Raw genomic sequence first — 57,671 nt, forward strand, 5'->3', positions numbered from 1 at the left:
CCGATCTCGGAACCCTTCTCGAGCACGCACACGCCGATCTCGGCGCCTTTCTCGGCGGCCAGCTGCTTGAGCCGGATCGCCGCCGACAGCCCGGCAGGGCCGCCGCCGACGATCACGACGTCGTATTCCATCGATTCGCGCGGGCCGTATTGCTCGATGAGGTTTGCGGGGGTCATTGGCGTTCCTCTAACCGTTAGAATGCTTTTATTCGGGAGCGTATTGTCTGCGAAACGAAACGCTTGCCGCAACAGCACGCGGGCAGATTAGCACGATCGTTCTATTTATGTGCTAGGGTAGTGCCGCTCGGGTCATGCTGCCCGTGGCGGCGAAACGACATTGAAAGGGGAAGGACAAATGGGTCGGTCGATCAATCTGGAAGGCAAGGTTGCGCTGGTCACGGGCGCGTCGAGCGGCCTCGGGCAGCGTTTTGCGCAGGTACTGTCGCAGGCCGGTGCAAAGGTCGTGCTCGCCAGCCGCCGCGTCGAGCGCCTGAAGGAGCTGCGCGCGGAGATCGAGGCGGCGGGCGGCGCCGCGCACGTCGTATCGCTCGACGTCACCGACGTCCAGAGCATCAAGGCGGCGGTTGCGCATGCGGAGACGGAAGCCGGCACGATCGACATCCTCGTGAACAATTCGGGCGTTTCGACGATGCAGAAGCTGGTCGATGTCACGCCGGCCGATTTCGAGTTCGTGTTCGACACCAATACGCGCGGCGCATTTTTCGTTGCCCAGGAAGTCGCGAAGCGGATGATCATGCGCGCGAACGGAAGCGGCAGCGGCAAGCCGCCGTGCCGGATCATCAACATCGCGTCGGTGGCGGGGCTGCGGGTGTTTCCGCAGATCGGCCTGTACGCGATGAGCAAGGCGGCGGTCGTGCAGATGACGCGTGCGATGGCGCTGGAGTGGGGGCGCCACGGGATCAACGTCAACGCGATCTGTCCGGGGTATATCGATACCGAAATCAACCATTACCTGTGGGAAACCGAGCAGGGCCAGAAGCTGCAGTCGATGCTGCCGCGCCGGCGCGTCGGCAAGCCGCAGGATCTCGACGGGCTGTTGTTGCTGCTCGCGGCCGACGAGTCGCAGTTCATCAACGGCTCGATTATCTCCGCCGACGACGGCTTCGGCCTCGCCTGAGTGGATGACATTCAGCAACGAAGAAGACTGCAATGAGCGCAACAAGCGATTACTCCCTCGTATTCGAGATGTCGATGCCCATCCGCTGGGGTGACATGGACGCATTCGGCCACGTGAACAACACGGTCTATTTCCGCTACATGGAACAGGCGCGGATCTCGTGGTTCGAGGAACTCGGCATCGCCGGCGGCAACGGCGAAGGGCAGGGGCCCGTCATCGTCACGGCATCGATGGAATTCCTCAAGCAACTGCACTATCCGGGCGACGTGATCGCGAGGATGTCGGCCGCCAAGCCCGGCCGGAGCAGCTTCGACACCGGTTTCGAGCTCACGCGCGCGGACGATCCGCAGCACGTCTATGCGCGCGGCAAGGCGCGCTGCGTGTGGGTCGACTATGCGCTCGGCAAGTCGGTGGAAATGCCGCAGTTGCTGCGCGACACGATCGAGCGCGCGCTCGCGACCAGGATCGGCTGAACGTCGAGGCCGCGATGCCCGTCGCCGCCCGAATCGGCCGCCTCGCGCGGCCGATCGTCATAGGGGGCCGCCGTGGGCGGCCCGTTCACTGCCCGAGCAGGCGTTGCAGCAGCTCCGGCGTATTGTTCGTCCCGTATTTGCGCATCAGTCGCGCGCGGTAGATGTCGACCGTGCGGGAGCTGATGTCCAGCACACGGCCGATCTGCTTGCTGGTCTTGCCGGTCGCGAGCTGGGCGGCGATCTCGCGCTCGCGCGGGGTCAGCTCGACGGCAACCCGGCGCGTCGCGCTCAAATCCTCGAAGGTCCACACGCCGGCCGAGAGCGGGGCGTTGCGGTCGAGCGCGCGGCCCGTCACATGGCACCAGAACAGCTCGCCGTCCGCCCGCTTCATGATCCTGTCATCCGAGTAGACGCCGTTCGCCGCCATCACGCGCGAGATGCGCTCGCCGATGCGCTGGAATTCGTCCGTCGACGGGTAGAGCACCGCGTACGACTGTCCGATCAGGTCGGCCCGCGCGCACCGGAAGATCGATGCGAGCGCGTCGTTGCAATCCTCGATCACGCGGTCGCGCGACATGACGAGGCCGAGCGGCGCGAGATGGAAGGCAGTCTGGTAGTCGAGAGCGGGCATGGCGCGGGCAGGCAGTGGCAAACGCTTATGTATTTTTGCGTATTGTGCCGTATCGGCGCTGCATCGTACCCTTTCAGGCATCTCGCGGCGATGTGCCGCGACATAAAAAAGCGCGCCTCGACGCAGGCATCGCCGCGCATGCATAGAATGATGCGGCGGGCTTGCGGGCCACACGGGCGCGTGAACCGGTTTTGCTGGTTTCCATAGAGGAAGGGACAACTGATGAACAAAGTCTATCCCGGCGCGGCTGCCGCGCTGGAAGGGATCGTCCGCGACGGGCAGACCTTCGCGGTGGGCGGCTTCGGCCTGTGCGGGATTCCCGAGGCGCTGATCGCGGCGTTGCGCGATTCGGCGGTCAAGGGCCTCACCTGCATCAGCAACAACGCGGGCGTCGACGGCTTCGGCCTCGGCCTGCTGCTGGAAACGCGCCAGATCAAGAAGATGATCTCGTCGTACGTCGGCGAGAACAAGGAGTTCGAGCGCCAGTACCTGGCCGGCGAACTCGAGCTCGAATTCACGCCGCAGGGCACGCTGGCCGAAAAGCTGCGCGCGGGCGGCGCGGGCATTCCCGCGTTCTTCACGAACACGGGCTACGGCACGGTGATCGCGGAAGGCAAGGAAACGCGCCAGTTCGGCGACCGGCACTACGTGCTCGAGCCGTCGCTGACGGCCGACGTCGCACTCGTGAAGGCCTGGAAGGCCGACAAGTCGGGCAACCTGATCTATCGCCGCACGGCGCGCAACTTCAACCCGATGTGCGCGATGGCCGGCAAGATCACCGTCGCGGAGGTCGAGGAGATCGTCGAGAACGGCGAGCTCGATCCGGACCACATCCATACGCCGGGAATCTTCGTGCAGCGCATCGTGCTGAATGCGACGCCCGAAAAACGCATCGAACAACGCGTCGTACGCGCGAAAGGAGACTGACATGGCCTGGAATCGTGACCAGATGGCCGCGCGCGCGGCGAAGGAACTGCAGGACGGCTTCTACGTGAACCTCGGCATCGGCCTGCCGACGCTCGTCGCGAACCACGTGCCGGAAGGCGTCGAGGTGTGGCTGCAGTCGGAGAACGGCCTGCTCGGCATCGGCCCGTCGCCGACCGAAGACGAAGTCGACGCCGATCTCATCAACGCCGGCAAGCAGACCGTCACGACGCTGCCGGGTTCGTCGATCTTCTCGTCGGCCGATTCGTTCGCGATGATCCGCGGCGGCCACATCAACCTCGCGATCCTCGGCGCGATGCAGGTCAGCAAGCAGGGCGACCTCGCGAACTGGATGATCCCGGGCAAGATGATCAAGGGCATGGGCGGCGCGATGGACCTCGTCGCCGGCGTGAAGCGCGTCGTCGTGCTGATGGAGCACGTCGCGAAGGGCGATCAGCACAAGATCCTCGACGAGTGCAATCTGCCGCTGACGGGAGTCGGCGTGGTCGACCTGATCATTACCGATCTCGGCGTGATCGAAGTGACGTCGTCCGGCCTGAAGGTTCTCGAACTCGCCGACGGCGTGAGCGTCGACGAGATCCAGACGAAGACCGGCGCGCCGCTCGACGTCAGCGCGGTCGCCTGAGTTTTTGCGTTCCGGTTCGCCCCGCATGCCTGCCGGCATGCGGGGCGTTTGCGTATACGTTGCCCCGGTCGTACGTGCATGGCGGAACCCCCGGCTGTCCTGGCCGGTGCGTTCGCCGCGCGCGGCGTGCGGTCGATCCGGGCGCTGCCCGGACCGCTGGCCGTCCGAATGCGGCACCGGCTCCGACAGGGCGCGCGATCTCGGGCGGATGCGCGCACGAGCGATAGCCAGCGACGGCGGCAAAGCGACCCGTGATCCGGAACGGGTTTACAATCGATCGCATCCCCCGGCTGCTTGGCTCTGGCGGGCCGGGCCCACGCATGCCATCGCGCCGCACAGTACCGTCGACAGGATGCCTCCGATGCCCACTTCTTCCCTGAATTCCCCGACTCCCCGCCAGCGGCATGTGCAATGTGCCAGCGCCGTCGGTCTTCACAACATGGCGTATACCGAATGGGGCGATCCAGCCAATTCGCGCGTCCTGGTGTGCGTGCATGGCCTGACCCGTTCCGGGCGCGATTTCGACCGGCTCGCCGCCGCGCTGTCCGATACGTATCGCGTCGTGTGCCCCGATGTCGTCGGGCGCGGCCGGTCGGACTGGCTGGCCGATCCGCGGCTCTACGCGATTCCGCAATACGTGGCCGACATCGTGACGCTGATCGCGCGGCTCGACGTCGAGTCGGTCGACTGGTTCGGCACGTCGATGGGCGGCCTGATCGGCATGGCGTTCGCGGGGCTGCCGGGTTCGCCGCTGCGCCGGATGATCGTCAACGATGTCGGTCCGCGCATCGAACCCGATTCGCTGACGCGTATCGGCGAATATCTCGGCGTGCAGCCGCGCTTTGCGACCGAGCAGGAGGGGATCGACTACCTGACGTCGCTGTCGCTGCCGTTCGGCGCGCTGACCGGCGACGAGTGGCGCGAGATCAACGGGCCGCTGCTGCGCGAACTGCCCGACGGCGGCTGGACGATGCGCTACGATCCGCGCATCGCCGAGCCGTTCAAGGCGACGACGCCCGAGCTGGCCGCGCTCGGCGAGGCCGCGCTGTGGCGCGCCGTCGAGACGACGGACGCGTCGCTGCTCGTCGTGCGCGGCGAGATATCCGACCTGCTGTCGCGCGAAACGGTGGCCGACATGATGCGTCGCGGCCGGCATGTGGCAGAGGCCGAGATTCCGGGAGTGGGCCATGCGCCGGCATTCGTCGACGCCAGCCAGATTGCGCTCGCGCGGCGGTTTTTCGTCGAAGGCAGCGCATAAACGCGTCATAATATGCGGTTCGGCGGCACGCGGGCCGCGTTGCCGTCCGATTCCTACCCACTCACGACCGGAACATTCCATGGCAGTCATTCGTCACCACGTCGGGGCGCGTCTCTCCGAAACCGCGATCCACAACGGTACCGTGTATCTGGCCGGCCAGATCGCCGAAGACACCACGCAGGACATCAAGGGCCAGACGCGCGAAGTGCTCGGCCACATCGACCGCCTGCTCGCCGAAGCGAACAGCGACAAGGCGCATCTGCTGTCGGTGCAGATCTACATCTCGGATCTGGCGAACTTCGAAGGCATGAATGCGGAGTGGGACGCATGGGTCGCGCAGGGCAACACGCCGCCGCGCGCGACCGTCGAGGCGAAGCTCGCGGATCCCGCGTTGCTCGTCGAGATCGTGGTCGTTGCCGCGCAGCGGAGCTGATCCGGGCGTAATCCGAAGATGACCGCATTTCGCCAGGCCTAGCCATGACCGAATCCGTTTCCGCTTCCCCCGTCGCGGCGCCGTCGTTCGACGAGGTGCTCGCGTTCGTGCGCGAACGGGCGGGTGACGCGCGCCTGTCGTCGGGCGAATTGCTTGCCGATCACTCGGCGGGCACGGCGTCGATCATGCGCACGCTGAACGTCGATCCGTCCGCGATGCAGGCGGCCGCGCTGTTCGTGCTGACGCCGCATCTGAGCGACCCGGAGCGCGAGCTCACCGAGCGTTTCGGCGACGAAGTGGCGCGGCTCGTGTCGGACGTGCGCAAGCTGTTGCGGCTCGGCACCGTCAGCCTGCGTGTCGCGAGCGCGGTGCCCGAAGCGGGGCGCGACGCGGCGGAAGAGCGGCGTACGCAGATCGAGGCGCTGCGCAAGATGCTGCTCGCGTTCGCGCAGGACATCCGCGTAGTGCTGATCCGGCTCGCGTCGCGTCTGCAATCGCTGCGCTACTACGCGGCCGCGAAGATCGATCCGCCGCCCGACGTCGCGCGCGAGACGCTCGACATCTACGCGCCGCTCGCGAACCGTCTCGGTATCTGGCAACTGAAATGGGAGCTCGAGGATCTCGCGTTCCGCTTCGAGGATCCGGTCACCTACAAACGGATCGCGAAGCTGCTCGACGAGAAGCGCATCGAGCGCGAGGCGTATGTCACGCAGGCGATCGAGCGGCTGCAGCGCGAGCTGGCGGAGGCGAACATCCAGGCCGACGTGAGCGGCCGGCCGAAGCACATCTACAGCATCTGGCGCAAGATGCGCGGCAAGGAGCTCGACTTCTCCGAGCTGTACGACGTGCGTGCGTTTCGCGTGATCGTGCCGGACATCAAGGATTGCTACGCGGTGCTCGGCATCGTGCATCACCTGTGGCAGCCGGTGCCGAAGGAATTCGACGACTACATCTCGCGCCCCAAGCCGAACGGCTACAAGTCGCTGCACACGGTCGTGATCGGCGACGACGGCCGCGCGTTCGAGGTGCAGATCCGCACGCAGGAGATGCATCGTTTCGCCGAATACGGCGTTGCGGCGCACTGGCGCTACAAGGAGGCCGGCGCGCGCGGCTACGGCGGCCAGTTCTCGGCGAGCGACAAGTACGACGAGAAGATCGCGTGGCTCCGTCAGTTGCTGGCGTGGAAAGACGACATCGAGGACGGCGCGGAAAAGTCGGGCGACAAGGCGTGGGCGCAACTGCGCGAGACGTCGCTCGACGACGACCACATCTATGTGCTGACGCCGCAGGCGCGCGTGATCGCGTTGCCGCAGGGCGCGACGCCGGTCGATTTCGCGTACCACCTGCACAGCGAGCTGGGCCACCGCTGCCGCGGCGCGCGTGTCGACGGCGCGATGGTGCCGCTCAATACGCCGCTCGCAAACGGCCAGACGGTCGAGATCGTCGCGGTGAAGGAGGGCGGGCCGTCGCGCGACTGGCTGAACCTGCAGCTCGGCTACATGAAAAGCCCGCGCGCGCGGCAGAAAGTGCGGGCATGGTTCAACGGGATCGAGCAGGAAGAGAACATCGCGCACGGCCGCGCGCTCGTCGAAAAGACGCTGCAGCGCGAAGGCAAGACGTCGGTCAGTCTCGACAACCTCGCCGCGAAGCTCGGCTTCAAGTCGCCCGAGGAGTTGTTCTCGGTGGTCGGCAAGGAAGAATTCAGCCTGCGCAACGTCGAGCACGCGCTGTCCGATGCGCCGCCGCCCGAGCCGGCGCCCGAGGCGCCCGCCGATTTCGAGAAGCGCAGCAGTGGCGCGAGCGTCGCGCACGGCGCGTCGACCGGCGTGCTGGTGGTGGGCGTCGACGCGCTGCTGACCCAGCTCGCGCGCTGCTGCCGCCCGGCGCCGCCCGATCCGATCAGCGGTTTCGTCACGCGCGGCAAGGGGATGTCGATCCACCGCACCGATTGCCCGACGTTTCGCCGGATGGTCGAGCGCGCGCCGGAGCGCGTGCTGCAGACGACCTGGTCGGCCGATGTGCTGGGCGGCCGTGGCGCGTCCGTCTATCCGGTCGACCTGATGATCGAGGCCAGCGACCGGCAAGGGTTGCTGCGCGACATCTCGGAAGTGTTCGCGCGCGAGAAGATGAATGTGGTGGGGGTGAAGACGCAGAGCCGCCGCAATGCGGCGTTCATGCAGTTTACCGTCGAGGTGTCGAATTCGGCGCAGGTGCAGCGTGCGTGCGCGCTGCTCGGCGAGGTGCAGGGCGTCGTGCGGGCCGGGCGGAAGGCGTGATGGGGTCGAATTCCAGCTTTTTTGCTGCGGCCGCATAAAAACGCTTGCCAAACGGGTAATCGCTCCATATAATTTCAGCTTCTCTAGGCTCGTAGCTCAGCTGGTTAGAGCACCACCTTGACATGGTGGGGGTCGTTGGTTCGAGTCCAATCGAGCCTACCAACGAATTGAGAATGCCCGGTCTCCGGGTGTTCGATGCAGTAAATAACTCAACGCAAACAAGGCGAATACGGTTATGACACCGCGAACGTTGACCGAAACTTTTTCGGAGCGACGCTAGTCGAGGAACCCTTTCGCCCTTTCAGTTTGAGTGAAGTATCGAATGCGGCCCCTCGAAAGCGGGGCCGCATTTTTTTTGTTCCAAAATTTCACGCGATGGTTTTCGTCGCGTATCTGGTCTGCCGCCCACTGTCGGCATCACGGAGATTGCTATGGTTTCGATACGCTTGCCTGACGGCTCAGTTCGACAATACGAGCATCCGGTGACAGTTGCCGAGGTTGCGGCCTCGATCGGTCCCGGCCTTGCGAAGGCTGCGCTTGGCGGCAAGCTCGATGGCGAGCTCGTCGATACCTCGGCCGTGATCGACCGCGACGCGTCGCTCGCGATCGTCACCGACAAGGACGCCGACGGCCTCGACATCATCCGCCATTCGACGGCGCACTTGCTCGCGTATGCGGTGAAGGAACTGTATCCGGATGCGCAGGTGACGATCGGCCCGGTGATCGACAACGGCTTCTATTACGACTTCTCGTACAACCGGCCGTTTACGCCGGAAGATCTGGAAAAGATCGAAAAGCGCATGCAGGAGCTCGTGAAGAAGGACGAGCCCGTGACGCGCCGTGTCGTGTCGCGCGACGAGGCGGCCGGTTACTTCCGCAGCATCGGCGAGAAGTACAAGGCCGAGATCATCGAATCGATTCCGCAAAGCGACGAAATCAAGCTGTATTCGCACGGCGGCTTCACCGATCTGTGCCGCGGCCCGCACGTCCCGTCGACGGGCAAGCTGAAGGTTTTCAAGCTGATGAAGGTCGCGGGCGCGTACTGGCGCGGCGATTCGAAGAACGAGCAGCTGCAGCGCATCTACGGCACGGCCTGGACGAAGAAGGAAGACCAGGATCAGTACCTGCACATGCTCGAGGAAGCGGAAAAGCGCGACCACCGCAAGCTCGGCAAGCAGCTCGACCTGTTCCACATGCAGGAAGAGTCGCCGGGCATGGTGTTCTGGCATCCGAAGGGCTGGGCGCTGTGGCAGCAGGTCGAGCAGTACATGCGCCGCCGCGTGAACGAAGCCGGCTACCTCGAGATCAAGACGCCGATGATCATGGACCGCTCGCTGTGGGAGGCGTCGGGCCACTGGCAGAACTATCGCGAGAACATGTTCACGACGGAGTCGGAAAAGCGCGACTACGCGATCAAGCCGATGAACTGCCCGGGCCACGTCCAGGTGTTCAAGCACGGCCTGCGCTCGTATCGCGACCTGCCGCTGCGTTACGCGGAATTCGGCTCGTGCCACCGCAACGAGGCGTCGGGAGCGCTGCATGGCCTGATGCGCGTGCGCGGCTTCGTGCAGGACGATGCGCACATCTTCTGTACGGAAGATCAGTTCATCTCGGAATCGATCGCGTTCAACACGCTGGCCATGAGCGTGTACAAGGACTTCGGTTTCGATCAAATCGACATCAAGCTGTCGCTGCGCCCGGAGCAGCGTGCGGGCACGGACGAGACGTGGGATCGCGCCGAGCAGGGCCTGCGCGACGCGCTGACCGCCTGCGGCCTGACGTGGGAAGAATTGCCGGGTGAGGGCGCGTTCTACGGCCCGAAGATCGAGTACCACATCAAGGATGCGCTCGGCCGTTCGTGGCAGTGCGGCACGCTGCAGCTCGACATGGTGCTGCCGGAGCGCCTCGGCGCCGAGTATGTGGCGGACGACAGCAGCCGCCGCCGGCCGGTGATGTTGCACCGTGCGATCGTCGGTTCGATGGAGCGTTTCCTCGGCATTTTGATCGAGCACCACGCTGGTGCAATGCCCGCCTGGCTCGCGCCGTTCCAGGCAGTTGTGCTCAATATTGCCGAAAGTCAGGCCGAATATGCGCAATCTCTGGCCCAATCGTTGCAAAAACAAGGGGTTAGGGTGGAGGCAGATTTGCGCAACGAGAAGATTAGCTATAAAATACGCGAGCACACGCTGGAAAAGGTGCCTTATCTCCTCGTCGTGGGCGATAAGGAGCGTGATGCGCAAACGGTAGCCGTGCGTGCCCGTGGCGGCGTCGATCTTGGCGTGATGCCGGTCGAAGCCTTCGTTGAGCGTCTGCAGGAAGACCTGCGCTCGTTCAAGTAACCGCCCTGGCAGCGCGGCTCGTTTTTTTAATTTTTAGAGGAAACGTAACATCGCTACTGATAAGTCGTCGCATCGCATCAACGGTGAAATCACTGCGCCGGAAGTGCGTCTGGTCGGGATCGAGAACGAACCGCTCGGTATCGTAAAACTCGCTGATGCTTTCCGTAAATCGGAAGAACTGGATGTTGACCTGGTGGAAATCGCGCCGCAAGCGGTTCCCCCGGTTTGCCGTCTGATGGATTACGGCAAGTTCAAGTACCAGGAATCGAAGAAGCAGCACGAAGCGAAGCTGAAGCAGAAGGTCATCCAGGTCAAGGAAGTCAAGTTCCGCCCGGGTACCGATGACGGGGATTACAACGTCAAGCTCCGCAATCTCGTGCGCTTCCTCGAAGAGGGCGACAAGACGAAGATCACGTTGCGTTTCCGCGGCCGCGAAATGGCTCACCAGGAAATCGGTATGCGGATGCTGGAGCGTCTGCGCACGGATCTCGAGGAAGTCGGCCAGGTCGAGCAGATGCCGAAGATGGAAGGGCGCCAGATGATCATGGTGCTCTCGCCGAAGAAAAAGAAGTAAACCGGGCCGGCGCGCCGTGCGCGCGGGTTTGGCAGTGGTTCGGCGCGTTGCCCGGTCAGGGCGGCGCGCCAGCAACGGCGGCTGCGCAAGCGGTTCGCCGTACACAAGTGGACTGGGTTTCGAAGGGCGGGTCAAGGGCGCAAGCCAACCGCACACCCATCGCCATCTAATAAACTGGAGTTGTTCGTCATGCCTAAGATGAAGACCAAGAAGAGCGCTGCAAAGCGCTTCGTGGTGCGTCCGGGCGGTACCGTCAAGCGCGGTCAAGCCTTCAAGCGTCACATCCTGACCAAGAAAACCACGAAGAACAAGCGCCATCTGCGCGGCGCCACGGCAGTTCATGATTCCGATCTGAACTCCGTCCGCGCGATGCTCCCGTTCGCGTAACCCCTCAATCGATACTCCAAGGAGAGAAACATGCCTCGAGTCAAACGTGGGGTAACCGCACGGGCCCGCCACAAGAAGATCATCAACCTGGCCAAGGGTTATCGCGGTCGCCGCAATAACGTCTACCGCATCGCCAAGCAGGCGGTGATGCGCGCTGGTCAGTACGCGTACCGCGATCGCCGCAACAAGAAGCGTGTGTTCCGCGCACTGTGGATCACGCGTATCAACGCGGCAGTTCGCCAGCACGACATGACCTACAGCGTGTTCATCAACGGCCTGAAGAAGGCGTCGATCGAACTCGACCGTAAGGTGCTGGCCGACATGGCGGTGTTCGACAAGGCTGCTTTTGCTGCGATCGTCAAGCAGGTGAAAGCCGCCGTTGCAGGCTAATTGAGAAATTGGCACTGCGTGGTGAGTTGCAGCGACGTTCCGGTAGTTTCGGCCGCTGCAGCGAAAACGGGGCTCTTCCGAGCCCCTTTTTTGTTTGGTGAGGTAGTTTCGCTCGCCAAGACCGAATGACGTTGGAAATGATGGGATCTATGGATCTGGACCAGATTGTCGCCGACGCGCAGCAGTCCTTCGAACAGGCTGCCGACATCACCACGCTCGAAAACGAGAAAGCACGATTTCTCGGCAAGTCGGGTGCGCTGACCGAGTTGCTCAAGGGCCTCGGCAAGCTCGATCCCGAAGCACGCAAGACCGAAGGCGCACGCATCAACGTCGCGAAGCAGCAGGTTGAAGCCGCGCTGACCGCGCGTCGCCAGGCACTGGCCGATGCGCTGCTGAACCAGCGCCTCGCCGCCGAGGCGATCGACGTGACGCTGCCGGGCCGCGGTGCCGGTGCAGGCAGCCTGCACCCCGTGATGCGCACGTGGGAGCGCGTCGAACAGATTTTCCGCTCGATCGGCTTCGACGTGGCCGACGGTCCCGAAATCGAGACCGACTGGTACAACTTCACGTCGCTGAACAGCCCGGAGAACCATCCGGCGCGTTCGATGCAGGACACCTTCTACGTTGAAGGCAAGGACGCCGACGGCCGCCAGCTGCTGCTGCGCACGCACACGAGCCCGATGCAGGTGCGTTACGCGCGCATGAACCGCCCGCCGATCAAGGTGATCGCGCCGGGCCGCACGTATCGCGTCGACAGCGATGCAACCCACTCGCCGATGTTCAATCAGGTCGAGGGGCTGTGGATCGACGAGAACATCAGCTTTGCCGACCTCAAGGGCGTCTATACCGACTTCCTGAAAAAATTCTTCGAGCGCGATGATATCCTCGTGCGCTTCCGTCCGTCGTATTTCCCGTTCACGGAACCGTCGGCCGAGATCGACATGATGTTCGAGCAAGGCAAGAACGCCGGCAAGTGGCTCGAGATCTCCGGTTCGGGGCAGGTGCATCCGACCGTGATTCGCAACATGGGCCTCGATCCCGAACGCTATATCGGCTTCGCGTTCGGCAGCGGCCTCGAGCGCCTGACGATGCTGCGCTACGGCGTCCAGGATCTCCGGCTGTTCTTCGAGAACGACCTGCGGTTCCTGCGCCAGTTCGCATAACGCCGCCGCCGCGCCGACCTGTGCCCGCGCATGCCCCGACGGACGATCCGATGGGGCCCGGGCGTCGATCTAACCTGTTTCGAACGTAGACATCCATGCAATTCCCTGAATCCTGGTTGAGAACCTTTGTCGACCCGCAGCTGACGACCGACGAACTGTCGCATGCGCTGACGATGGCGGGGCTCGAAGTCGAATCGCTGAGCAAGGCTGCGCCGCCGACGTCGAAGATCGTCGTCGGCCGCGTGCTCGAAGTCGTCAAGCATCCGGATGCGGACAAGCTCAATGTCTGCCAGGTCGACGCCGGCACCGGCGCGACGTTGAATATCGTCTGCGGCGCACCGAACGTCGCGCCCGGCATCAAGGTGCCGGTCGCGCTGGTCGGCGCGGAGTTGCCGCCGGCGGAAGAAGGCGGCAAGCCGTTCGCGATCAAGCTGTCGAAGCTGCGCGGCGTCGAGAGCCAGGGGATGCTGTGCTCGGCGCGCGAGCTGAAGCTGTCGGAAGACCACAGCGGCCTGCTGATCCTGCCGGACGACACGCCGGTCGGCCAGGATATTCGCGAGACGCTCAATCTCGACGACACGATCTTCGAAGTCAAGCTGACGCCGAACAAGGCCGACTGCCTGTCCGTATTCGGCATCGCGCGCGAGACGGCCGCGATCACCGGCGCGCCGCTGACGCCGGTCGACATCCGCCCGGTGCCCGTCGAGCTCGAGGAAACGCTGCCGGTGCGCATCGCGGCGCCCGATCTGTGCGGCCGTTTCTCGGGCCGTGTGATCCGCGGCGTGAACGCGCGTGCGAAGACCCCGCAGTGGATGGTCGAGCGCCTCGAGCGTTCGGGCCAGCGCAGCGTGTCGGCACTCGTCGACATCTCGAACTACGTGATGTTCGAACTCGGCCGCCCGTCGCACGTGTTCGATCTCGACAAGATCCACGGCGGTATCGAGGTGCGCTGGGGCAAGCGCGGCGAATCGCTGAAGCTGCTCAACGGCAACACGGTCGAGCTCGACGAAACGGTCGGCGTGATTTCGGACGACGCCCAGGTCGAAAGCCTGGCCGGCATCATGGGCGGCGACAGCACCGCCGTCACGCTCGACACGACCCATATCTACCTGGAAGCCGCGTTCTGGTGGCCGGACAGCATCCGCGGCCGTGCGCGCAAGTACAACTTCTCGACCGATGCGGCGCACCGCTTCGAGCGCGGCGTCGATTACGCGACGACCGTCGAGCACGTCGAGCGCATCACGCAACTGATTCTCGAGATTTGCGGCGGCAAGGCCGGCCCGGTCGACGATCAGTCCGTGAACCTGCCGCAGCGGGCGCCGGTGAAGATGCGCGTGTCGCGCGCGAACCGCATCATCGGCGTGCAGATCGGCGCCGACGAGATCGCCAGCATCTTCACGCGCCTCGGCCTGCCGTTCGAGCGTGAGGACGACGCGTTCCTCGTCACGCCGCCGTCGCACCGCTTCGATATCGAGATCGAGGAAGACCTGATCGAGGAAGTGGCGCGGATTTACGGTTTCGAGAAGATTCCGGCCCGCCCGCCGGTCGCGACGAGCGAAATGCGTGCGACCGACGAGACGCGGCGCTCGATCCACGACATCCGTCATGCGCTCGCCGCGCGCGACTACGCGGAAACCGTCAACTTCAGCTTCGTCGATGCGGAGTGGGAGCGCGATTTCGCAGGCAACGACAACCCGATCCGGCTGTTGAACCCGATCGCGAGCCAGCTTTCGGTCATGCGCACGACGCTGTTCGGGAGCCTGGTTGCCGTGCTGCGCCATAACCTGAATCGCCGCGCCGATCGTGTTCGCGTGTTCGAATCGGGCCGCGTGTTCCTCGCCGATCCGGCGGTGAAGGCCGGCGAACTGGCGGTCGAAGGTCATGCGCAGCCGAAGCGTGTCGGCGCGCTGGCGTACGGCCCCGCGGTCGATGAGCAATGGGGCGTGGCGACCCGTCCGGTCGATTTCTTCGACGTGAAGGGCGATCTCGAGGCGCTGCTTGCCCCTGCGTCCGCACGCTTCGTGAAGGCAGAGCATCCGGCCCTTCATCCGGGCCGCAGCGCGCGCATCGAGGTCGACGGCCGCGCGGTCGGCTGGATCGGCGAACTGCACCCGCGCCTGATGCAGAAGTACGAGCTGCCGCATGCGCCCGTGATGTTCGAAATCGACACGGACGCGTTGATGGCCCGTGCGCTGCCCGCGCCGTCCGACGTGTCGAAATTCCCGCCGGTCCGTCGCGATATCGCCGTTGTCGTCGATCAGGCGGTCGAGGTTCAGGCACTTTTCGACGAAATGAAGAAGGCGCTTGCCGAAGAGGCCTGCCGATTCGTTCAGAAGGTTGTACTCTTCGACGAATTTCGTGCAAAATCAAATACTTCCGGTGGTCTTGCCGCGCACGAGAAGAGCCTTGCCTTCCGCGTGACGCTGCAGGACGCGGCTGGCACGTTACAGGACGAGGTCGTCGATCAGGCGATCCAGACGCTGGTCGAGCGGATGGCTCGTGCCGGTGCGCGCCTGCGCGGCTAAGGAGAGGGGCCGCCCGCACGCGGGCGGCTTGCTCCGATCGTAAGTTTTGATTTAACGCGCTGTATGGCAGATATGAACGACATGACCTCGAGTGAATTCGAAGCCCTCCTGACGGCGCAACGCAGCGCCATGAACCGCGACGCTTCGGCGCCGGCGTCCACCGAGACGCCCACGCTCACGAAGGCGGAGCTGGCGGAGCTGCTGTTCGACAGCGTCGGGCTGAACAAGCGTGAAGCGAAGGACATGGTCGAGGCATTTTTCGAAGTGATCCGCGACGCGCTCGAGAACGGCGAAAGCGTCAAGTTGTCGGGATTCGGCAATTTCCAGTTGCGCGACAAGCCGCAGCGTCCGGGCCGCAATCCGAAGACGGGCGAGGCGATTCCGATCGCGGCTCGCCGGGTGGTAACCTTCCACGCGAGCCAGAAGCTGAAGGCGCTGGTCGAAAACGGCGCGGAGTAAATCGCCGCGCACTGACGTCCCGCGCGGCCGCCGCGCACCCTTTACCGACGGTTAACCGACGATGACCACCACGGTTGAGAAAGTCGTCTTGCCTCCGATTCCCGCGAAGCGCTACTTCACGATCGGTGAAGTCAGCGAACTGTGCGGGGTCAAGCCGCATGTGCTGCGTTATTGGGAACAGGAATTTACCCAGTTGCGGCCGGTGAAGCGGCGCGGCAATCGCCGGTATTACCAGCATCACGAAGTGCTGCTGATCCGGCGGATTCGCGAATTGCTGTACGAGCAGGGCTTCACGATCAACGGTGCACGCAACCGGCTCGATTCGCCGGGCGGCGAGCGGGCTCCGGTGGCGCCCGCCGAACCGGAGGTGCACGCCGCCGACGCGCGGGCGCCGGTCAAGCCGGGCGCAACCGTCGACGTCATTGCATTGCGGCAGGCGCTGCTCGACGTGATCGACGGATTGAAGCACGATTGAGCGAGAAGGATGAAAGGACAAGCCCGGTTGGCGACACGTCACCGGGCTTTTTTCATGGGGGGCACACGTCGTCAACGCGACGCGAGCGGATTCTTCTGCCCCATGTCGACGACCAGCGTGCCGTCCGGCAGCATCCGCACCGAGCCTTGCGCGACCTGGCTGCGGTAGCCGTACAGGTCGAAACGCATCGGGCCGGCTTCGGCCGAATTCCGGATCAGCGCGCGTACGTTCAGTTCGAGCACGTTGAACATCTTCATGTCGCCGCCTTCCATCCACATGTAGCTCGACGCATCGATCTGCGGCCGCTGTGGCGCGGGGGCGCCGGCCACACGCCGGAACGTGAGGCGCAGCCCGTCGCGTTCGACCGTTGCCTGTCCCAGCTTGCCGTCCAGCACCGGCGGCGGGAACACGGTGTACTGGTCGAGCACGAGCGTGTCGCCGCGCAGCGCCGCGCCGCGACGCTGCAACGGCGTCAGCGAAGCGAGTTCGATGCCGAGCGAGCGCAGCAGCTTGGCCTGCGGAACGCCGAGCACCGACACCTGCGAAGGCTTGAACGCGAGGTGCCGGTCGTCGAGCACGGAGAGCGAGCCCTTCATGTCGGTCGGCAGCCAGACGCCGGGCACGTGGTTCCACAGCTTGATGCCGCCCTGGACGCGCAGGTCCGTGCCGTCCGCGCTCAGTTGCAGGTTGTTCAGCGAACGCGGCGAGTAGTCGAGCAGATAGTTGTTGAAGAGCGCGGACATCGCCTTCCACGATTCGACGACCGTGCCGCCCAGGATGCGAATGTCGTACTGGTTCGGATCGTCGAGATCGACGGGTTCGCCGGGCCGCCTGGACACGAGTTCGACGTCGAGGTCCTCGACATGGAAGCCGATGTCGCCCGACAGGTTGAAATCGACGTTGCGCAAGTGGATCGTCGGGTTGCGGTTCGACACGTGCCGTTCGTTGAACGGCGTCGTCGACGAGCGTCGCATCGCGACCTTCTGCATGCCCGGTCGCGCGGTGTCCGCTGCGAGTGCGTAGGCTTCCCAGTGCTGTCGCACGTCGCGCAGCGTGCTCTGCTGCGCGGCAAGAAAGCTGTCGTTCAGGCGCGCGGCCGCGTTGCCGAGCAGGGCGCCGCTGGCCGGGCCGGCATACGAAGGCATCCGGATGGCCATCGCGCCGTTTTCGTCGAAATTGAAGTACCCGGCCGACACCTGGTCGCGATAGTGATACAGGTCGAACACGAAAGTCTGGTCGCGCTTCGCCGGATCGACCGGGCCGATCAGGATGTCCGCGTTCATCGGCATCGAGCGCATGAACTTCACGTCGCCGCCGCGTATGTACATCGCTTGCTGCGGCGCGTTCGCGGGCATCGCGAAGCCCGCATGCGTCCCGTCGTCGAGCGTCAGGTCGAGGCCGGCCGGGCTCACGCGCAGCGCGGTGATCGTGAGCTTCAGGCGCGGCGGCGGCATCAGCTTGTCGACCGCCATCACGAGATCGTCGCCGGCGAGCTGCGCGATCGGCGTCTGCACCTTCAGCAGGTCGGCCATCTTCACGTTGGCCGCGCGCATCACCGGCTGTGCGTTGATGCCCGATACGCGCACGCCGGTCGGATGGAACACGAGCTGGCTGCCGTCGCGGATCGCGAGGGTGCCGGTCAGCGAGAACGGCACCCAGCCGTCGCGCTGCATCTCGCCCTGCAGGTGAATCACGCCGTCGCCGGCCGACACGGCGAGCTTGCGCAGCGGGGCGTTGCGGTAGCCGAAGATGTAGGTATTGAAGAGGGCCGTCAGCTTCGCGTTGTCGAGCGTGACCGTGCCTTCATGCACGTCGATCTCGAAGCTCGTCGGATCGTCGAACACGATCGGCGCGCCGGCCTGCGACGGCACGAGCGTCGCCGACAATCGATGGACGAAGAAGCCGAGATTGTTGACGATGCGGAAATCGACGTCGCGCAGGAATGTCATCGCGCCGTTCTGGCCCGAGTCGCGCAGCGTGAACGGGCGCGGTTGCGTGAGACTGAGCGATGCGAGCGACGGCACGGTGCGCGCGATCTGCTGCTCGCGGGCGAGGCGTTCGGCTTTGGTTCGCTCGATCTTCGTCGATGCGGCCGACGTGCCGCCGTCACGCTGCGCCGACGATTCCGCGCAACCGGTGCAGAGCAGTGCGAGTGCCAGCGCGCCGCACCCGAGCGCGCGCGATGTCCCGTGCGAAACCGGAGCGGCCGCGCGACGCAGGCCGGACATCCAGTCGAGAATTGCCAAAGGCGAGCGATGGCCGCGCCGGACCGCATTCCGCATCGTCTGTCTCCATGTCTTGTCGTGATCGACGGCGGCGCGCACCGCGGCACGGCGCGAGCGTCGATGCGCAGCAGTGTGTCATAGCGCGCTAGAGCCGCGTTACCAAACAACGAGCGCCCGGGCCGGACGCGCCGGCGGGCTGCGGGACAACGGATTCGGGGTGATCGGGCCGCCGGATCAAACGGTCGTTTGGTTCGTGGGGGCGGTGGGCGGAGAGGGCTTCTACGGCGGCGGGACAAGCGCGCTGCCGGGCTTGGCCGATGCGGATTGCGCCGGGTTCGCGACGCGGCGGCCGGGACGAACCGGGGCGGGTGCGTTTCCGCCTCGTCGCGGCCGCCCGCCGCCGATCAGACCAGCATGCGCTGCCGGATGACGTTCAGCGTCGCGAGGTCGAGTTGCAGGCCGTTCGCGATGTACGACGTCATCGAGCCGTACGATGCAGTCACCTGATCGAATGCCGCCTGCAGATTGTCGGCACGCGCGCCTTGCGGCGCGGTCATCATGTCTGTGGCGTTTTGTCCGCCGGCTTTCTGCGCCTGGGCGACCGAGGCGCCAATTGTCGCTGCGCTATAGGTGTTGGTCAGCAGGTAGTCGGCGAGTATCGTCTGCGGGGAGAGGCTGAGGATCGTGTGCAGAATGACGGTCGCCCATCCGGTGCGGTCCTTGCCGGCCGTACAGTGGAAAACCAGGTTTCCGTCCGAGGCGGCGAAGCCGATGAGGCGTGCGTGATAGCCGGCACACGCGTTGTTCGATGCGACGAACGCGCGGTACATGTTCAGCATGAACGCGGTTGCGGTCGGGCCGGTGGTCGGGATCGGATCGATACTGGCGGCGCCGAGCACGTTGAGGTTTTGCCAGGTCGCGCCGGGCAGCGGTGTGTCCGACTGGGTCTTGATTTCGGCGGGTGTGCGCAGGTCGCAGACCTGCTTGATGCCGAGCGCGCCGACGGCGGCGAAATCGTCGGCCGACAGCGCAAGCGCCGACGACCGATAGAGCACGCTTTTCCTCATCTTCGCGCTGCCGGTCATCGTATAGCCGGTTCCGTCGGGTCCGGCCGTGTCGCGAAAGTTCGATGCCGAGTTCAGCCGCGGTGTCGTGACCGGTGCGACCGCGATCGTGTCGCCTCCGCACGCCGGCAGAAGCGGCACGCTTCCCAGTGCCGCGCCTATCGTTCCGGCGCCCGGCCGGAGAAAATGTCGACGGGAGATTTCATATTTCCGATGCATTCGATGCCCTTCGCCGGAGACGGCTGCAAGATGTCGCGACTGCGGTAGCGACCGAACGCCCCCTCGGTGTCATGCGCGATGCGGCAAGGCCGGGGCGGTCCATCGGTCGACGTTCAGTCGAACGGTTCGCCCGGATGCGTCGTTCTCGGGCCGGGTACCCGCACGGTAGCGATTTGCGGCAATGCGGCCATCGTCCCTTTCGATCAGGGCGGAATGCGGGTTGCCGGTGCCGGCGGCGCGTGGCCGATGAGTAGGAGCGGCGGCGGCGCGGTAAGATCGGTACAGGTGGCTGTCCCGATCAAAGCAGAATCGCCATCACGGGGAAGCGTCATGGATCTGAAGGAAGTCGACGTATTGGGTGCGGGGGTAGGCGATCACTGGTACTACGCGTCGAAGGCGAGCGCGATTCGCCGGTTCCTGGGCACGGCAGGTGCGAGCCGCATACTCGACGTCGGTGCGGGCTCGGGCTTCTTTTCGAAACATTTGCTCGAGCGCACGCGGGCGTCGGAAGCGTGGTGCGTCGATACGAGCTACGCCGACGATACCGATGGCGAGGCGGCGGGCAAGCCGATCCATTTCCGGCGTTCCGTTGAACGGGTCGACGCCGATCTCGTGTTGCTGATGGACGTGCTCGAGCACGTCGACGACGACGTCGGGCTGCTGGCGCAGTATGTGGCGGGCGCGCCTTCGGGCAGCCGGTTTCTGATCACGGTGCCCGCGTTCCAGTTTCTCTGGAGCGGCCATGACGATTTTCTCGAGCACAAGCGCAGGTATACGCTCGGCGGTCTCGAGGCGGTGGTTCGCCGCGCAGGGCTCGACGTCGAACGCGGCGCCTATTACTTCGGCCTCACGTTTCCGCTTGCGGCTGCATTGCGGCTGGGTGAACGGGCCCGCCGGCATCCGCGCGAGCCGGTGTCGCAATTGCGGCGGCACCATCCGTTCGTCAACGGTTTGCTCAAGACGATCTGTCGGGTCGAATTGCCGATGTTCCGGTTCAACCGCGCCGCAGGCCTGACGATCATCTGTGTCGCGCGCAAGCGGTGAGCGCGGGGCGGTACGCATGCCGCCGCTTGCAACGGTGCCGTTGCGTCAAAAAATTTCACAAGAATTTCGACAAAATGCATTTGACCCGTTCTAAATTGGAAAACTGTCTGTTATAATTTTTTGCTTCGGGGCGTAGCGCAGCCTGGTAGCGTACCTGCATGGGGTGCAGGTGGTCGGAGGTTCAAATCCTCTCGCCCCGACCAGACAAAGAACCCGCGTCAGCACAGGCTGGCGCGGGTTTTTTCTTGCCGGTCGCTTTTTTGCACATCGTGGCGCAGCCCCGGTAAAATGCACGGTTGATCCACGGAAAGCGCCGTGATTTAGCGGAAGAGGATTCCCCGAACATGACTGATCTTCGTCTTACCATGCGGTTCGCTGCAGTGCTCGCCGCCGGCGCGCTCGTCGCCGGTTGCGGTACGTCGTCGCCCACGAAAGTGGACTACAAGAGCGATTCGAAATCGAAGGAAGCGTCGCTCGCAGTGCCGCCCAACATGCTGGACGAGACGGCCGATCAGCGTTCGCTGCCGCCGCAGGGCGGCGCGACCTCCCTGTCTGCGCTCCAGCAGGTCCAGCAGGTCGCACCGGCCCTGGACACCGTCGCTCCGGCCGTGTCCGGCATGCACATCCAGCGCGACGGCACGGAGAGTTGGCTCGTGATCGACGGCAAGCAGCCGTCCGACATCTGGCCGCAGGTCCGCCGCTTCTGGCAGGAGCAGGGCTTCCTGCTCGTCGTCGACCAGCGCGACAAGGGCGTGATGGAGACCGACTGGAACGAAACCCATCCGCAGATCAACGACGGCCTGATCCGCGGCGTGATCTCGAAGGCGATGGGCAACTCGTACGTGACGGCCGAGCGCAACAAGTACCGCACGCGTCTCGATACGGCGCCCAACGGCGGCACCTACGTGTTCATCAGCCAGAAGGGGATGCGCGAGGCGATCACGGGCGCAAACAACGATTCGAGCAAGTGGGAGCCGAAGCCGAACGATCCGGCGCTCGAGACCGAATATCTGAAGCGGCTGATGGCCGTGCTCGCACAGAACGAGCAGCGTGCGAGGAACGGCGAGCCGCCGATCGCGAACATCAAGGACAACACGGTCCCGAAGGAGAAGAAGGCCGACGCCGATGCCGATGCGTCGTCGAAGGCCGCGATTGCCGCGCAGAACGTCACGCGCACGTCGGCGCAGGGCAACGATGCGGCCGCCGCGGCCGTACCGTCCGAAGTCACGCTGGGCGAGCCGTACGACCGCTCGTGGCTGCACGTCGGCCTCGCGCTCGATCGCGCGAACTTCACGGTCGACGATCGCGATCGTTCGAAGGGCCTGTATTTCGTGCGCTATGTCGACCCGAAGGATTTGACTTCGGCCGAGCAGGGCTTCTGGAGCCAACTGTTCCATGGCAAGAAGGAAAAGCAGGCGAAGCAGTATCGCGTCAACGTGAAGGCGCTGACGGCTGACCAGACGCGCGTCGCGGTCGTCGATGACGCGGGCGCGCTCGACACGTCGTCGGCTGCTCGCCAGATCATGGGGCTGCTCGTGAATCAGCTCCGCTGATCCCGTCGGTTCTCCGTGCCAGTGAAAAGCCCGCCATTCGGCGGGCTTTTTCTTTGCCGCTCGTCCGCGCACCGGCGGGCGAAGGGTTCCGCCCCTCCTTGCGACGTTACGTAACATCCACGCGTTACGGCGGCAGAACGCCTGTCATATTGCCGGCGTTCGAGAAAATATCCTTATAAATCAATGATGTGACTGCCTGCTCATGTCTGGCACGCAATCTGCTTTATATGATCGAATAGTTGGAACAGGGAGGATGGCGTCAGATATCGGGGGTGCGCTTCGAGCGCCCGATCAACGGTATCGACGCCTTCAAATGCCGGTGCGACAGGCGCCGGCGCAACTGATGACGATCCGCGCGGGTGTGCGGATCTCGATGGCCCCGTCGCCTATCCTCGTAGGGCGACGGTTTCGCCCGCGCTTCTTCGAAGCGCGGGCTATTTTTTTTGGGGTACGAGTTGGAACACGTTGGCGCGGCCGATACCCGATTCGCGTATTCTTGGACGTTTTGAGATGAAGGGGGCGGGAGTGGCGGAAATTGCAGTCGTGGCGCTGATCGTGGCGAAACCGGGCGCCGAGGAGAAGTTGCGTGCCCGGCTCGAAGCGATCGTCGAGCCGACCCGGGGCGAGGCTGGTGCATTGCAGTACGACCTGCACCGGGACCTGAAGGAGCCCGCGCGGTTCGTCTTCGTCGAGCGCTGGGAGAGCGAGGAGGCGCTTGCCGCCCATGCGCGTTCCGCGCACATTCTCGCTTATCGGGAAGCGGCCGCGGACTGGATCGAGCGTTCCGAAGTCCGCGTGCTGTCGAAACTCGTCTGAGCCGGCTGCGGCGACCGGACGTATCCGGTCGCCGGTGCGTCAGTGCGACGTGTTGGGTACGTCGAGGATCAGGATGATCGTCCAGTCGGCGTCGCCGTCGTGATGATACTGGCGCTCGGCGACGATGAACGGTTGCTGCTTGCCTTGCGGGCCGAGGAAAAGCACGTCGCCTTCCATCGGCAGGCACTCGATCGGCGGCAGCGCGAGGAACGCGTCGGCCGAGCCGCGAGGCATCAGTTGCTTGATCTGGCGAGTGGCGGCTTCGGTCCACTCGATGTCGAGTTGAATGTTGCTCATGCTGTCCTCCGCACCGGGGTGCGCACGGGTGGAAAATTTCGGTGCGCGACTTTAGCACAGCGCACGGGCACCGCAACCAAAAAAGCCGAACCCGGTTACCCGGATTCGGCTTTTTGCTTGTACGGTGCCGCCGAACTTACTGGCTGGCAGCGTCTTCGGCCTTGGCAGCCTTCTTGCCGGCCTTCTTTGCTGCTGCCTTGTGATGCGCAGCCTTCTTGCCGTGGTGATGCTCTTCGTGCATCGCCGGCTGAGCGGCCTCGGCCGCTTGCTGCTGCTGCAGCGCTGCTGCGCGCTGCTCGATTTCGGAGATCTGGGCCGGATCGGTGATCGTCTTGATTTCCGTGCTCTCTTGCGCATACGCTGCGCCAGTCAGCGCCGACATCGCTACCAGGATAGCCAGGGACGTCTTCTTCATTGCTTTACCTCCGCTAAGTGGTGATGAACCCGAATGTTGCCGATTTGTCTGGCGACTGCAAACGAGTGCGTGTCGAGTGTAACAAAAGTGACGGATCAATGTGAATCGGATCGCAGCACGATGCAAGGCCCCGTTGAAGTCGCGCAACACTTCGGGCACTTCGTCATGCGTCTGCCATCCTGGGCGTCACCGTCATTTCCGCAACGGTTGCCGCGCGGCCGTCAGAACCATCCAAGCCGGCGGTAGACGTGGAATTGCGCGATGCCGACCAGTTCGTGCAGCGCCTGCTCGGCGGTGGCCACATTACGCCAGCGCGGCAGCCAGCCTGTCTGCGCGCGGCGGCGATTCGCATAAACGGGCTGCGGATCGATGCCGAAGCGGCGGAAATCGAGCAGCGCGCGGCGCATCTGGTACGACGACGTGACGAGAATGCGCGCGTCGTCATACTGTGAGCGTAGTATAGACGCAGTGAATTTCGCGTTTTCGTAGGTTGTACGGCTGTCCGGCTCGAGCACGAGGTCCGCGGGGGCGACGCCTTCTGCGACGAGCTGGCGCCCGTACACGGCGGCCTCGGTTTCGCCGTGGTGCTGCGGGTCGCCGCCCGACATCACCACGGTGCAGCGCTCTGCCTGCTGTCGGCACGTGCGATAGAGCGCCGCGACCGTGTGGATGCGCGCGATTCCGTCGGGTGGCGGCCGCAGTCCGGTGTCGGTGGGGCGCGTTCCGGCGCCGATGAGGATCAGGGTGGTGTGCCCGTGCATGTCCGGATGCTCGACCGGCACGACACCCGCCTCGGTCCAGGCGACCAGCGGTGCGGTCAGCCAGCCGGTCGCGAGCAGCCAGAACAGCGCGGCGGCGGCGATCGAGATCCCTCGTCGCAGCTTGCGGCAGAGCATGAAACAGATGAAGAGAAGTACAAATGAATCGAACAGAATCAATTTGATTGGGGTAAGGTATCTTTTTATGGACGGCTGACGATCCGGCCCTGACGCGACGCCGAATGTCGGCTTCCAGAATCGGTGGCGGTATCGGCGGGCGGAGCCCCCGCCCGGCGCGCCGCTTCGCATTGTCGCTGCACTTTAAGAAAGAATCGAGATGGCCACGTATTCCAACGAAGCGGTGCTCGACGCATTGAGACGAGTGCAGTACCGCCAGGTACCGTGGGCGCGCCGCCCGGGCGTGTTCGAGTATCTCCGTTCACTCGGGTTGATGGGCACGGTCAGGCAGAAAACCGTCGCTCCCGCACCGGGTTTTCATGCCCCGGTCGACATCGCCGTGCTGACCGACAGCGGTCGCGCCGAATTCTCGCGCCTCGAGCGCGCCGAGAAATTACTATCCTGGACCGATCGCCGCATGGACGACTACGCATTGAGCGAAGCGGGTGCCGTGGCGATTCTCGAAAGCCGCCTGTAGCGGAGGATCATCCTGCCGCGCATCGCTGCCCGGGAAGGCGATGCGCCGCCAAAAAAAAGCCCGTATCGCGAGGATACGGGCGTACCGGATACTTTTGCTGTTGCCACGCTGTGCTCATGGCAATGATGTGACTCGTTGCATGCAGCGCAGTTCCCGACGGCGGGCATTTTCTTTGGCGAATCCCTGAGATCGGCAGGACTACGGATGACGCGGTGCGTCGGACGGCTGCGAGCCGTTGCGTGCGCGCGCGTTGCTGGCGATGTCGCCGCGCAGGTCGCCCCTCGGCACGGTTTGCCGAGCGGGCGGGTTGGCGGGCGAGGGCTGCCGGAGGGTGTTGCGGTGATCCTGCTGGCGATGGGGCGGTTTCGTGCGATCGTCGGCGTGCGCTGCGACGGATAGGGCCACGGAAATGACAATGCCGCATGCAACGAGCAGTGACATTGGTTTCATGGCGGGGCTCCCTTCAAGCCGTCGACGCGGCCTGTTGCTATGTCGCTAAGGTAAGCGCGGGAGTGCAGGCTTGCTGTAAATATTGGTAAATAGATGTATCGCGGGACGACGGCGGTAACCGATTGCAACGCACGCACGGCGATGGGGTTGCGTCGCGGAAAGAAACCGGGCGGCCGAAGCCGCCCGATCGAGCATTCGTCACGCCATCTTCACGGGCGCGCGCCAGGATTCCGGATTGGTCCAGAAGGCGCCGCGCAGGCGGTCGCGGCTCGGCGGTGCCGGCGGTTTGGCGGCGCTTGCGCCGATGCGCCCGCGCAGCGAGATTTGCCGGCCGCTCGTGCCGAGTCGCTTCACGATTTCGGCGAGCGTGCCGTCCGCCTGCCATTCGTCGAAGCGACGGCGGCAAGTCGGCGGCGAAGGATAGCGACCCGGCAGTTTCGACCAGCCTTCGCCCGTCGACAGCACCCACAGCACGGCGTTCACCACCGAGCGGGCCTCCACGCGGGGGCGGCCGCGCCGCTCACTCCGTGCGGGTTCCGAGCAAAACAGACCCTCGACCAGCGCCCACTCGTTATCTCTCAAATCGTCGAACAGCATCATGTCCTCACCTCAGCGAAGCTAACTCCGGTGCGCTGCCCTGCGCCGCGCACTCTTCAAGCACTCGATCGTCGAGTGCCGGGTGGGGGCGTCCGGTTGGCCGGCAGCGGTGCTTTTGCTCTTCCGTCCGACGAAACCTGTGCCCTGTGCGCCAGGTAATGCACGAAGCGTGCCATGTCGGAGGTAAATCCCTCGAGAGCCGCTTGGCAGCGAGCTAACGGCTAAGTCAGCTAGGGGCGTATAAGACGCCAAAATAACCCGCCAGCAAATCGGGACAATCACCAATCTTGTGCAGTTCGCCCGACCCGCGTGCGTTCGCGTGCATATTGCACCGCAGCGAAACATGGGCGACGGGTGCCGAATTCACGCATCGCAGGCGGATACGCGCATTAAAATCGCGCATCGATATCGACGATTGATGAGGTCAGGAGATGAACGTCACGCTGCGCCAGCTTCGCGTATTCATCGAGGTAGCGCGGCTCAAGAGCTTCAGTCGCGCGGGCGACGAGATCGGGCTCACGCAGTCCGCGGTCAGTCGCTGCGTGCGCGAACTCGAGGCCGAGCTCGGGCTGAAACTGATCGACCGCACGACGCGCGACGTGCAGCTGACGGACGTCGGCGCGAATTTGATCGCGAGTGTGTCGCGCCTGCTCGACGATCTCGACGACACGCTGCGCGAGATCCGCGAAATCGGCGAGCAGCGTCGCGGCCGTGTGATCGTCGCGGCGAGCCCGACGATCGCATGCCGGCTGATGCCGCGCGTGGTGGCGTCGTGCGAGCGCCAGTTCCCGTTCGTGACCCTGGGGTTGCGTGACGACGTGCAGAGCGATGTGTTACGCAAGGTGAAGTCGAGCGAGGTGGATTTCGGGGTCGTGATCGGGCCGCTCACGGTTGCCGATCTGGTCTGCGAGCCGCTCATGACCGATTCGTTCTGTCTTGTCGCACGCGCCGACCATCCGCTCGCCGCACGGGCCGAAGTGCCGTGGACGGCGCTGGACGGCGAGCGCCTCGTGCTCCTCGATCATGCGTCGGGGAGCCGGCCGCTGATCGATGCCGCGCTGGCCGCCCATCACGTCAGCGCGACGGTGATGCAGGAGCTCGGGCATTCGGCGACGGTGTTCGGGCTCGTCGAGGCCGGGGTCGGCGTGAGCGTGCAGCCGTGGCTGTCGTTGCCGCTGCCGGCCGGCTCGACGCTCGTCGCACGGCCGCTCACGCCGCGCACCGAGCGCACGGTCGAACTCGTGCGCCGCCGCGACCGGTCGTTGTCGCCCGCCGCGCAGGCGATCTGGGAACTCGTGCGGCAAATGCCGGCGAGGGCGGAGGATCTCGACTGACGGGCACCGACGCACGACGGTTCGAATGACGTGCCGGTACACTGCGTGAATCGTGTTCCTCGAAGGTGGCTCTCGATGACGCATTCCGCAGCTTCATACGCGATGACCGGAGCGCCGGCGGCGCGCGAGACGGTGCGCGCGTTGCGTCCGTCGCTGATCCGCGAAGTGGCGAACGCGGGCTTCGGCGTGCCGGACCTGTTGCCGTTCTGGTTCGGTGAATCCGATCGCGTGACGCCAGATTTCATTCGCGACGCCGCGGCGGCGTCGCTGCGCGATGGAGCGACCTTCTACACGCACAACCTCGGTGCCGAGCCGCTGCGCGACGCGATCGCGACCTACGTCAGCGCCCGTCACGGCGCGACGGCCGCCGATACGGTAGCCGTGACGAGTTCGGGTGTGAGCGCGCTGATGCTGGCCGCGCAGTTGCTGGTCGGCCCGGGCGAGCGCGTGGTCGCGGTCACGCCGCTGTGGCCGAATCTCGTCGAGATTCCGAAGATCCTCGGCGCGCGGGTCGAATGCGTGCCGCTTGCGTACGGCGATGCGGGCTGGCAACTCGATGTCGGGCGGTTGCTTGCGGCGCTGACGCCCGATACGCGGGTGCTGCTGGTCAATTCGCCGAATAACCCGACCGGCTGGACGATGTCGCGCGACGATCAGCAGGCCGTGCTGGCCCATTGCCGCCGTCACGGCATCTGGCTGATTGCCGATGAAGTGTACGAACGGCTCGCGTTCGGCGCGTCCGGCGCGCCGTCGTTTCTCGATATCGCGTCGCGCGACGAGCGGGTCGTCGTCGTGAATTCGTTTTCGAAGGCGTGGGCGATGACGGGCTGGCGCCTGGGCTGGCTCATCGCGCCGGCGGCGGTGATGGGCGATCTGTCGAAGCTCGTCGAATACAACACGTCATGCGCGCCGGGCTTCGTGCAGGCCGCGGGCGAAGTCGCGTTGCGCGACGGCGAGCCGTTCGTGCGGTCGTTTGTCGCGTCGCTGCGTGACGCGCGCGATCACCTGGTCGCCGCCCTGCGGACGCTGCCGGGCGTCGAGGTACCGCCGCCGCCGGGTGCGATGTACCTGTTCCTGCGCCTGCCCGGCGCAGCCGACAGCCTCGCGTTCTGCAAGAGGCTGGTGCGGGACGCAGGGCTCGGTCTGGCGCCCGGGCGCGCATTCGGCCTGGAGGGCGAAGGGTTCGTGCGCTGGTGCTACGCATGCGATCCGGTGCGGCTCGACGCGGGTGTCGAACGGCTGCGCCGGTTTCTCGCGAGCGCCGCAGCCGCCCGCTGAAACGGGGCCGGAACGGGTGCGGTACGCTGGCGGCGCTTCGTTCGGCTCATCTTTACGCATCGGGCGATTTTGCGTAATATGGCGCTCAGTCACGCGGTTCCGTCGTTGAGCCGTGCTGTTCCGTCCGGTTTGGGACTGGCCTGAATTAATTCGCCGCCCCCGGTTCGTGCTCCCATCAATATGACCGATCAGAATCGGGCGAGCGCGTCTTCCGTTCCTTTCGTCTGTTTGTTGATCCGGTTCGTTTGACCACAGGGTCTGGCCTAGCTGCATGAATACCCAAGAGGCGAAGATCGTCCTCGAGACTGCTTTGATCTGCGCGCAGGAACCGCTGAAGCTCGGCGATTTGCGCAAGCTCTTTGCCGACGGCGTGTCGGCTGACACGGTCCGCACGTTGCTCGAAGATCTGAAACAGGATTGGTCCGGCCGCGGCGTCGAACTGGTGGCGCTGGCAACCGGATGGCGCTTTCAGAGCAAGCCGGCAATGCGTCATTATCTGGATCGCCTGCATCCGGAGAAGCCGCCGAAATATTCGCGTGCAGTGCTCGAAACGCTCGCGATCATCGCGTACCGGCAGCCCGTTACGCGCGGCGACATCGAGGAGATTCGCGGCGTGACCGTCAATACGCAGGTGGTCAAGCAGCTCGAGGATCGCGGCTGGATCGAGGTGATCGGCCATCGTGACGTGCCGGGGCGTCCGGCGTTGTACGCGACGACCAAGCAGTTCCTCGACGATCTCGGTCTGAAGGCGCTCGACGATCTGCCTGCGCTCGAGGAGCCGGCCGCGAACATCGAGGCGGCGTTGCTTGCGCAGCAGGCGATGGACTTCGACGGCGATGTGCCGGTTGCCGGCGACGCGCAGCAGGATCGGGTGCTTGAGGCATCGGCTGGCGTGCCGGACGATGTCGTCTCTATGCAGGAAATCCAGAGCCCCGATGCGCTCGACGGCGATCGCGGGCAAACGGAGCAGGCGGAACAAGCGGAACAGGTTGGTGCCGAAGTAGCGCCAGCCGGTGTGCAGCCCGAGTCGCTGCGCGCGGATTGGAGCGAGGAAGATCGCAAGCCGGCTGCCGAAGCGGTTGCCGGAGGCGGAGCGGAAGCGGCCGGCGACATGCCCGGTGAGGCTGGCCAGGCCGATGCCTCCCGTTCCCGTCCTGCGGACGGCGAGATGCTGGACGACACGTCCGACAGTCTTGCCGATGCTGTACGAAGCGCAAGTGCGCCCATCGGTGCCGACGCGCTGCCGGACGACGAAGCAGAACCTGAACAGCGTCGCGCCTGATCGCGGCCAACTTCTTGCCGCGCCCGCGCCGGGCGCGAGACCTGACATTTTGAGGTTGTTTTGACAGATATCCACGATATTGAATCGTCCGCACCTGCCGTTCAGGCAGCGCGTGCCGACGATGCACCGGAGCAGGGCGCTTCGGCCGAGGGTGGCGACGAGCGTCCCCGTCGCGGCCTGCGACGCGGCCCGCGCAGCCTGATCGCACGGCGTCGCGCGGCGGCCAAGTCGAAGGGCGCCGATGGCGAGCCGCAGGGCGGCGAAGGCGTTGAGGCCCAGCCGGCGGAAGCCGCTGAGGTGCAGCCGGCGCCGCGTGCGCCGCGCAAGGAAGGTGCGGCCAAGAGCGGTCGCAAACCTGCCGGCAAGCGTGAAGGCGCACCCAAGGCGGCCCAGGGCGGCCAGGGTCGACGCGGCGGCGCGCCGAAGGCCGAAGGTGGCCCGGCGAAGGCGGAGGGCGAGGCGTCGCAGTCGCAGGACGAACTGTTCGCCTATGTGACGTCGCCGGCATTCGATGCGGACAACTCCGCGGGCGGTAGCGGCGTGCGTGCGCCGATGTTGCGCCGCGGCCGCAGCCAGCCGGCAAACAAGCGCGTGCTGTCGCCGGACGACGATGCGCCGAAGCTTCACAAGGTGCTAGCGGAAGCGGGCATGGGCTCGCGCCGCGAAATGGAAGAGCTGATCGTCGCCGGCCGTGTGTCGGTGAACGGCGAACCCGCGCACATCGGTCAGCGCATCATGCCGACCGATCAGGTGCGGATCAACGGCAAGCCGGTCAAGCGCAAGCTGCCGAACAAGCCGCCGCGCGTGCTGCTGTACCACAAGCCGACCGGCGAGATCGTCAGCCACGCCGATCCTGAAGGCCGCCCGTCGGTGTTCGACCGCCTGCCGCCGATGAAGACGGCGAAATGGCTCGCGGTGGGTCGCCTCGACTTCAATACCGAAGGTCTGCTGATGCTGACGACTTCGGGCGACCTCGCGAACCGCTTCATGCATCCGCGCTACAGCGTCGAGCGCGAATATGCGGTCCGCGTGGTCGGTGAGCTGGCCGAGGGTGCGCGGCAAAAGCTGCTGCACGGTGTCGAGCTCGACGACGGCCCGGCGAATTTCCTGCGCATCCGCGATGGCGGCGGCGAGGGCACGAACCACTGGTATCACGTCGCGCTGGCCGAAGGCCGCAATCGCGAAGTGCGCCGGATGTTCGAGGCGGTCGGCCTGCTGGTCAGCCGGCTGATCCGTACGCGTCACGGTCCGATCCCGTTGCCGCGCGGTCTGAAGCGCGGCCGCTGGGAGGAGCTCGACGACGCGCAAGTGCGCAAGCTGATGGCGACCGTCGGCCTGAAGGCGCCGTCGGAGGAGAAGGGCAAGCGCAGCAGCGCCGGCACGGCCGAGCGCCGCCAGCCCGATCCGATGCAGACGTCGATGGGTTTCATCAGCCGCGAACCGGTGCTGACCGCACACGGTCAGCTCGACCAGCCGCGTCGCGGCGGCGGCGGCCGGCGCGGCGGGCCTGGGCTGCCAGGCCTGAGCGGCTACGGCAGCCTGCCGGTTGCGCCGTCGGGTTACGGCAACCGAGCCGGAGGCGGCCGCGACGGCAACCGCGCGGGCGGCAGCCGTGATGTCGATGGCAACCGCGCGTCGTATGGCGCGGGTCCCAAGCGTGAGGGTGCGGGCGGCAAGCGTGGCGGCGGCAAGGGCGGCGGCGGCGGCAACCGGAACCCGAACGGCAACCGCGCCGAGGGCGCCGGCAATGGCGGCGGCGCTGCGCGCGGCGGCCAGCGTCAGCAGCGCAGCCGAACGCGCGGCCGTTGAGCGTTCGGGCCTGCGGCGCAGTGCTGCCGGCCGGTTTTGCCGGCGTCACGCATTGCGCACATTGCTTCTGACTGTATATATTTCGCGCGGCGCTGCTTGGCCGCCGGCATGACCGATCTGCGGCGCACCACGATGGCGCCGGCAATCGGTCGGCCGATTCCGCATTTTGGGCCCGTAAAGGCATGCGCCACGCTGCTTTTACCGGCTGGCTTGGCGTTTGCGCCAAAAATCGCTATAATCGCGGAGTCGCTGGGCGTACGGATTCAATGTGCGGCTCAGGTGCGACCACCAGTAAGAAGATGGGCGTTCCGCCCATTTTTTTTTGCTGAAACGGTTAGGCATCTCGGGTAGCGCTTCCTGCGCCGGCTAAGGCGCGCGCCCGCGGGTGAATCGCGAGCGGCGGGCGCGAACACCTGAGAGGACACAGTGCAACTGACGGAACTGATAGAAACCACGGTCACCGGGCTCGGCTACGAGCTGGTGGATCTCGAGCGCACCGGGCGCGGCATGCTTTGCATCTATATCGATCAGCCTGCCGGCATCTCGCTCGAAGATTGCGAAAAGGTCACGCGTCAGCTCCAGCACGTCTTGACGGTCGAAAACATCGATTACGAACGGCTCGAAGTCTCGTCCCCGGGGCTCGACCGCCCGTTGAAGAAGCTGGCCGACTTCGAACGTTTCGCCGGTAGCGAAGTTTCCGTGACCTTGAAAAAGCCGCTGGACGGGCGCAAGACGTACCGGGGCATTCTGCACGCGCCGAATGGCGAAACGATCGGTTTGGAATTTGAGAGGAAGAAGGGCGAGGCGGCCATGCTGGATTTCACGCTGGCCGATATCGACAAAGCCCGCCTGATTCCGCAAGTTGACTTTAGGAGCCGCAAATAATGAGTCGCGAAGTGTTGATGCTGGTGGATGCGCTGGCGCGCGAGAAAAACGTCGACAAGGATGTGGTGCTGGGCGCCCTCGAGGCTGCGCTCGCGTCCGCTTCCAAGAAGCTGTTCGACGAAGGCGCCGAAATCCGCGTCCATATCGATCGCGAAAGCGGCGAGCACGAAACCTTCCGTCGCTGGCTCGTCGTGCCCGACGAGGCAGGCTTGCAGGAGCCGGATCGCGAGATCCTGCTGTTCGAGGCGCGTGAGCAGAAGGCCGACGTCGAAGTCGGCGAATATGTCGAGGAACCCGTTCCGTCGATCGAATTCGGTCGAATCGGCGCGCAGGCCGCCAAGCAGGTGATCCTGCAGAAGGTGCGCGACGCAGAACGCGAGCAGATCCTGAACGATTACCTCGAGCGCGGCGAAAAGATCATGACGGGTACGGTGAAGCGCCTGGATAAGGGCAACTTCATCGTCGAATCGGGCCGTGTCGAGGCGCTGCTGCGCCGCGATCAGCTGATCCCGAAGGAAAACCTGCGCGTGGGCGACCGCGTGCGCGCGTACATCGCGAAGGTCGATCGCACCGCGCGCGGCCCGCAGATCGAGCTGTCGCGTACGGCGCCCGAGTTCCTGATGAAGCTGTTCGAGATGGAAGTGCCGGAAATCGAGCAGGGCCTGCTCGAGATCAAGGCGGCTGCCCGCGACCCGGGCGTGCGCGCGAAGATCGGCGTCATCGCGTACGACAAGCGGATCGATCCGATCGGCACCTGCGTCGGCATCCGCGGCTCCCGCGTGCAGGCCGTGCGCAACGAGCTCGGTGGCGAAAACATCGACATCGTGCTATGGTCGGAGGATCCCGCCCAGTTCGTGATCGGCGCGCTCGCGCCGGCAGCTGTCCAGTCGATCGTCGTCGATGAAGAAAAGCACTCGATGGACGTCGTCGTCGACGAGAACGAGCTGGCTGTCGCGATCGGCCGCAGCGGTCAGAACGTTCGCCTTGCCGGTGAACTGACCGGCTGGCAGATCAATATCATGACGCCGGACGAATCCGCGCTGAAGCAGGGCGAAGAGCGCGACCGGCTGCGTGCGCTGTTCATGGCGCGTCTCGACGTCGACGAAGAGGTTGCCGACATCCTGATCGACGAAGGCTTCACGAGCCTCGAAGAGATCGCGTACGTGCCGCTCAACGAAATGCTCGAAATCGAGGCGTTCGACGAGGACACCGTGCACGAACTGCGCAACCGCGCACGCGACGCGCTGCTGACGATGGCCATCGCGAACGAGGAAAAAGTCGAGAACGCGGCGCTGGATCTCAAGAGTCTCGACGGCATTACGCCGGAGTTGCTCGCGAAGCTGGCCGAACACGGTGTGCAGACGCGAGACGATCTCGCCGAGCTTGCAGTGGATGAACTGGTCGACCTGACCGGAGTGGAAGAGGATGCCGCTAAGGCGTTGATCATGAAAGCACGTGAACATTGGTTCCAGTGAGAAATGACCATGGCGCACTGATTTGATGGCGGCCGTATGGCCTGACCCGATGCTAACCGCAAGGAATCGGTCCTTGCACTAAGAGGAATGAATGGCGAGTAACAACGTAGCCCAATTTGCCGCGGAACTGAAAATGCCTGCTGGTGTGCTGCTCGAACAGCTGCAGGCAGCGGGCGTCCAGAAAGCGAGTGAAGACGATGCGCTGTCCGAAGCGGACAAGGCGCGTCTGCTCGATCATTTGCGCAAGTCGCACGGCGCAACCGACGGCGACAAGCGCAAGATCACGCTGACCCGCAAGCATACGTCGGAGATCAAGCAATCTGACGCGACGGGCAAGGCTCGCACCATTCAGGTCGAGGTCCGCAAGAAGCGCACGTTCGTCAAGCGCGACGACGTAAGCGAGGGTGCGGAACAGGGTCAGGCGCAGGTCGCCGAAGCGGACGACGATGCGGAACTGAAGCGTCGCGAGGAAGAGGCGCGCCGCGAGGCCGAGCTGCTCGAGCAGCAGGCGCAGGAACTGCGCGCGCGTCAGGAACGCCTCGAGCGCGAGGAAGCGGAACGTCGCGCCCGCGAGGAAGCGGCCGAAGCCGAGCGCCGTCGCGCCGAGGAAGAAGCGGCGGCGAAGCGTGCCGCGGCTGAAGCTGCGGCGGCACAGCAGCAGGCAGCCGCGCAGCAGGCTGCTGCGGCCGAACAGAAAGCGGAGACTGCGCAATCCGCGCAGTCCGCCCAGGACGAAGCACGCGCAGCCGCCGAACGTGCGGCGCAGCGCGAAGCGGCGAAGAAGGCTGAAGACGCTGCCCGCGAGGCGGCGGACAAGGCGCGGGCCGAGCAGGAAGAGATCAGCAAGCGTCGTGCGGCGGCAGAAGCCGAAGCGCGTGCGATTCGCGAAATGATGAACACGCCGCGCAAGGCCGTGGTCAAGGCAGTCGAGCCGCCGAAGCCGGTCGAGCCGCCGAAGCCCGCCGAAGCGAAGGGCACGCTGCACAAGCCGGCAAAGCCGGAAGGCGCGCAGGCGCGTCCGGCCGTGAAGAAGCCGGCCGGCGCTGCACCGGCAACGACGCAGGCGCCGGCAGGCGCGGGCGACCGCAACAAGAAGCCGGGCGCAGGCAAGGGCGGCTGGCAGGACGACGCGGCGAAGCGTCGCGGCATCAAGACGCGCGGCGATTCGAGCGGCGGCGTCGACCGCGGCTGGCGCGGCGGCCCGAAGGGTCGCGGCCGTCACCAGGACAGCGCATCGTCGTTCCAGGCGCCGACCGAGCCGATCGTGCGTGAAGTGCACGTGCCGGAAACCATTTCGGTTGCGGATCTCGCGCACAAGATGTCGATCAAGGCCTCGGAAGTCATCAAGGTGATGATGAAGATGGGCCAGATGGTCACGATCAACCAGGTGCTGGACCAGGAAACGGCGATGATCGTCGTCGAGGAACTGGGCCATCGTGCGGTTGCCGCGAAGCTGGACGATCCGGAAGCGCTGCTCGTCGAAGGCGAGACCGGTACCGATGCGGAGCAACTGCCGCGTCCGCCGGTCGTCACGGTGATGGGTCACGTCGACCACGGCAAGACCTCGCTGCTCGACTATATCCGTCGCGCGAAGGTGGCGGCCGGTGAAGCGGGCGGTATTACGCAGCACATCGGCGCGTATCACGTCGAAACGCCGCGCGGCGTCATCACGTTCCTCGATACGCCGGGTCACGAAGCGTTCACGGCAATGCGTGCACGCGGCGCGAAGGCGACCGACATCGTGGTGCTGGTGGTGGCGGCCGACGACGGCGTGATGCCGCAGACGAAGGAAGCAATCGCCCACGCGAAGGCGGGTGGCGTGCCGATCGTCGTGGCGATCAACAAGATCGACAAGCCGGACGCGAATCCCGACCGCGTCAAGCAGGAACTGGTCGCGGAAGGCGTCGTGCCGGAAGAATACGGTGGCGATTCGCCGTTCGTGCCGGTGTCGGCAAAGACGGGCGCGGGCATCGACGATCTGCTCGAGAACGTGCTGCTGCAGGCCGAAGTGCTGGAATTGAAGGCACCGGTCGAGGCGCCGGCGAAGGGCATCGTGATCGAAGCGAAGCTCGACAAGGGCAAGGGCCCGGTCGCGACGATCCTCGTGCAGTCCGGTACGCTGAACCGCGGCGATATCGTGCTCGCGGGCTCGGCCTACGGCCGCGTGCGCGCGATGCTCGACGAGAACGGCAAGCCGACGAAGGAAGCCGGCCCGTCGATCCCGGTCGAAATCCAGGGTCTGTCGGAAGTGCCGGGCGCGGGCGAGGAAGTGATCGTACTGCCGGACGAGCGCAAGGCGCGTGAAATCGCGCTGTTCCGTCAGGGCAAGTTCCGCGACGTGAAGCTCGCGAAGCAGCAGGCCGCGAAGCTGGAAAGCATGCTCGAGCAGATGGGCGAAGGCGAAGTGCAGAACCTGCCGCTTATCGTCAAGGCCGACGTGCAGGGTTCGCAGGAAGCACTCGTGCAGTCGCTGCTCAAGCTGTCGACCGACGAAGTGCGCGTGCAAATCGTGCACGGTGCGGTGGGTGGCATCAGCGAAAACGACGTCAACCTTGCAACGGCATCGAAGGCAGTCATCATCGGCTTCAACACGCGTGCGGATGCGCAGGCGCGCAAGCTCGCGGAAGCCAATGGCGTCGATATCCGCTACTACAACATCATCTATGACGCAGTGGATGAGGTGAAGGCGGCGATGTCGGGCATGCTGGCGCCGGAGAAGCGCGAAGTCATCACGGGTACGGTCGAGGTGCGCCAAGTGTTCAAGGTGCCGAAGATCGGCGCGGTCGCAGGCTGTATGGTCACGGACGGTATCGTCAAGCGCTCGTCGTCGGTTCGCGTGCTGCGCAACAACGTCGTGATCTTCACGGGCGAACTCGAGTCGCTGAAGCGCTTCAAGGACGACGTGAAGGAAGTCAAGCAAGGCTTCGAGTGCGGCATGTCGGTGAAGAACTTCAACGACATCGTGGAAGGCGACCAGTTCGAAGTCTTCGAAGTGACCGAAGTCGCGCGTACGCTGTAATCGTCGCGTATCGGCTCATGGGCGGGGCAGGCGTGGGCTTGTCCCGCCCATTTTTCATGGCGGCCCGCCAAAAGGCGGCCGCATTATCCTGATAAACGAATCAGGGATCGATCATGTCCAGGAAACGTACTTCCCCCAATCGCAACGTTCAGATCGCCGATCAGATTCAGCGCGATCTGTCCGAACTCATCATGCGCGAGGTTAAAGATCCGCGCATCGGTATTGTCACGATCCAGAGCGTGGAACTCACGCCGGACTACGCGCACGCGAAGATCTACTTCACCGCGTTGACCGGCGATCCGGCCAAGACGCAGGAAGCGCTGAACCATGCGTCGGGTCACTTGCACAACCTGCTGTTCAAGCGCCTGCACATTCATACCGTGCCGACGCTGCATTTCCACTACGACCAGACGATCGAGAAGGCCGTCGAAATGTCCCGCCTGATCAAGGAAGCGAACTCGACGCGCGCGAAGGACGACGACGAGGCCGACGCGGCCGCCAAGGACGACTGAGCTCGACCGGCCTATGACGACTGCAGCATCCCAACGTCCGCGCGTGCCCCGGCGCGTGCTGGACGGCGTCCTCCTGCTCGACAAGCCGATCGGCCTGTCGAGCAACGATGCGCTGATCCGCGCAAAGCGCCTGCTTCTTGCGAAGAAGGCCGGCCACACCGGCACGCTCGATCCGCTGGCTTCCGGCCTGCTGCCGCTGTGCTTCGGCGAGGCGACGAAGTTCTCGCAGGATCTGCTCGATGCAGACAAGACCTACGAAGCGACGATGCGTCTCGGTCAGCGAACGGCCACCGGCGACGCGGAAGGCGAAGTGATCGACACGCGGCCCGTCGAGTGTGACGGCGCGGCGGTGGAAGCCGCGCTCGCGCGTTTCACCGGCCCGATCGTGCAGGTGCCGCCGATGTATTCGGCGCTCAAGCGCGACGGCAAGCCGCTGTACGAATATGCGCGCGCGGGCCAGACCGTCGAGCGCGAAGGCCGCAACGTGACGATCCATGCGCTCGGCCTGCTCGCGTGCGACCTGCCCGACGTGACGTTTCGCGTGACCTGCAGCAAGGGCACCTACGTGCGCACGCTGGCGGAGGATATCGGCGAGGCGCTGGGTTGCGGCGCGCACCTGACGATGCTGCGCCGGACCGGAGTCGGCGCGTTGACGCTCGAGCATGCAGTGACGCTCGACGCGTTGTCCGATGCCGACGAAGCGTCGCGCGATGCGTGGCTCCAGCCGGTCGACGCGTTGCTGTCGACGTTTCCGCTGGTGCGTCTCGATGAAACCAGCGCGAAGCGATTCCTGCATGGGCAGCGTCTGCCGTTGTCGGCGCTCGATGCGATCGACGCGGCCGACGGCGAGCGCGTGCGTGTCTACGACGCGACGCGGTTGCTCGGCGTGGCGCGCAAGGCGAACGGAGTACTGGCGCCGGAGCGGCTCGTCGTCACGGCCGCCTGACGCAACGGCGGGACGTACACCCGCTGGAATGGAAAAAGCCCGGTCGATGTCGACCGGGCTTTTTGTTTGCGCGCAGGCTGCGCGGGTTCAGTGTGCAGCCGAGGCCGCCGCACCTGCATCGCCGCCGCCGGTGCGTTCGGGCTTCGTGATCCAGATCAGCCCGATCAGCAGCACGAAGATTGCCGCGGAGATGTAGAAGAGGTCGTTCACGCCGAGCTGCGCGGCCTGCTGCGTGGCCATGTTGTTGATCAGCCCGTGCGCCTGGTCCTGCGTCAGTCCGAGGTTGCCCATCTGGTTGACGGCCTGGTTGAAGGTCGGGTTGTAGACGTTCGTCTGTTCGACCAGCTGCGCGTGGTGAAAATTGTTGCGGTGATCCCACGCCGTCTGGAAGATCGATGTGCCGATGCCGCCGCACATGATCCGCACGAAGTTCGACAGGCCCGATGCCGCCGGGATGCGATGGCCGGGGAGGCCGGACAGCGTGATCGACACCAGCGGGATGAAAAAGCCGGCCATCGCGATGCCCTGCACGAGCGTCGGCAACGTCAGCGACCATTCGTCGACCCCCGTCGTGTAGCGCGAACGCATCCAGAAGCACAGTGCGAACGTCAGGAACGACGCCGTCGAGATATAGCGCGGATCGGTGCGCGGCAGGTACTTCCCGGTGAGCGGCGACAGCAGGATGGCGAACAGCCCGACAGGCGCCATCACCAGGCCGGCGTCGGTCGCGGTGTAGCCGATCTGCGTCTGCAGCCACAGCGGCAGCAACACGAGGTTGCCGAAGTACAGGCCATAGCCGATCGACAGCGCGACCGTGCCGCCGGTGAAGTTCCGCATGCGGAACAGCGACAGGTCGACGACCGGGTGCTCGGCGGTCAGCTCCCAGATGACGAAGAACGCGAACGCGATGACGGCGGTCAGCGCGAGCACGATGATGGTCGTGCTCGCGAACCAGTCGAGATCCTTGCCCTTGTCGAGCATGATCTGCAGCGAGCCGACCCAGACGACCAGCAGCGCAAGACCCACGCCGTCGATCGGCGCGCGGCGCACGGCCGATTCCCGATGGCGGTAGATCGCCCACGTCGCGGCGGCGGCTGCGATGCCGACCGGGATGTTGACGTAGAAGATCCACGGCCACGAGTAGTTGTCCGAGATCCAGCCGCCGAGGATCGGGCCGGCAACGGGGGCGATCAGCGTCGTCATCGCCCACAGCGCGAGCGCCATCGGCGCCTTGGCGCGCGGATAGCTCGAGAGCAGCAGCGCCTGCGACAACGGAATCATCGGGCCCGCGACCGCGCCTTGCAGCACGCGCGACCCAAGCAGGAACGGCAGGTTGGGCGAGAGTCCGCACATCCACGACGAGATGACGAACAGGATGATCGACGCGAGGAACAGGCGAACCTGCCCGAAGCGATCGGTCAGCCAGCCCGTCAGCGGCACGGAGATCGCGTTGGCGACCGCGAACGACGTGATGACCCACGTGCCCTGGTCGGACGACACGCCGAGGTCGCCCGAGATGGTCGGGATCGCGACGTTCGCGATGGACGTGTCGAGCACGTTCATGAACACCGCGAGCGATACCGCGATCGTCCCGATCACGAGCTGCCCGCCCTGCAAGGGCGGGTGAGAGACAGGAGCCTGTGCCATGTCGGTTGCTTTTCCGGTGGCGGAACGGTTACATCATTTTCGCGGCGGGATTCGACTTCGCCGCGGCAGGCGTCGCTGCGTTGCCGCCTGCGTTCTCGGCAACGATGCGGGCGATTTCGGCGTCGGCTTCGTCGCCGTACTTCGCGAACACGCTGGTTTCATAGACGGTGTTCGGTGCGTTCACGAGCTGGTCGCCGCGTTCGTCCTTGATGTCGACGTCGACCTGCATCGACAGGCCGATGCGCAGCGGGTGCTTGTCGAGATCCTTCGGATCGAGTTCGATCCGCACCGGCAGGCGCTGCACGACCTTGATCCAGTTGCCGGTCGCGTTCTGCGCCGGCAGCAGCGAGAACGCCGAGCCCGTACCGGCCGAGAAGCCGACCACCTTGCCGTGATAGACGGCCGACGAGCCGTAGATGTCGGCCGTCAGCTCGACCGGCTGGCCGATGCGCATGTGCTTGAGCTGGACTTCCTTGAAGTTCGCGTCGACCCACACCGCGTTGAGCGGCACCACGGACATCAGCGGCGTACCCGGCGACACGCGCTGGCCGACCTGCACCGAGCGCTTCGCGACATAGCCCGTGACCGGAGCGGGCAGTACGTTACGCGCGTTTGCCAGGTAGGCGTCGCGAACCTTGGCGGCCGCGGCCATCACGTTCGGATGCGATGCGATCGTCGTGTTCGCGGTCAGCGCGCGGTTCGACGCGAGTTGCTGCTGCGCGGCGTCGAGCGATGCCTGGGCGGCCTTCACGGCGTCGCGTGCGTGCGAGATTTCTTCCTGCGACACGGCGCCCGTCTGCGCGACGGCCATGCGGCGACGGAGGTCGTCCTCGGCCTTCGACAGGTCGGACTGGCGCAGCGCGACTTGCGCGCGGTACTGGTCGTCGTTGACGAACAGTCCGCGCACCTGGCGCACCGTCTGCGCGAGATTGGCTTCGGCTTGCTGCAGCGCGACCTGCGAGTCGGCCGGATCGAGCACGACGAGCGGATCGCCGGCCTTGACCGTCTGCGTGTCGTCGGCCTTCACCGCGATCACGGTGCCGGTGACCTGCGGCGTGATCTGCACGACGTTGCCGTTGACGTATGCATCGTCGGTTCCCTCATGGAAACGGGCAACGAGGAAGTAGTACAGGCCGTACGCGATGGCCGCGATCACGATGACCGCGACGAGCAGCGTCATCATCCGTTTGCGCTTCCCGTTGTTTTGCGACTGGGCGCTGGCGGCGTTTTGTTGAGGGTCGCTCATGGCGATTTTCTCCGTCCGTTGTTTCGAGTGTCTGCGTAGTGGTGGCGCCGGATCAGTTGGCGGCCTGTTTTGTCGGTTTGTCGGCGTCGGGCGCGGCGAGCGGCGTGCCGGTCGCGTCGAACCCGCCGCCCAGCGCCTTGATCAGCGCGAGCTGCATGTCGCGCCGGCGCATCTTCAGGTTGGTCACCGTCTGCTCCGACGCGAGGCGGTTGCTGTCCGCGGTCAGTACCTGCAGTTGCGGCGACAGGCCGGCCTTGTAGCGGATCACCGCGAGGTCGTACGCGCGCGTCGATGCATCGAGCGCGCGCTGTGCGTCGCCCATCTGGCGATCGATCGCGCGGATCGACGAGACCTGCGTCGCGACGTCGTTCAACGCGCTGATCAGCGTCTGGTTGTAGTTCGCCACCGACAGGTCGAAGTCCGCGTAGCGGCCCTTGAGCTGGGCGCGCAGTGCGCCGGCGTCGAAGATCGGCAGGTGGATCGCCGGGCCGAACTGCGCCTGGCGGCTCGTGAAGTTCAGGAATTTGCCCCAGCCGAATGCATCGAAGCCGAAGCCGGCCGCGAGGTTCACGTCCGGATAGAATTCGGCCTTTGCTTCCTTCACGTCGTGCATCGCGGCTTCGACTTGCCAGCGTGCGGCGACGATATCGGGGCGGCGCGAGACGAGGTCGGCCGGCAGGTTGCCGGGCAGCGTGACTTCGCCGCCCGGATTCAGCACGGGCGCGGCGATCTGCAGCCCGCGATCCGGACCCTTGCCGAGCAGCGCGGCGAGCTGGTAGCGCACCGTCGTGATCTGGCCGTCGAGATCCGACAGCGAGGCCTGGGTCGTCGCGATGTTGCCGCGGGCCGTCTGGCGTTCGACGTTGGTGTCGAGGCCTGCCGACACGCGACCGTCGGTGATCTTGCCGACCGTCTCGCGGTTGGCGATCTCGCGTTGCGCGATTTCGCGCAGCGCATAGAGCTGCGCGAGCGAGTTGTAGGTTCGCGCAACCGACGACGCGAGCGTGATGCGCGCCTGCTGCATGTCGGCCTCGGCCGCCTTTTCCTGCGATACCGCGGTGTGCAGGCGTTCGCGGTTCTTGCCCCACAGGTCGAGTTCCCACGACGCGCTCGCGAGCGCGTTGTTCTCGCCATACCACTCGCCGCCGTACGGGGGCGGGACCAGCGCGTTCGACGAATACAGCTCGCGCGTCCATGAATAGCTGGCTTCCGCCTTCGGCAGCAGGTTCGAACGCGACGATTCGATGTACGACGACGCCTTGGCGAGGCGCGCCTGCGCCTGAGCGATCGACGGATTGCCCAGCAGGGCTTCGTCGATCAGCTTCGGCAGTTGCGGATCGCCGAACCGGCTGGCCCAGTCGAGCGCGGGCCACTGGCCGCCCTGGGCCGGCAGGCTGCGGGCGGATTCGAATTGCGATGCGGGGGCGATCTGCTTGTCGCTCTTGATGCCGATGTAGTTTGCGCAGCCCGCCAGCGCCAGCGCGGCAACCGCGGCGGCGACGGCGGCGCGGCACGACTCGGCGCGCACGGACAACGGGGAGGATTTCATCGCGCTGATCCCTGACTCGGAATGAATGATGGACACTGCAAGGATTTCCTTACATTAATCTGTCAAAAGTAATTGTTATGGCAACTATTACGCGACGCTGCTGCCGGTGGTCTCGCAATAGTTGCTGAGAATGCGGCGCAGCATGCTCTTCAGGAACCCGACTTCCTCCGGCGTAAAGCCGTCCAGCACCTGGTCGAGCACGCTGCGGAAAATGGGCGGCAGCCGTTCGGCGAGCGCACGGCCTTCGTCGGTCAGCTCGAGGCGAACCACGCGCCGATCCTCGATGCTGCGGACGCGGGACAGCAGGCCGCGCTTCTCGACCCGGTCGAGCAGGCGCGTGACCGCGCTCGCGTCGATGCCGTACTCGCGCGCGAGCTCGGCGGCCGTCGAGCACTTGCCGACCGCGATCATGAACAGCATGCTCGCCTGCGTGCCCGTGATGCCGAGCTCTTCCTGCGTGCGTTGCGTGACGAGGTTGGTCATCACCGATTTCACGCGCGACATCAGATAACCGACGCTGTCGTTCATCTGATACGTAGACAGTGGCGAGACGGGTGGTTGGGGAGAAGAGTCCGACATAAAACCCTGAGACTGCAATAGTTGACTAGGCAGCAGTATAGGCACAGTTGTTTGTCGCGGCAAATATTAATCGAACGGCAACGGGCGCGCTTCGCGTCGCAAAAGTCCCTGGCATTGGTAAGGTTTTTGGGGCTGGCGACGCAGGCGATGTCGGTCGACTGGCCCGCTCGGGGGAGGGCGCGGCCCGGCCGGCGTGTTGCGTCGCGCCATGCAGGTCTGCTCTCGACACTCTGACGTGCTATAATTTGAGGCTTTCCAAGCTGCAATGCGCGCGCCCGTGAAAAACGAGCGGGCGCGTTTGCGCGTTCAAACGATTTCCAGGTTTCTATGACCCGCGCCCTTCGCAATATCGCCATCATCGCCCACGTCGACCATGGCAAGACCACGCTCGTCGACCAACTGCTTCGCCAGTCCGGCACCTTCCGCGAGAACCAGCAGATTGCGGAACGGGTGATGGACTCGAACGACATCGAAAAAGAGCGCGGGATCACGATTCTCGCGAAGAACTGCGCGGTCGAGTACGAAGGCACGCACATCAACATCGTCGACACTCCGGGGCACGCGGACTTCGGTGGCGAGGTCGAGCGCGTGCTGTCGATGGTCGACTCGGTGCTGCTGCTGGTCGACGCGGTCGAGGGCCCGATGCCGCAGACGCGCTTCGTCACGAAGAAGGCGCTCGCGCTCGGCCTGAAGCCGATCGTCGTCGTCAACAAGATCGACCGTCCGGGCGCGCGGATCGACTGGGTCATCAACCAGACCTTCGACCTGTTCGACAAGCTGGGCGCGACCGAAGAGCAGCTCGACTTCCCGATCGTCTACGCATCGGGCCTGAACGGTTACGCGTCGCTCGACCCGGCCACGCGCGAAGGCGACATGCGCCCGCTGTTCGAGGCGATCCTCGCGCACGTGCCGGTTCGTCCGGCCGACCCGGAAGCGCCGCTGCAGCTCCAGATCACGTCGCTCGACTATTCGACGTACGTCGGCCGGATCGGCGTCGGCCGCATCACGCGCGGCCGCATCAAGCCGGGCCAGCCGGTCGTGATGCGCTTCGGCCCGGAAGGCGACGTGCTGAACCGCAAGATCAACCAGGTGCTGTCGTTCAAGGGCCTCGAGCGCGTGCAGGTCGACTCGGCGGAAGCGGGCGACATCGTGCTGATCAACGGTATTGAAGATGTCGGCATCGGCGCGACGATCTGCGCGGTCGATACGCCGGAAGCGCTGCCGATGATCACCGTCGACGAGCCGACGCTGACGATGAACTTCCTCGTCAACTCGTCGCCGCTCGCCGGCCGCGAAGGCAAGTTCGTGACGAGCCGCCAGATCCGCGACCGCCTGATGAAGGAGCTGAACCACAACGTCGCGTTGCGCGTGAAGGACACCGGCGACGAAACCGTGTTCGAAGTGTCGGGCCGCGGCGAACTGCACCTGACGATTCTCGTCGAGAACATGCGTCGCGAAGGTTACGAGCTGGCCGTGTCGCGTCCGCGCGTCGTGATGCAGGAAATCGACGGCGTGAAGAACGAGCCGTACGAACTGCTGACCGTCGACGTCGAGGACGAACACCAGGGCGGCGTGATGGAGGAGCTCGGTCGCCGCAAGGGCGAAATGCTCGACATGGCGTCGGACGGCCGCGGCCGCACGCGTCTGGAATACAAGATCTCGGCGCGCGGCCTGATCGGCTTCCAGAGCGAATTCCTGACGCTGACGCGCGGCACGGGCCTGATGAGCCACATCTTCGACTCGTACGCACCGGTCAAGGAAGGTTCGGTCGGCGAGCGCCGCAACGGCGTGCTGATCTCGCAGGACGACGGCGCCGCCGTGGCATACGCGCTGTGGAAGCTGCAGGATCGCGGCCGCATGTTCGTGAAGCCGGGCGACGCGCTCTACGAGGGCATGATCATCGGCATCCACAGCCGTGACAACGACCTCGTCGTGAACCCGATCAAGGGCAAGCAACTGACCAACGTGCGCGCGTCGGGCACCGACGAAGCAGTGCGCCTCGTGCCGCCGGTCCAGATGTCGCTGGAGTACGCGGTCGAATTCATCGACGAGGACGAACTCGTCGAGGTGACGCCGCAGTCGATCCGCCTGCGCAAGCGCTTCCTGAAGGAGCACGAGCGTCGTCGCGCGAGCCGCGAAGGCGCGGTCGACTGAGCATTCGGGTCGATGGCTGCATGACGAAAAAGGCTGCCTCGGGGCAGCCTTTTTTGCGTCCGCGCGAGATGCAATCGGGCAGCCTGCAAAACACTGTTCCCGCGGGTGGCGGCAATCCGGCAAAACCCCGCCGCGCGGTGCTTTCAGGCACATTTCGCCATGAACTTCGGTACCGGTTCTGTGATATGCTGCGCGCACGCAAGTTTTAGGTCCTTCCAAGCAAGACTTGATTCGCAATCCGCTAAACGGTCAGGCCGTGTCGCGGAAGGTTGAGCAACCCGCTATTTCTCGAGAAGCTCGAAGAAAGGTGAGCGTAAAATGTCAGATGTAATGAAGCAGTTTCAGCTGAACTCCTATCTGTTCGGCGGCAATGCTTCGTACGTTGAAGAACTGTACGATGCATACCTCAACAATCCGGCGTCCGTGCCGGAGAACTGGCGAGAGTATTTCGACGCGCTGCAGAACGTACCTGCAACGGACGGTTCGAATGCCAATGACGTCGCCCACTTTCCGATCGTCGAATCGTTTGCCGAGCGTGCGAAGGCCAATGCCTTCATCCCGCGCGAAAGCAGCACCAATCTTGCTGCGGCGCGCAAGCAAGTCCACGTGCAGTCCCTCATCAGCGCCTATCGCTTCCTTGGCTCGCAATGGGCCAACCTCGATCCCCTGAAGCGTCGCGAACGTCCCGCCATCCCCGAACTCGAGCCCGCGTTCTACGACTTCTCGGAAGGCGACCTCGACCAGACGTACAGCGCAAGCAACCTGTATTTCGGTTTCGACCAGGCTTCGCTTCGCGATATCGTCAAGGGGCTGCGCGATACGTATTGCGGCACGATCGGCGCCGAGTACATGTACATCAGCGATCCGGAGCAGAAGCGCTGGTGGCAGGAGCGCCTCGAGTCGACCCGCGCGACGCCGAACTTCTCGGCGGACGAGAAGAAGCACATCCTGAACCGCCTGACGGCCGCCGAAGGCCTCGAGCGTTACCTGCACACCAAGTACGTCGGCCAGAAGCGCTTCTCGCTCGAAGGCGGCGAAAGCTTCATCGCGTCGATGGACGAAGTCGTCCAGCACGCGGGCAAGCGCGGCGTGCAGGAAATCATCATCGGCATGGCCCACCGCGGCCGTCTGAACGTGCTGGTCAACACGCTGGGCAAGATGCCGGCCGACCTGTTCGCCGAATTCGAAGGCAAGCACGTCGACGACCTGCCGGCCGGTGACGTGAAGTACCACAAGGGCTTCTCGTCGGACGTGTCGACGGAAGGCGGCCCGGTTCACCTGTCGCTCGCATTCAACCCGTCGCACCTCGAAATCGTGAACCCGGTGGTCGAAGGTTCCGCGAAGGCGCGGATGGACCGTCGCGGCGACGAAGACGGCCTGCAAGTGCTGCCGGTGCAGATCCACGGCGACGCGGCCTTCGCAGGCCAGGGCGTCGTGATGGAAACGCTGAACCTCGCGCAGACGCGCGGTTACGGCACGCACGGCACGCTGCACATCGTCATCAACAACCAGATCGGCTTCACGACGTCCGACCCGCGCGACGCGCGCTCGACGCTGTACTGCACCGACGTCGTCAAGATGATCGAGGCGCCGGTGCTGCACGTGAACGGCGACGATCCGGAAGCCGTGATCCTCGCGACGCAGATCGCGATCGATTACCGGATGCAGTTCCACAAGGATGTCGTGATCGACATCGTCTGCTTCCGCAAGCTGGGTCACAACGAGCAGGACACGCCGGCCGTCACGCAGCCGCTGATGTACAAGAAGATCGCGCAGCACCCGGGCACCCGTGCGCTGTACGCCGAGAAGCTCGTGCAGCAGGGCGTGATCACCGCGGAAGACGCCGACAACTACGTGAAGGCGTACCGCAAGGCGATGGACGACGGTCACCACACGGTCGACCCGGTCCTGTCGAACTACAAGAGCAAGTACGCGGTCGACTGGGTGCCGTTCCTGAACCGCAAGTGGACGGACGCAGCCGACACGGCCGTGCCGCTCGCCGAACTGAAGCGCCTCGGCGAACGCATCACGACGGTGCCGGAAAACTTCAAGGTCCACCCGCTCGTCGAGCGCGTGATCAACGACCGCCGCAACATGGCGCGTGGCGACCAGCCGCTCGACTGGGGCATGGGCGAACACCTCGCGTTCGCGTCGCTCGTCGCATCGGGCTACTCGGTGCGCCTGACGGGCCAGGACTCGGGTCGCGGCACGTTCACGCACCGTCACGCGGTGCTGCACGACCAGAACCGCGAGCGCTGGAACGACGGCACCTACGTGCCGCTGCAGAACATCGCCGAAGGCCAGGCGAAGTTCACGGTGATCGACTCGGTGCTGTCGGAAGAAGCGGTGCTGGGCTTCGAATACGGCTACTCGACCGCCGAGCCGAACACGCTCGTGCTGTGGGAAGCGCAGTTCGGCGACTTCGTCAACGGCGCGCAGGTCGTGATCGACCAGTTCATCTCGTCGGGCGAAGTGAAGTGGGGCCGCGTGTCGGGTCTCACGATGCTGCTGCCGCACGGCTATGAAGGCCAGGGTCCGGAACACTCGTCCACGCGTATCGAGCGCTTCCTGCAACTGTGCGCGGATCACAACATGCAGGTCGTCCAGCCGACGACGCCGGCGCAGATCTTCCACCTGCTGCGCCGCCAGATGATCCGCCTGTTCCGCAAGCCGCTGATCGTCGCTACGCCGAAGTCGCTGCTGCGTCACAAGGAAGCCGTGTCGGATCTGTCGGAACTGGCGAAGGGTTCGTTCCAGCCGGTGCTGGGCGAAACCGACGGCGGCATCGACGCGAAGAAGGTCAAGCGCGTGCTGGCATGCTCGGGCCGCGTGTACTACGACCTCGTCGCACATCGCCGCGAAGCGAAGGCGAACGACGTCGCGATCATCCGTATCGAGCAGTTGTATCCGTTCGCGCACAAGCAGTTCGAAGCCGAAATGAAGAAGTACGAGAACGCGACTGAAGTGGTCTGGGTGCAGGACGAGCCGCAGAACCAGGGCCCCTGGTTCTACGTCGAGCACCACCTGAAGGAAGGCATGAAGGAAGGGCAGAAGCTGGCATACAGCGGCCGTCCGGCTTCGGCCTCGCCGGCGGTTGGCTACTACGCGAAGCACTACGAGCAGCAGAAGGCCCTGATCGAAGGTGCTTTCGGCCGCCTGAAGAGCGCATCGATCGCGAAATAACCGACGGACGCGAAACGGGAGGGCGCAGTGCGCTTTCCCGTCTCCTTCGGCCTGCCGGGCGCGTTGCGCGCCGTACCGGCGGAAGGAGTCGCACGAACCTCGTCATACCCCAGATTAAGCATCCAGGAAAATCACATGGCTATCGTAGAAGTCAAAGTCCCCCAGCTTTCGGAGTCGGTCTCGGAAGCCACCATGCTGCAGTGGAAGAAGAAGCCGGGCGAAGCAGTCGCGCAGGACGAAATCCTGATCGAACTCGAGACCGACAAGGTCGTGCTCGAAGTGCCGGCGCCGGCAGCGGGCGTGCTCGCGCAAGTGATGCACCACGACGGTGACACGGTGGTTGCCGACCAGGTGATCGCAACGATCGATACCGAAGCGAAGGCTGGTGCGGCCGAAGCAGCGGCAGGCGCAGCCGAAGTCAAGCCGGCCGCGGCACCCGTCGCAGCCGCACCGGCAGCGCAACCGGCTGCCGCCACGGCATCGTCGGCAGCCGCATCGCCGGCCGCGTCGAAGCTGCTGGCCGAGAAGGGCCTGTCGGCAGGCGACGTCACGGGTTCGGGCCGCGACGGCCGCGTCACGAAGGGCGACGCGCTGGCCGCTGGCAGCGCACCGAAGGCCGCTCCGGCTGCCGCACCGGCCAAGGCCGCGGCGAAGCCGTCGCTGCCGGACGTGAAGGTGCCGGCGTCGGCGACGACCTGGCTGAACGACCGTCCGGAACAGCGCGTGCCGATGTCGCGCCTGCGTGCGCGTATCGCCGAGCGTCTGCTCGAATCGCAGCAGACCAACGCGATCCTGACGACGTTCAACGAAGTCAACATGGCTCCGGTCATGGAACTGCGCAACAAGTACAAGGACAAGTTCGAGAAGGAACATGGCGTGAAGCTCGGCTTCATGTCGTTCTTCGTGAAGGCGGCCGTGCACGCGCTGAAGAAGTTCCCGCTCGTGAACGCGTCGATCGACGGCAACGACATCGTCTACCACGGCTACTTCGACATCGGTATCGCTGTCGGCTCGCCGCGCGGCCTCGTCGTGCCGATCCTGCGCAATGCCGATCAGCTGAGCCTTGCCGAGATCGAAAAGAAGATCGCCGAATTCGGCCAGAAGGCGAAGGACGGCAAGCTGTCGATCGAGGAAATGACGGGCGGTACGTTCTCGATCTCGAACGGCGGCGTGTTCGGCTCGATGCTGTCGACCCCGATCATCAACCCGCCGCAGTCGGCCATCCTCGGCGTGCACGCGACGAAGGAGCGTCCGGTCGTGGAAAACGGCCAGATCGTGATCCGTCCGATCAACTACCTCGCGCTGTCGTACGACCACCGCATCATCGACGGCCGCGAAGCCGTGCTGTCGCTCGTCGCGATGAAGGATGCGCTGGAAGATCCGGCACGCCTGCTGCTCGACCTGTAAGCCGAGTTTCACCGCATTGACCCGTTCCGCACGGGCGCGCGACACGCGCGCCCGTGCGGGCGCACAAGTAGAAAGGATTGCCATGTCCAAGGAATTTGACGTCGTCGTGATCGGCGCCGGCCCCGGCGGCTACATCGCCGCGATTCGCGCCGCGCAGCTGGGCAAGACCGTTGCCTGTATCGAGAAGTGGAAGAATCCGGCCGGCGCGCTGAAGCTCGGCGGCACCTGCCTGAACGTCGGCTGCATCCCGTCGAAGGCGCTGCTGGCCTCGTCGGAAGAATTCGAGAACGCGCAGCACCATCTCGCCGACCACGGCATCAGCGTCGACGGCGTGAAGATCGACGTCGCGACGATGCTCGGCCGCAAGGACGGCATCGTCGAGAAGATGACGAGCGGGATCGAGTTCCTGTTCAAGAAGAACAAGATCACCTGGCTGAAGGGCCATGGCAAGTTCACCGGCAAGACCGACGCCGGCGTACAGATCGAAGTGAGCGGCGAGGGTGAAACCGAAGTCGTCACCGCGAAGAACGTGATCATCGCGACGGGCTCGAAGGCGCGTCACCTGCCGGGCATCCCGGTCGACAACAAGATCGTGTCGGACAACGAAGGCGCGCTGACGTTCGACGCGGTGCCGAAGAAGCTCGCCGTGATCGGCGCAGGCGTGATCGGCCTCGAGCTCGGCTCGGTGTGGCGCCGCCTGGGCGCCGAAGTGACGGTGCTCGAAGCGCTGCCGGCATTCCTCGGCGCGGCCGACGAAGCGCTCGCGAAGGAAGCGGCCAAGCTGTTCAAGAAGCAGGGCCTCGACATCCATCTCGGCGTGAAGATCGGCGAAGTGAAGACGACCGCGGACGGCGTGTCGATCGCTTACACGGACAAGGACGGCAACGCGCAGACGCTCGACGCCGACCGCCTGATCGTGTCGGTCGGCCGCGTGCCGAACACCGACAACCTCGGCCTCGAGGCGATCGGCCTGAAGGCGAACGAACGCGGCTTCATCGACGTCGACGACCACTGCCGCACGGCCGTGCCGAACGTGTACGCGATCGGCGACGTGGTGCGTGGCCCGATGCTCGCGCACAAGGCGGAAGACGAAGGCGTGCTGGTCGCGGAAGTGATCGACGGCCAGAAGCCGCACATCGACTACAACTGCATTCCGTGGGTGATCTACACGTACCCGGAAATCGCGTGGGTCGGCAAGACGGAGCAGCAACTGAAGGCCGAAGGCCGCGAGATCAAGACGGGCAAGTTCCCGTTCTCGATCAACGGCCGTGCGCTGGGCATGAACGCACCGGACGGTTTCGTGAAGATGATCGCGGACGCGAAGACGGACGAACTGCTCGGCGTGCACGTGATTGCCGCGAACGCGTCGGACCTGATCGCGGAAGCCGTGGTGGCGATGGAATTCAAGGCGGCGTCGGAAGACATCGCCCGTATTTGCCATCCGCACCCGTCGATGTCGGAAGTGATGCGCGAAGCGGCGCTCGCCGTCGACAAGCGCTCGCTGAACAGCTGAGCACGGTATAGCGCCGGCCCGTCGGCCGGCGCAGCCGTCACATGACGAAGGCGGGCGGGGTTTCCCGCTCGCCTTCGTTTTTTCCGGTTTGCCCGATGAACGTCACCGAATACTACACGCGCGAACTGACCACGCGCGGCTATCAGTCCGATCCCGCACAGCGCGCGGCCGTCGATCGCCTGCAGCAATGTTTTGACGAGTGGGTCGAGTACAAGGCGCGCCGCTCGAACGCATTCAAGAAGCTCATCAATCATCCGGACCTCCCGCGCGGCGTCTACATGTGGGGCGGCGTCGGTCGCGGCAAGAGCTTCCTGATGGACAGCTTCTTCGCGGTCGTGCCCGTGCAGCGCAAGACGCGCCTGCATTTCCACGAATTCATGCGCGAAGTGCACCGGGAGCTCGAGGAACTGAAGGGGCAGGCCGATCCGCTCGACGAACTCGCGCGGCGCATCGCGAAGCGCTACCGGCTGATCTGCTTCGACGAGTTTCACGTATCGGACATCGCCGATGCGATGATCCTGTACCGTCTGCTCGACCGTCTGTTCAACAACGGCGTGCAGTTCGTGATGACGTCCAACTACGATCCCGACGACCTGTATCCGGACGGCCTGCATCGGGACCGCATGCTGCCGGCGATCGCGCTGATCAAGGACAGGCTCGACGTGCTCAACGTCGATGCGGGCGTCGACTACCGCCAGCGCACGCTCGCGCAGGTGAAGATGTATCACACTCCGCTCGGCGCGGACGCCGATCGCGAGTTGCGGCATGCATTCTCGAAGCTCGCCGCGGTACCCGACGAAAGCCCGATCCTGCATATCGAGAAGCGCGAACTGAAGGCGCTGCGCAAGGCGGATGGCGTCGTATGGTTCGATTTCGCGACGCTGTGCGGCGGCCCGCGTTCGCAGAACGACTACCTCGAACTGGCGAGCCGCTTCCATGCAATCGTGCTGTCCGAGGTGCCGCAGATGTCGCCGCGGATGGCGTCCGAGGCGCGGCGCTTCACGTGGCTCATCGACGTGCTGTACGACCACAAGGTCAAGCTGCTGATGTCCGCGGCGGTGCCGGCGGAGCAACTGTACGTCGAAGGCCCGATGGCCAACGAGTTCGCACGCACGGTGTCGCGCATCGTCGAGATGCAGTCGAAGGAGTATCTCGAAACACCGCGCCGCATCGTCGATACGTCGCTGACTTGAGGGTGCTTGGCGGTAATTGACCGGATTCAAACGTCAATTCCGGTCAAATTCAGGCAATCTTGGGGTATTTTCGGATTCGTCTTATATTCATTGTCGGGGTGAGCCGATATCGTTGTGTCATGGTTACTAAGGCTGGAGATGTCCATGACACCGTATCGCGATCTGAACGACCACGAGTGGCGCTGCGTTGCGCCGCTTCTGCCCGAAATGCAGCCGCGCACCGAGTTGCGTGGCCGGCCGTTGGCCAATACGCGTGCCGTCCTGAACGGCGTGCTGTGGGTGATCTACAGCGGGGCAACGTGGTCGGCCATGCCGCGCCGTTACCCGTCGTATCAAACCTGCCATCGCCGTTTCAAGGTCTGGCACGAGACGGGCGCGTTGATGAACGTCATGCGTGAGCTCTATGGCGACGCAGGCGTGAATCTCTGCAACGAATTGTCCACGCGGATGCGCAAGCATGTGCAATCGAAGGCGGCAGAAGCACGCAGCAACGTGGCTCCGGCCTTTCATCCGCCGGGTAGCCATGCGCCCGGCACGCTGAAGCACGCTGCGTGATGCGGGTTCGTTCCGGCGGCGTCCGCACCAAAAGAAAATCGGCCTGACGACATCGTCGCAGGCCGATTTTTCGTTGAGCCGCGCGTTCAGGCGCGCGCCAGAATTATTGCTGGCGTACCCAGGTCTGCGAACGGCCGAGCAGCGACACGCCGATGTAGCCGCGCACGATCAGTTTCTGGCCGCCGTCTTCGAGCGTCATCTTGCACTTGTAGACCTTGCCGTTTTCCGGGTCGAGAATGTTGCCGCCGTCCCAGTGGTCGCCTTCCTTCTTCATCGCCTTGATGATCGTCATGCCCTTGATCAGCTGATCCTTGCGCTCGTCCGTGCAGGCGGTGCAGCGGCGATCGGGCGTATCGTTCGCGCCGAGGCCCTTGAGGACCTTGCCGGACAACGCGCCGTCACCGTCCTCGGCGATCTGCACGAGTGCCTTCGGCTGATGGGTGTTGTCGTCGATCGTCTGCCACATGCCGATCGGGCTGTCGGCTTGTGCGAACGTGGGTGCTGCGCAGGCGAGCAGTGCGCCGGCCATGGCCATTGCACGCAACGGGCGGGTCAGTTGAAGCATTGTCGTCCTCCTTGTTTTGCATGTCGTGTTCGATCGGCTCGCACGACCGTCTGCATGGGGCGGGCATGTTGCGAGCTTCGCCAGAATACGTGAAACCACGCGCCGCGTTTGATAGAGGGGGCTCTAATCGAAACAGCCCGCGCGACGACGCGGGCTGTTCGGTGAGCGGTCAATTGAGCTGATACGAGAAGGCGGCGTTGACGCGCGGGCTGCGCGACGCACTTTCGACGGGCGCGTCGCCGACCGGCTTCGCGATGTTCAGGTCGAGGCTGTAGAAACGGCTGTCCGTGAACCGCACGCCGATGCCGACCGACGACATGCGGTTCGGCGACGGCGTGCCTGCGTGCAGGTATACGCGCGCCATGTCGTAGGCAATATACGGTGTGACCGATTTCATGTAGGTCCAGCCCGGCGAGAACGCGCGGTTGACTTCGAGCGACATCCCCCAGCCGGAATCGCCCGACGCCTCGCCCGGCTGATAGCCGAGCGCGTAACGGGTCGAGCCGAACGAGATCTGTTCGGACGTCGGCAACGAGTCGGCGCTGTATTGCCCGGTCAGCGAAACCGACGTGCCGATCCGGAACGGCCATTCGTTGGTTTGCGTGAAGGTTGCGCCGGTACGGACGAAAGTCAGTGAAGTCGGGTCGGCATAGGTCGTCGTGGTACTGCCGTTCGTGCCGATCTGCGATTTCGATGCGCCGAGAATGTCGAACGCCTTCGCAACGTTGATGCTCAGTTTTTGCACCTGCTTCGGCTGGACGGTCGTGTAGTCAAGCTGCAGTTGCAGCACACGCACCTGCGACCGGTTGTTGAGGGTCGCACCGTTGATCTGGTTCTGGTAGTTGTCCTCGTTGTGGGCCGCGTAGCCCGACACCGTGCCGAGCAGGCTGCGCTGGTTGTTCAGCAGTATCGGATAGGATGCCGAAAGACCAAGCTTTTCGTTCTTGACCGTACGCTGGACATACGACGGCAGGCCCGGATTGTCGGTCGGCTTGCCGCGATAGGTGCTCGCATCGAGGCGCGTGATGAGGCCGCTGCTGCCGACAGGCAGTGCGCCACTGAATGCGAAGTACGTTTGCTTGTCGCGTCCCGGCGGCGCCAGCGCGGAGATGCTCAGTTGCTCGCCGAACCGCGTGAGACCGTTCTCGGTCGCGGTGATGAGGCCCTGGACGCCCGGATGGTTGAAGTCGACGCCGGTGCTGACGTTGAACGGCTTGCGGTCGACCGCGAGTTCGAGCGTCGTCGCGCCGTCGGTGGTTTGCGGAGGCGGCACGTTCGCCTTTACCGTGAGGCCGGGGAGCAGGCCGAACGTATTCACGTAGCGCTCGAACGTTGCACGGCGCAGCGGACGATCGGCGGTGATGTTCGCGGCGATCGCGCGAATCTTCGGTTCCATCGCGCCGGGCTTGCCGGTGACCTTGACGTCCGACACATAGCCTTCGACAACCGTGATGCGTACGACGCCGTTTTCGAACGTCTGCGCGGGAACGAACGCGAACGACAGCGCATAGCCGCGATCCTGGTACAGCTTCGTCACGCCGTTGGCGGTTTCGATCAGTTCGCCGATCGTGATGTCCTTGCCGACGAGGGGGGTGAAGCGACGCGAGATTTCGTCGAACGGCACCGACTTCACGCCTTCGACCTGGAACGTCGCGGGCGTCAGGTGACGCGACAGCAACTCCTGCAATTGCGGCGCTTGCGGTGCGACCTGCACGGTCACGTTCGGGCCGGTTTTCGGTGCGTTGATCTGGGGCAGGGAGTCCAGCGGGTTACCCCCGACGCGTGTCTGTGCATGTGCCGTGCCGGCTGCCGCGATCGCGAGCAGCATCATCCATCTGTCGAGTCTGGATTTCATTGTTCTTCCTCGTAGGCCTTGCTTTTCGTCTTCTTGGTAATGCCGACGCGCGACACCAGGGTGCCGCGCGTCGCGTGCCGCCATGCCGGTTGTATTGGTACGGCCGCGCCATTCGCTCCGGCTGCGAAGGTGCGACCGTCCTCCTTTACTTGCCAACGCTCCCCAGCGTGCCCAGCAAACTCGTTACCGGCGCGAGCAGGCCCGTCGAGTTGCCGCCCGATGCCGTCCCCGAGACGCTGCCGATCAACGACGTGACCGGCGCGAGCGGGCTCGAGCCCCCGGACCCCGCTGCACCGCCAACTGCACCGGTGACAGTATTCAGCAAACCGGTGACAGGCGCGAGAGGGTTTGCACTGCCTGCGCCACCTGTTGCGCCGCCGAGCGTGCCCGTGACCGTCGACACGAGATTCGTGACGGGGGCGAGCGGGCCGCTGCCGCCGCCCGCCGCACCGCTCAGCGTGCCGGTGACCGTCGAGACGAGGCCGGTGACCGGCGCGAGGGGGCTGCTGCCGCCCGTTGCGCCGCCGAGTGCGCCGGTGACGGTGGAGACGAGGCCGGTGACCGGTGCGAGGGGGCTGCTGCCGCCGCCCGTTGCCCCCCCGAGCGCGCCGGTGAGCGAGCCGAGCGGCGTCGAGCCAAGGCCCGAGAGCAGGCCGCCGAGCGGATTCGTGGCGCCGGAACCCGACGGCGGGCCGTTCTGCACGGTTGCCGTCGATCCGCCGACGAGGCTCGTGATCAGGCCGGGGATCGGCGCCGCGCCGTTCGGGCCGTTCGGATTGACGAGGCCGCCTGCATTGGTCACGGTGTTGCCGACCGAGGTCACGAGCTGGCCGACGTCGCCGACGAGCGGCTGGCTCGACGTGCCGCCGACCTGCTTGCCGGCCGAACTGATCGCCCCGCCGACCTGGCCGAGCAGGCCGGAGACAGGTTGTCCGAGCCCGGTCGTCGTGCCGACCTGTTGCGTGACCTGTCCGGCGGTGATCACGAGCGGCGTGATCGCCGAGCTGAGCGGTTGCGTGACCTGCTGCACCGCGCCCGACGACAGCGTCGAGCCGATCGTCGTGCCGGCGGCCGTCAGGCCGTTGGCGACCGTGTCGAGCACGGTGCCGACCGGCGTCGTGACCGGTGCCAGCGGCGCGAGCGGGCCCGTGCCGAGCGCCTTGACCGTCGAGCTCAGGCCGGACACCGTGTTGCTCGTCGCGCCGACCACGTTGCCGAGCCCGGCCACCGTCGTGCCGACCGGATTCTGAGTCGAACCGATCTGCCCCAGCCCGTTGCTCACGGCGTTGGCGGCCGCGCCGACGATGGTGCCGGTGCTGGAGAGCGTACTGCCGACGCCCTTCGTCACCCCGTCGCCGAGGCCCGGCACGCTGATATTGCCGACCGTGCTGCCGAGGTCGGTGGCCGTCTGGCCGACCGTGCTGACCACACCCTGGGTGCCCGTGGACGTGCCGCTGGTGCCGCTCGTGCTCGGCGTGCCGCTCGTGCTGCTGGGGGTGTTG

Annotated in this window: 50 protein-coding genes, 2 tRNA genes and 1 pseudogene (1 of these 53 running past the window's edge); 37 read left to right on the forward strand and 16 right to left on the reverse strand. The window is 65.0% G+C overall.

Going from position 1 to position 57,671, the window contains the following annotated elements; genetic code table 11:
- Nucleotides 1-176: FAD-dependent oxidoreductase (locus tag GQ56_RS44870; protein ID WP_152601902.1), on the reverse strand; the 176-nt coding region annotated here is incomplete at its 3' end.
- 178 nt (nt 177-354) lie between these two features.
- On the opposite strand from GQ56_RS44870, the gene GQ56_RS0130045 reads away from it, so the two are divergent.
- On the forward strand, nt 355-1,137 hold the full coding sequence (locus GQ56_RS0130045) for an SDR family oxidoreductase (protein WP_031402181.1): 783 nt from the start codon (nt 355-357) through the stop codon (nt 1,135-1,137).
- A 32-nt stretch (nt 1,138-1,169) separates the two neighbouring features.
- Nucleotides 1,170-1,610, forward strand: coding sequence for an acyl-CoA thioesterase (locus GQ56_RS0130050; protein ID WP_031402182.1), 441 nt, complete (start codon nt 1,170-1,172; stop codon nt 1,608-1,610).
- Nucleotides 1,611-1,695: 85 nt separating this feature from the next.
- On the opposite strand, the gene GQ56_RS0130055 is transcribed toward GQ56_RS0130050, so the two are convergent.
- Nucleotides 1,696-2,241, reverse strand: coding sequence for a LuxR C-terminal-related transcriptional regulator (locus tag GQ56_RS0130055; protein ID WP_031402183.1), 546 nt, complete (start codon nt 2,239-2,241; stop codon nt 1,696-1,698).
- Nucleotides 2,242-2,463: 222 nt separating this feature from the next.
- On the opposite strand from GQ56_RS0130055, the gene GQ56_RS0130060 reads away from it, so the two are divergent.
- The 14 genes from GQ56_RS0130060 (at nt 2,464) to GQ56_RS0130125 (ending at nt 16,090) form a co-directional block, all read left to right on the forward strand.
- On the forward strand, nt 2,464-3,168 hold the full coding sequence (locus GQ56_RS0130060) for a CoA transferase subunit A (protein ID WP_031402184.1): 705 nt from the start codon (nt 2,464-2,466) through the stop codon (nt 3,166-3,168).
- Between the two features lies 1 nt (nt 3,169).
- Nucleotides 3,170-3,811: a CoA transferase subunit B gene (locus tag GQ56_RS0130065; RefSeq protein WP_031402185.1), complete on the forward strand. Its 642-nt coding sequence runs from the start codon at nt 3,170-3,172 to the stop codon at nt 3,809-3,811.
- A 361-nt stretch (nt 3,812-4,172) separates the two neighbouring features.
- Complete coding sequence (locus tag GQ56_RS0130070; RefSeq protein ID WP_031402186.1) at nt 4,173-5,069, forward strand: alpha/beta fold hydrolase; 897 nt, start codon at nt 4,173-4,175, stop codon at nt 5,067-5,069.
- A 79-nt stretch (nt 5,070-5,148) separates the two neighbouring features.
- A complete protein-coding gene (locus GQ56_RS0130075) occupies nt 5,149-5,502 on the forward strand; it encodes a RidA family protein (protein ID WP_014897238.1) in 354 nt (117 codons plus the stop codon).
- 44 nt (nt 5,503-5,546) lie between these two features.
- Entirely contained in the window at nt 5,547-7,778 is a 2,232-nt protein-coding gene (locus GQ56_RS0130080) for a RelA/SpoT family protein (protein WP_031402187.1), read from the forward strand.
- 85 nt (nt 7,779-7,863) lie between these two features.
- Nucleotides 7,864-7,940: transfer RNA gene (locus GQ56_RS0130085), tRNA-Val, on the forward strand.
- A 269-nt stretch (nt 7,941-8,209) separates the two neighbouring features.
- Nucleotides 8,210-10,117, forward strand: coding sequence for a threonine--tRNA ligase (gene thrS / locus GQ56_RS0130090; RefSeq protein ID WP_031402188.1), 1,908 nt, complete (start codon nt 8,210-8,212; stop codon nt 10,115-10,117).
- A gap of 49 nt (nt 10,118-10,166) precedes the next feature.
- On the forward strand, nt 10,167-10,691 hold the full coding sequence (infC, locus tag GQ56_RS0130095) for a translation initiation factor IF-3 (protein WP_071734130.1): 525 nt from the start codon (nt 10,167-10,169) through the stop codon (nt 10,689-10,691).
- A 189-nt stretch (nt 10,692-10,880) separates the two neighbouring features.
- Nucleotides 10,881-11,078 (forward strand): 50S ribosomal protein L35, encoded by a 198-nt coding sequence (gene rpmI, locus GQ56_RS0130100; RefSeq protein WP_004191477.1) that lies wholly within the window; start codon nt 10,881-10,883, stop codon nt 11,076-11,078.
- A gap of 30 nt (nt 11,079-11,108) precedes the next feature.
- Nucleotides 11,109-11,468: a 50S ribosomal protein L20 gene (gene rplT, locus GQ56_RS0130105; protein WP_031402189.1), complete on the forward strand. Its 360-nt coding sequence runs from the start codon at nt 11,109-11,111 to the stop codon at nt 11,466-11,468.
- Nucleotides 11,469-11,617: 149 nt separating this feature from the next.
- A complete protein-coding gene (pheS, locus tag GQ56_RS0130110; RefSeq protein ID WP_031402190.1) occupies nt 11,618-12,631 on the forward strand; it encodes a phenylalanine--tRNA ligase subunit alpha in 1,014 nt (337 codons plus the stop codon).
- Nucleotides 12,632-12,726: 95 nt separating this feature from the next.
- Nucleotides 12,727-15,156, forward strand: coding sequence for a phenylalanine--tRNA ligase subunit beta (gene pheT / locus GQ56_RS0130115; RefSeq protein ID WP_031402191.1), 2,430 nt, complete (start codon nt 12,727-12,729; stop codon nt 15,154-15,156).
- Nucleotides 15,157-15,228: 72 nt separating this feature from the next.
- Nucleotides 15,229-15,615 carry an integration host factor subunit alpha gene (locus GQ56_RS0130120; RefSeq protein WP_006486093.1) on the forward strand — a complete coding sequence of 129 codons (387 nt, stop codon included), beginning with the start codon at nt 15,229-15,231 and terminating at the stop codon, nt 15,613-15,615.
- A gap of 61 nt (nt 15,616-15,676) precedes the next feature.
- The gene (locus GQ56_RS0130125; protein ID WP_031402192.1) at nt 15,677-16,090 is read left to right on the forward strand and encodes a MerR family transcriptional regulator; all 414 of its coding nucleotides are present in this window, start codon (nt 15,677-15,679) and stop codon (nt 16,088-16,090) included.
- 71 nt (nt 16,091-16,161) lie between these two features.
- Here the strand turns inward: GQ56_RS0130125 and GQ56_RS0130130 are convergent, their stop codons facing one another.
- Both GQ56_RS0130130 and GQ56_RS0130135 read right to left on the reverse strand, forming a co-directional pair.
- Nucleotides 16,162-18,372: a hypothetical protein gene (locus GQ56_RS0130130; protein ID WP_031402193.1), complete on the reverse strand. Its 2,211-nt coding sequence runs from the start codon at nt 18,370-18,372 to the stop codon at nt 16,162-16,164.
- 347 nt (nt 18,373-18,719) lie between these two features.
- A complete protein-coding gene (locus GQ56_RS0130135) occupies nt 18,720-19,520 on the reverse strand; it encodes a tyrosine-protein phosphatase (protein WP_265183122.1) in 801 nt (266 codons plus the stop codon).
- A 408-nt stretch (nt 19,521-19,928) separates the two neighbouring features.
- On the opposite strand from GQ56_RS0130135, the gene GQ56_RS0130140 reads away from it, so the two are divergent.
- From GQ56_RS0130140 to GQ56_RS0130155, 4 genes are all read left to right on the forward strand, one after another.
- Nucleotides 19,929-20,642, forward strand: a complete 714-nt coding sequence (locus GQ56_RS0130140) for a class I SAM-dependent methyltransferase (RefSeq protein ID WP_031402195.1) — start codon at nt 19,929-19,931, stop codon at nt 20,640-20,642.
- A 126-nt stretch (nt 20,643-20,768) separates the two neighbouring features.
- Nucleotides 20,769-20,845 (forward strand) — tRNA-Pro (locus tag GQ56_RS0130145).
- A 141-nt stretch (nt 20,846-20,986) separates the two neighbouring features.
- Entirely contained in the window at nt 20,987-22,195 is a 1,209-nt protein-coding gene (gene bamC, locus GQ56_RS0130150) for an outer membrane protein assembly factor BamC (RefSeq protein ID WP_031402196.1), read from the forward strand.
- A 525-nt stretch (nt 22,196-22,720) separates the two neighbouring features.
- Nucleotides 22,721-23,011 carry a putative quinol monooxygenase gene (locus GQ56_RS0130155; protein ID WP_031402197.1) on the forward strand — a complete coding sequence of 97 codons (291 nt, stop codon included), beginning with the start codon at nt 22,721-22,723 and terminating at the stop codon, nt 23,009-23,011.
- Nucleotides 23,012-23,050: 39 nt separating this feature from the next.
- Here GQ56_RS0130155 and GQ56_RS0130160 read toward each other — a convergent pair whose 3' ends face one another.
- The 3 genes from GQ56_RS0130160 to GQ56_RS0130170 form a co-directional block, all read right to left on the reverse strand.
- Nucleotides 23,051-23,308 carry a hypothetical protein gene (locus GQ56_RS0130160; protein ID WP_021162409.1) on the reverse strand — a complete coding sequence of 86 codons (258 nt, stop codon included), beginning with the start codon at nt 23,306-23,308 and terminating at the stop codon, nt 23,051-23,053.
- A 136-nt stretch (nt 23,309-23,444) separates the two neighbouring features.
- Entirely contained in the window at nt 23,445-23,723 is a 279-nt protein-coding gene (locus GQ56_RS0130165) for a hypothetical protein (protein WP_031402198.1), read from the reverse strand.
- A 221-nt stretch (nt 23,724-23,944) separates the two neighbouring features.
- On the reverse strand, nt 23,945-24,661 hold the full coding sequence (locus GQ56_RS0130170) for a YdcF family protein (RefSeq protein ID WP_031402199.1): 717 nt from the start codon (nt 24,659-24,661) through the stop codon (nt 23,945-23,947).
- A gap of 157 nt (nt 24,662-24,818) precedes the next feature.
- On the opposite strand from GQ56_RS0130170, the gene GQ56_RS0130175 reads away from it, so the two are divergent.
- On the forward strand, nt 24,819-25,136 hold the full coding sequence (locus GQ56_RS0130175; RefSeq protein ID WP_031402200.1) for a hypothetical protein: 318 nt from the start codon (nt 24,819-24,821) through the stop codon (nt 25,134-25,136).
- A 198-nt stretch (nt 25,137-25,334) separates the two neighbouring features.
- Here the strand turns inward: GQ56_RS0130175 and GQ56_RS46730 are convergent, their stop codons facing one another.
- Both GQ56_RS46730 and GQ56_RS0130180 read right to left on the reverse strand, forming a co-directional pair.
- Nucleotides 25,335-25,586: a hypothetical protein gene (locus GQ56_RS46730; protein WP_075123059.1), complete on the reverse strand. Its 252-nt coding sequence runs from the start codon at nt 25,584-25,586 to the stop codon at nt 25,335-25,337.
- A gap of 201 nt (nt 25,587-25,787) precedes the next feature.
- Nucleotides 25,788-26,183: pseudogene (locus GQ56_RS0130180) on the reverse strand (transposase); the annotation flags it as partial.
- Between the two features lie 431 nt (nt 26,184-26,614).
- Here GQ56_RS0130180 and GQ56_RS0130185 point away from each other — a divergent pair.
- The 9 genes from GQ56_RS0130185 (at nt 26,615) to truB (ending at nt 38,723) form a co-directional block, all read left to right on the forward strand.
- Nucleotides 26,615-27,517, forward strand: coding sequence for a LysR family transcriptional regulator (locus GQ56_RS0130185; protein ID WP_031402201.1), 903 nt, complete (start codon nt 26,615-26,617; stop codon nt 27,515-27,517).
- Nucleotides 27,518-27,592: 75 nt separating this feature from the next.
- Nucleotides 27,593-28,795, forward strand: coding sequence for a pyridoxal phosphate-dependent aminotransferase (locus GQ56_RS0130190; protein WP_031402202.1), 1,203 nt, complete (start codon nt 27,593-27,595; stop codon nt 28,793-28,795).
- Between the two features lie 271 nt (nt 28,796-29,066).
- Nucleotides 29,067-30,077, forward strand: a complete 1,011-nt coding sequence (gene scpB / locus GQ56_RS0130195) for an SMC-Scp complex subunit ScpB (protein ID WP_031402203.1) — start codon at nt 29,067-29,069, stop codon at nt 30,075-30,077.
- Nucleotides 30,078-30,137: 60 nt separating this feature from the next.
- Nucleotides 30,138-31,886 (forward strand): 23S rRNA pseudouridine(2605) synthase RluB, encoded by a 1,749-nt coding sequence (gene rluB, locus GQ56_RS0130200; RefSeq protein ID WP_031402204.1) that lies wholly within the window; start codon nt 30,138-30,140, stop codon nt 31,884-31,886.
- Nucleotides 31,887-32,312: 426 nt separating this feature from the next.
- Nucleotides 32,313-32,771: a ribosome maturation factor RimP gene (gene rimP, locus GQ56_RS0130205; protein ID WP_014897219.1), complete on the forward strand. Its 459-nt coding sequence runs from the start codon at nt 32,313-32,315 to the stop codon at nt 32,769-32,771.
- Entirely contained in the window at nt 32,771-34,246 is a 1,476-nt protein-coding gene (nusA, locus tag GQ56_RS0130210) for a transcription termination factor NusA (RefSeq protein WP_031402205.1), read from the forward strand. The genes rimP and nusA overlap by 1 nt, the downstream gene beginning before the upstream one ends.
- 91 nt (nt 34,247-34,337) lie before the next feature.
- The gene (infB, locus tag GQ56_RS0130215) at nt 34,338-37,265 is read left to right on the forward strand and encodes a translation initiation factor IF-2 (protein WP_031402206.1); all 2,928 of its coding nucleotides are present in this window, start codon (nt 34,338-34,340) and stop codon (nt 37,263-37,265) included.
- Between the two features lie 113 nt (nt 37,266-37,378).
- Complete coding sequence (gene rbfA, locus GQ56_RS0130220; RefSeq protein ID WP_031402207.1) at nt 37,379-37,777, forward strand: 30S ribosome-binding factor RbfA; 399 nt, start codon at nt 37,379-37,381, stop codon at nt 37,775-37,777.
- Nucleotides 37,778-37,790: 13 nt separating this feature from the next.
- Nucleotides 37,791-38,723: a tRNA pseudouridine(55) synthase TruB gene (truB, locus tag GQ56_RS0130225; protein ID WP_031402208.1), complete on the forward strand. Its 933-nt coding sequence runs from the start codon at nt 37,791-37,793 to the stop codon at nt 38,721-38,723.
- A gap of 87 nt (nt 38,724-38,810) precedes the next feature.
- Here truB and GQ56_RS0130230 read toward each other — a convergent pair whose 3' ends face one another.
- From GQ56_RS0130230 to GQ56_RS0130245, 4 genes are all read right to left on the reverse strand, one after another.
- Entirely contained in the window at nt 38,811-40,370 is a 1,560-nt protein-coding gene (locus GQ56_RS0130230) for a DHA2 family efflux MFS transporter permease subunit (RefSeq protein ID WP_031402209.1), read from the reverse strand.
- A gap of 28 nt (nt 40,371-40,398) precedes the next feature.
- Complete coding sequence (locus GQ56_RS0130235) at nt 40,399-41,616, reverse strand: HlyD family secretion protein (RefSeq protein ID WP_031402210.1); 1,218 nt, start codon at nt 41,614-41,616, stop codon at nt 40,399-40,401.
- Nucleotides 41,617-41,668: 52 nt separating this feature from the next.
- Nucleotides 41,669-43,165 (reverse strand): efflux transporter outer membrane subunit, encoded by a 1,497-nt coding sequence (locus GQ56_RS0130240; protein ID WP_031402211.1) that lies wholly within the window; start codon nt 43,163-43,165, stop codon nt 41,669-41,671.
- A gap of 87 nt (nt 43,166-43,252) precedes the next feature.
- On the reverse strand, nt 43,253-43,744 hold the full coding sequence (locus tag GQ56_RS0130245) for a MarR family winged helix-turn-helix transcriptional regulator (RefSeq protein WP_031402212.1): 492 nt from the start codon (nt 43,742-43,744) through the stop codon (nt 43,253-43,255).
- A 327-nt stretch (nt 43,745-44,071) separates the two neighbouring features.
- Here GQ56_RS0130245 and typA point away from each other — a divergent pair, with 327 nt between their 5' ends.
- The 7 genes from typA (at nt 44,072) to GQ56_RS0130275 (ending at nt 53,749) form a co-directional block, all read left to right on the forward strand.
- Nucleotides 44,072-45,898, forward strand: coding sequence for a translational GTPase TypA (typA, locus tag GQ56_RS0130250; protein ID WP_031402213.1), 1,827 nt, complete (start codon nt 44,072-44,074; stop codon nt 45,896-45,898).
- A 20-nt stretch (nt 45,899-45,918) separates the two neighbouring features.
- Complete coding sequence (locus GQ56_RS45935) at nt 45,919-46,107, forward strand: hypothetical protein (RefSeq protein ID WP_075123060.1); 189 nt, start codon at nt 45,919-45,921, stop codon at nt 46,105-46,107.
- Between the two features lie 109 nt (nt 46,108-46,216).
- Nucleotides 46,217-49,081, forward strand: a complete 2,865-nt coding sequence (locus tag GQ56_RS0130255) for a 2-oxoglutarate dehydrogenase E1 component (protein WP_031402214.1) — start codon at nt 46,217-46,219, stop codon at nt 49,079-49,081.
- 135 nt (nt 49,082-49,216) lie between these two features.
- On the forward strand, nt 49,217-50,488 hold the full coding sequence (odhB, locus tag GQ56_RS0130260) for a 2-oxoglutarate dehydrogenase complex dihydrolipoyllysine-residue succinyltransferase (RefSeq protein ID WP_031402215.1): 1,272 nt from the start codon (nt 49,217-49,219) through the stop codon (nt 50,486-50,488).
- 82 nt (nt 50,489-50,570) lie between these two features.
- Nucleotides 50,571-52,001 (forward strand): dihydrolipoyl dehydrogenase, encoded by a 1,431-nt coding sequence (gene lpdA / locus GQ56_RS0130265; protein WP_031402216.1) that lies wholly within the window; start codon nt 50,571-50,573, stop codon nt 51,999-52,001.
- Nucleotides 52,002-52,096: 95 nt separating this feature from the next.
- Nucleotides 52,097-53,194: a cell division protein ZapE gene (gene zapE, locus GQ56_RS0130270; RefSeq protein ID WP_031402217.1), complete on the forward strand. Its 1,098-nt coding sequence runs from the start codon at nt 52,097-52,099 to the stop codon at nt 53,192-53,194.
- Nucleotides 53,195-53,338: 144 nt separating this feature from the next.
- Nucleotides 53,339-53,749 carry a transposase gene (locus tag GQ56_RS0130275; RefSeq protein ID WP_031402218.1) on the forward strand — a complete coding sequence of 137 codons (411 nt, stop codon included), beginning with the start codon at nt 53,339-53,341 and terminating at the stop codon, nt 53,747-53,749.
- 103 nt (nt 53,750-53,852) lie between these two features.
- On the opposite strand, the gene GQ56_RS0130280 is transcribed toward GQ56_RS0130275, so the two are convergent.
- The 3 genes from GQ56_RS0130280 to GQ56_RS0130290 all read right to left on the reverse strand — a co-directional run.
- A complete protein-coding gene (locus tag GQ56_RS0130280; protein WP_031402219.1) occupies nt 53,853-54,314 on the reverse strand; it encodes a DUF2147 domain-containing protein in 462 nt (153 codons plus the stop codon).
- Between the two features lie 169 nt (nt 54,315-54,483).
- Nucleotides 54,484-56,169, reverse strand: a complete 1,686-nt coding sequence (locus GQ56_RS0130285; protein WP_031402220.1) for a ShlB/FhaC/HecB family hemolysin secretion/activation protein — start codon at nt 56,167-56,169, stop codon at nt 54,484-54,486.
- A 145-nt stretch (nt 56,170-56,314) separates the two neighbouring features.
- Nucleotides 56,315-57,671 carry the 3' portion of a collagen-like triple helix repeat-containing protein gene (locus GQ56_RS0130290; protein WP_031402221.1) on the reverse strand. Its footprint extends 131 nt past the window's final position, so 1,357 of the gene's 1,488 nt are visible here — the last part of the coding sequence; the start codon falls outside the window, past its right edge — the gene reads right to left on this strand; its stop codon occupies nt 56,315-56,317.

Source organism: Burkholderia paludis, from assembly GCF_000732615.1.
Classification (GTDB): Bacteria; Pseudomonadota; Gammaproteobacteria; order Burkholderiales; family Burkholderiaceae; genus Burkholderia; species Burkholderia paludis.

Coding starts and splice junctions, on each gene's coding strand:
- GQ56_RS0130045 (WP_031402181.1), top strand. CDS start 355: ATGGGTCGGTCGATCAATCTGGAAGGCAAGGTTGCGCTGGTCACGGGC.
- GQ56_RS0130050 (WP_031402182.1), top strand. CDS start 1,170: ATGAGCGCAACAAGCGATTACTCCCTCGTATTCGAGATGTCGATGCCC.
- GQ56_RS0130055 (WP_031402183.1), bottom strand. CDS start 2,241: ATGCCCGCTCTCGACTACCAGACTGCCTTCCATCTCGCGCCGCTCGGC.
- GQ56_RS0130060 (WP_031402184.1), top strand. CDS start 2,464: ATGAACAAAGTCTATCCCGGCGCGGCTGCCGCGCTGGAAGGGATCGTC.
- GQ56_RS0130065 (WP_031402185.1), top strand. CDS start 3,170: ATGGCCTGGAATCGTGACCAGATGGCCGCGCGCGCGGCGAAGGAACTG.
- GQ56_RS0130070 (WP_031402186.1), top strand. CDS start 4,173: ATGCCCACTTCTTCCCTGAATTCCCCGACTCCCCGCCAGCGGCATGTG.
- GQ56_RS0130075 (WP_014897238.1), top strand. CDS start 5,149: ATGGCAGTCATTCGTCACCACGTCGGGGCGCGTCTCTCCGAAACCGCG.
- GQ56_RS0130080 (WP_031402187.1), top strand. CDS start 5,547: ATGACCGAATCCGTTTCCGCTTCCCCCGTCGCGGCGCCGTCGTTCGAC.
- thrS (WP_031402188.1), top strand. CDS start 8,210: ATGGTTTCGATACGCTTGCCTGACGGCTCAGTTCGACAATACGAGCAT.
- rpmI (WP_004191477.1), top strand. CDS start 10,881: ATGCCTAAGATGAAGACCAAGAAGAGCGCTGCAAAGCGCTTCGTGGTG.
- rplT (WP_031402189.1), top strand. CDS start 11,109: ATGCCTCGAGTCAAACGTGGGGTAACCGCACGGGCCCGCCACAAGAAG.
- pheS (WP_031402190.1), top strand. CDS start 11,618: ATGGATCTGGACCAGATTGTCGCCGACGCGCAGCAGTCCTTCGAACAG.
- pheT (WP_031402191.1), top strand. CDS start 12,727: ATGCAATTCCCTGAATCCTGGTTGAGAACCTTTGTCGACCCGCAGCTG.
- GQ56_RS0130120 (WP_006486093.1), top strand. CDS start 15,229: ATGAACGACATGACCTCGAGTGAATTCGAAGCCCTCCTGACGGCGCAA.
- GQ56_RS0130125 (WP_031402192.1), top strand. CDS start 15,677: ATGACCACCACGGTTGAGAAAGTCGTCTTGCCTCCGATTCCCGCGAAG.
- GQ56_RS0130130 (WP_031402193.1), bottom strand. CDS start 18,372: ATGCGGAATGCGGTCCGGCGCGGCCATCGCTCGCCTTTGGCAATTCTC.
- GQ56_RS0130140 (WP_031402195.1), top strand. CDS start 19,929: ATGGATCTGAAGGAAGTCGACGTATTGGGTGCGGGGGTAGGCGATCAC.
- bamC (WP_031402196.1), top strand. CDS start 20,987: ATGACTGATCTTCGTCTTACCATGCGGTTCGCTGCAGTGCTCGCCGCC.
- GQ56_RS0130160 (WP_021162409.1), bottom strand. CDS start 23,308: ATGAGCAACATTCAACTCGACATCGAGTGGACCGAAGCCGCCACTCGC.
- GQ56_RS0130165 (WP_031402198.1), bottom strand. CDS start 23,723: ATGAAGAAGACGTCCCTGGCTATCCTGGTAGCGATGTCGGCGCTGACT.
- GQ56_RS0130175 (WP_031402200.1), top strand. CDS start 24,819: ATGGCCACGTATTCCAACGAAGCGGTGCTCGACGCATTGAGACGAGTG.
- GQ56_RS46730 (WP_075123059.1), bottom strand. CDS start 25,586: ATGAAACCAATGTCACTGCTCGTTGCATGCGGCATTGTCATTTCCGTG.
- GQ56_RS0130185 (WP_031402201.1), top strand. CDS start 26,615: ATGAACGTCACGCTGCGCCAGCTTCGCGTATTCATCGAGGTAGCGCGG.
- GQ56_RS0130190 (WP_031402202.1), top strand. CDS start 27,593: ATGACGCATTCCGCAGCTTCATACGCGATGACCGGAGCGCCGGCGGCG.
- scpB (WP_031402203.1), top strand. CDS start 29,067: ATGAATACCCAAGAGGCGAAGATCGTCCTCGAGACTGCTTTGATCTGC.
- nusA (WP_031402205.1), top strand. CDS start 32,771: ATGAGTCGCGAAGTGTTGATGCTGGTGGATGCGCTGGCGCGCGAGAAA.
- infB (WP_031402206.1), top strand. CDS start 34,338: ATGGCGAGTAACAACGTAGCCCAATTTGCCGCGGAACTGAAAATGCCT.
- rbfA (WP_031402207.1), top strand. CDS start 37,379: ATGTCCAGGAAACGTACTTCCCCCAATCGCAACGTTCAGATCGCCGAT.
- truB (WP_031402208.1), top strand. CDS start 37,791: ATGACGACTGCAGCATCCCAACGTCCGCGCGTGCCCCGGCGCGTGCTG.
- GQ56_RS0130230 (WP_031402209.1), bottom strand. CDS start 40,370: ATGGCACAGGCTCCTGTCTCTCACCCGCCCTTGCAGGGCGGGCAGCTC.
- GQ56_RS0130235 (WP_031402210.1), bottom strand. CDS start 41,616: ATGAGCGACCCTCAACAAAACGCCGCCAGCGCCCAGTCGCAAAACAAC.
- GQ56_RS0130240 (WP_031402211.1), bottom strand. CDS start 43,165: ATGAAATCCTCCCCGTTGTCCGTGCGCGCCGAGTCGTGCCGCGCCGCC.
- GQ56_RS0130245 (WP_031402212.1), bottom strand. CDS start 43,744: ATGTCGGACTCTTCTCCCCAACCACCCGTCTCGCCACTGTCTACGTAT.
- typA (WP_031402213.1), top strand. CDS start 44,072: ATGACCCGCGCCCTTCGCAATATCGCCATCATCGCCCACGTCGACCAT.
- GQ56_RS45935 (WP_075123060.1), top strand. CDS start 45,919: ATGACGAAAAAGGCTGCCTCGGGGCAGCCTTTTTTGCGTCCGCGCGAG.
- GQ56_RS0130255 (WP_031402214.1), top strand. CDS start 46,217: ATGTCAGATGTAATGAAGCAGTTTCAGCTGAACTCCTATCTGTTCGGC.
- odhB (WP_031402215.1), top strand. CDS start 49,217: ATGGCTATCGTAGAAGTCAAAGTCCCCCAGCTTTCGGAGTCGGTCTCG.
- lpdA (WP_031402216.1), top strand. CDS start 50,571: ATGTCCAAGGAATTTGACGTCGTCGTGATCGGCGCCGGCCCCGGCGGC.
- zapE (WP_031402217.1), top strand. CDS start 52,097: ATGAACGTCACCGAATACTACACGCGCGAACTGACCACGCGCGGCTAT.
- GQ56_RS0130275 (WP_031402218.1), top strand. CDS start 53,339: ATGACACCGTATCGCGATCTGAACGACCACGAGTGGCGCTGCGTTGCG.
- GQ56_RS0130280 (WP_031402219.1), bottom strand. CDS start 54,314: ATGCTTCAACTGACCCGCCCGTTGCGTGCAATGGCCATGGCCGGCGCA.
- GQ56_RS0130285 (WP_031402220.1), bottom strand. CDS start 56,169: ATGAAATCCAGACTCGACAGATGGATGATGCTGCTCGCGATCGCGGCA.